This is a genomic window from Limnohabitans sp. B9-3 (assembly GCF_002778325.1).
Lineage (GTDB): Bacteria > Pseudomonadota > Gammaproteobacteria > Burkholderiales > Burkholderiaceae_C > Limnohabitans > Limnohabitans kasalickyi.
The window spans coordinates 1-55386 of the sequence record NZ_NESI01000008.1 but is presented as its reverse complement, the minus strand read 5'-3'; the positions used below and the strand labels follow the sequence as shown (position 1 = coordinate 55386).

The 55386-nt window shown below is 57.3% G+C and carries 55 protein-coding genes and 1 pseudogene (1 of these 56 only partly in view); 35 read left to right on the top strand and 21 right to left on the bottom strand.

The features are described 5' to 3' along the window. Window positions 1–154: the 3' end of a type II toxin-antitoxin system VapC family toxin gene (locus B9Z42_RS12530; RefSeq protein WP_100133747.1), read on the top strand. It extends 281 nt beyond the left edge of the window; the window shows 154 of its 435 coding nt (coding positions 282–435); the start codon falls outside the window, past its left edge; it ends in the stop codon at window positions 152–154. 63 nt (window positions 155–217) lie between these two features. On the opposite strand, the gene B9Z42_RS12525 is transcribed toward B9Z42_RS12530, so the two are convergent. Then, window positions 218–1213 (bottom strand): adenosine kinase, encoded by a 996-nt coding sequence (locus tag B9Z42_RS12525; protein ID WP_100133746.1) that lies wholly within the window; start codon window positions 1211–1213, stop codon window positions 218–220. 148 nt (window positions 1214–1361) lie between these two features. On the opposite strand from B9Z42_RS12525, the gene B9Z42_RS16290 reads away from it, so the two are divergent. From B9Z42_RS16290 to B9Z42_RS12505, 4 genes are all read left to right on the top strand, one after another. Next, complete coding sequence (locus tag B9Z42_RS16290) at window positions 1362–1682, top strand: hypothetical protein (protein ID WP_158235959.1); 321 nt, start codon at window positions 1362–1364, stop codon at window positions 1680–1682. 118 nt (window positions 1683–1800) lie between these two features. Next, a complete protein-coding gene (locus B9Z42_RS12515) occupies window positions 1801–2460 on the top strand; it encodes a YjbF family lipoprotein (protein WP_158235958.1) in 660 nt (219 codons plus the stop codon). Continuing rightward, window positions 2421–5399, top strand: a complete 2979-nt coding sequence (locus tag B9Z42_RS12510) for a YjbH domain-containing protein (RefSeq protein ID WP_100133744.1) — start codon at window positions 2421–2423, stop codon at window positions 5397–5399. Before B9Z42_RS12515 ends, B9Z42_RS12510 begins: the two co-directional genes overlap by 40 nt. Window positions 5400–5508: 109 nt before the next feature. Continuing rightward, on the top strand, window positions 5509–5718 hold the full coding sequence (locus tag B9Z42_RS12505) for a BrnA antitoxin family protein (protein WP_100133895.1): 210 nt from the start codon (window positions 5509–5511) through the stop codon (window positions 5716–5718). Window positions 5719–5809: 91 nt separating this feature from the next. Here the strand turns inward: B9Z42_RS12505 and B9Z42_RS16510 are convergent. Beyond that, window positions 5810–6049 (bottom strand): annotated as a pseudogene (locus tag B9Z42_RS16510) (DUF4143 domain-containing protein); the annotation flags it as partial. Between the two features lie 82 nt (window positions 6050–6131). Between B9Z42_RS16510 and B9Z42_RS12495 the strand changes: the two are divergent. The 15 genes from B9Z42_RS12495 (at window position 6132) to B9Z42_RS12425 (ending at window position 20272) form a co-directional block, all read left to right on the top strand. Then, complete coding sequence (locus B9Z42_RS12495) at window positions 6132–7502, top strand: Fic family protein (protein WP_100133742.1); 1371 nt, start codon at window positions 6132–6134, stop codon at window positions 7500–7502. Between the two features lie 11 nt (window positions 7503–7513). Beyond that, window positions 7514–8347, top strand: a complete 834-nt coding sequence (locus tag B9Z42_RS12490) for a glycosyltransferase family 2 protein (protein WP_158235957.1) — start codon at window positions 7514–7516, stop codon at window positions 8345–8347. A gap of 3 nt (window positions 8348–8350) precedes the next feature. After that, on the top strand, window positions 8351–9316 hold the full coding sequence (locus B9Z42_RS12485; RefSeq protein WP_100133740.1) for a glycosyltransferase: 966 nt from the start codon (window positions 8351–8353) through the stop codon (window positions 9314–9316). Beyond that, on the top strand, window positions 9309–10241 hold the full coding sequence (locus B9Z42_RS12480) for a WxcM-like domain-containing protein (protein ID WP_100133739.1): 933 nt from the start codon (window positions 9309–9311) through the stop codon (window positions 10239–10241). The genes B9Z42_RS12485 and B9Z42_RS12480 overlap by 8 nt, the downstream gene beginning before the upstream one ends. Next, the gene (locus tag B9Z42_RS12475) at window positions 10238–11353 is read left to right on the top strand and encodes a DegT/DnrJ/EryC1/StrS aminotransferase family protein (RefSeq protein ID WP_100133738.1); all 1116 of its coding nucleotides are present in this window, start codon (window positions 10238–10240) and stop codon (window positions 11351–11353) included. The genes B9Z42_RS12480 and B9Z42_RS12475 overlap by 4 nt, the downstream gene beginning before the upstream one ends. Window positions 11354–11361: 8 nt before the next feature. Beyond that, entirely contained in the window at window positions 11362–11931 is a 570-nt protein-coding gene (locus tag B9Z42_RS12470) for an acyltransferase (protein WP_100133737.1), read from the top strand. A gap of 1 nt (window position 11932) precedes the next feature. Continuing rightward, a complete protein-coding gene (locus B9Z42_RS12465; protein ID WP_100133736.1) occupies window positions 11933–13879 on the top strand; it encodes an acyltransferase family protein in 1947 nt (648 codons plus the stop codon). 49 nt (window positions 13880–13928) lie between these two features. Next, on the top strand, window positions 13929–14990 hold the full coding sequence (rfbB, locus tag B9Z42_RS12460; RefSeq protein ID WP_100133735.1) for a dTDP-glucose 4,6-dehydratase: 1062 nt from the start codon (window positions 13929–13931) through the stop codon (window positions 14988–14990). 47 nt (window positions 14991–15037) lie between these two features. Beyond that, window positions 15038–15364, top strand: a complete 327-nt coding sequence (locus B9Z42_RS12455) for a DNA-binding protein (protein ID WP_100133734.1) — start codon at window positions 15038–15040, stop codon at window positions 15362–15364. After that, window positions 15361–16614 (top strand): type II toxin-antitoxin system HipA family toxin, encoded by a 1254-nt coding sequence (locus tag B9Z42_RS12450; protein ID WP_100133733.1) that lies wholly within the window; start codon window positions 15361–15363, stop codon window positions 16612–16614. The genes B9Z42_RS12455 and B9Z42_RS12450 overlap by 4 nt, the downstream gene beginning before the upstream one ends. Window positions 16615–16624: 10 nt before the next feature. Then, on the top strand, window positions 16625–17554 hold the full coding sequence (rfbD, locus tag B9Z42_RS12445) for a dTDP-4-dehydrorhamnose reductase (RefSeq protein ID WP_100133732.1): 930 nt from the start codon (window positions 16625–16627) through the stop codon (window positions 17552–17554). Continuing rightward, window positions 17551–18426, top strand: coding sequence for a glucose-1-phosphate thymidylyltransferase RfbA (gene rfbA, locus B9Z42_RS12440; RefSeq protein ID WP_100133731.1), 876 nt, complete (start codon window positions 17551–17553; stop codon window positions 18424–18426). Before rfbD ends, rfbA begins: the two co-directional genes overlap by 4 nt. Window positions 18427–18429: 3 nt before the next feature. Continuing rightward, on the top strand, window positions 18430–18990 hold the full coding sequence (gene rfbC / locus B9Z42_RS12435) for a dTDP-4-dehydrorhamnose 3,5-epimerase (protein ID WP_100133730.1): 561 nt from the start codon (window positions 18430–18432) through the stop codon (window positions 18988–18990). A 96-nt stretch (window positions 18991–19086) separates the two neighbouring features. Next, window positions 19087–19572, top strand: a complete 486-nt coding sequence (locus B9Z42_RS12430; RefSeq protein WP_233203643.1) for a helix-turn-helix domain-containing protein — start codon at window positions 19087–19089, stop codon at window positions 19570–19572. Then, the gene (locus B9Z42_RS12425) at window positions 19565–20272 is read left to right on the top strand and encodes a nucleotidyl transferase AbiEii/AbiGii toxin family protein (protein ID WP_100133728.1); all 708 of its coding nucleotides are present in this window, start codon (window positions 19565–19567) and stop codon (window positions 20270–20272) included. The genes B9Z42_RS12430 and B9Z42_RS12425 overlap by 8 nt, the downstream gene beginning before the upstream one ends. On the opposite strand, the gene B9Z42_RS12420 is transcribed toward B9Z42_RS12425, so the two are convergent. From B9Z42_RS12420 to galE, 5 genes are all read right to left on the bottom strand, one after another. Beyond that, a complete protein-coding gene (locus tag B9Z42_RS12420; protein ID WP_143474090.1) occupies window positions 20269–21717 on the bottom strand; it encodes a hypothetical protein in 1449 nt (482 codons plus the stop codon). The genes B9Z42_RS12425 and B9Z42_RS12420 overlap by 4 nt on opposite strands. After that, window positions 21657–22694, bottom strand: coding sequence for a glycosyltransferase (locus tag B9Z42_RS12415; RefSeq protein WP_233203642.1), 1038 nt, complete (start codon window positions 22692–22694; stop codon window positions 21657–21659). The genes B9Z42_RS12420 and B9Z42_RS12415 overlap by 61 nt, the downstream gene beginning before the upstream one ends. Beyond that, the gene (locus B9Z42_RS12410; RefSeq protein WP_143474089.1) at window positions 22688–23704 is read right to left on the bottom strand and encodes a glycosyltransferase; all 1017 of its coding nucleotides are present in this window, start codon (window positions 23702–23704) and stop codon (window positions 22688–22690) included. The genes B9Z42_RS12415 and B9Z42_RS12410 overlap by 7 nt, the downstream gene beginning before the upstream one ends. A gap of 61 nt (window positions 23705–23765) precedes the next feature. Next, the gene (locus tag B9Z42_RS16455) at window positions 23766–26735 is read right to left on the bottom strand and encodes a sugar transferase (protein ID WP_233203641.1); all 2970 of its coding nucleotides are present in this window, start codon (window positions 26733–26735) and stop codon (window positions 23766–23768) included. Then, window positions 26732–27754: a UDP-glucose 4-epimerase GalE gene (gene galE / locus B9Z42_RS12400; protein ID WP_100133725.1), complete on the bottom strand. Its 1023-nt coding sequence runs from the start codon at window positions 27752–27754 to the stop codon at window positions 26732–26734. Before galE ends, B9Z42_RS16455 begins: the two co-directional genes overlap by 4 nt. Window positions 27755–27893: 139 nt before the next feature. On the opposite strand from galE, the gene B9Z42_RS12395 reads away from it, so the two are divergent. Together B9Z42_RS12395 and argB are read left to right on the top strand one after the other, a co-directional pair. Continuing rightward, window positions 27894–28763, top strand: a complete 870-nt coding sequence (locus B9Z42_RS12395) for a hypothetical protein (RefSeq protein ID WP_100133724.1) — start codon at window positions 27894–27896, stop codon at window positions 28761–28763. A gap of 47 nt (window positions 28764–28810) precedes the next feature. Next, the gene (argB, locus tag B9Z42_RS12390) at window positions 28811–29683 is read left to right on the top strand and encodes an acetylglutamate kinase (RefSeq protein WP_369806875.1); all 873 of its coding nucleotides are present in this window, start codon (window positions 28811–28813) and stop codon (window positions 29681–29683) included. Between the two features lie 2 nt (window positions 29684–29685). Here the strand turns inward: argB and B9Z42_RS12385 are convergent, their stop codons facing one another. Next, window positions 29686–30753, bottom strand: coding sequence for a malate/lactate/ureidoglycolate dehydrogenase (locus B9Z42_RS12385; protein WP_100133722.1), 1068 nt, complete (start codon window positions 30751–30753; stop codon window positions 29686–29688). 172 nt (window positions 30754–30925) lie between these two features. On the opposite strand from B9Z42_RS12385, the gene B9Z42_RS12380 reads away from it, so the two are divergent. Then, complete coding sequence (locus B9Z42_RS12380) at window positions 30926–31789, top strand: fumarylacetoacetate hydrolase family protein (protein ID WP_100133721.1); 864 nt, start codon at window positions 30926–30928, stop codon at window positions 31787–31789. Between the two features lie 314 nt (window positions 31790–32103). On the opposite strand, the gene ttcA is transcribed toward B9Z42_RS12380, so the two are convergent. The 4 genes from ttcA to B9Z42_RS12360 are packed head-to-tail and all read right to left on the bottom strand — an operon-like array spanning window position 32104 to window position 34694. Then, the gene (gene ttcA, locus B9Z42_RS12375) at window positions 32104–33015 is read right to left on the bottom strand and encodes a tRNA 2-thiocytidine(32) synthetase TtcA (RefSeq protein ID WP_233203640.1); all 912 of its coding nucleotides are present in this window, start codon (window positions 33013–33015) and stop codon (window positions 32104–32106) included. A gap of 2 nt (window positions 33016–33017) precedes the next feature. After that, window positions 33018–33386: a dihydroneopterin aldolase gene (locus B9Z42_RS12370; protein WP_100133719.1), complete on the bottom strand. Its 369-nt coding sequence runs from the start codon at window positions 33384–33386 to the stop codon at window positions 33018–33020. 1 nt (window position 33387) lies between these two features. After that, window positions 33388–33777, bottom strand: coding sequence for a dihydroneopterin aldolase (locus B9Z42_RS12365; RefSeq protein WP_100133718.1), 390 nt, complete (start codon window positions 33775–33777; stop codon window positions 33388–33390). Continuing rightward, a complete protein-coding gene (locus B9Z42_RS12360) occupies window positions 33774–34694 on the bottom strand; it encodes an SDR family oxidoreductase (RefSeq protein WP_100133717.1) in 921 nt (306 codons plus the stop codon). The genes B9Z42_RS12365 and B9Z42_RS12360 overlap by 4 nt, the downstream gene beginning before the upstream one ends. A gap of 83 nt (window positions 34695–34777) precedes the next feature. Between B9Z42_RS12360 and B9Z42_RS12355 the strand changes: the two genes are divergently transcribed. Together B9Z42_RS12355 and B9Z42_RS12350 are read left to right on the top strand one after the other, a co-directional pair. Further along, window positions 34778–35902 carry a class I SAM-dependent methyltransferase gene (locus B9Z42_RS12355; protein ID WP_100133716.1) on the top strand — a complete coding sequence of 375 codons (1125 nt, stop codon included), beginning with the start codon at window positions 34778–34780 and terminating at the stop codon, window positions 35900–35902. Window positions 35903–35910: 8 nt separating this feature from the next. Continuing rightward, on the top strand, window positions 35911–36105 hold the full coding sequence (locus tag B9Z42_RS12350; protein ID WP_100133715.1) for a DUF2905 domain-containing protein: 195 nt from the start codon (window positions 35911–35913) through the stop codon (window positions 36103–36105). Between the two features lie 120 nt (window positions 36106–36225). Here B9Z42_RS12350 and B9Z42_RS12345 read toward each other — a convergent pair whose 3' ends face one another. From B9Z42_RS12345 to B9Z42_RS12335, 3 genes are all read right to left on the bottom strand, one after another. Continuing rightward, the gene (locus B9Z42_RS12345) at window positions 36226–37449 is read right to left on the bottom strand and encodes a multifunctional CCA addition/repair protein (RefSeq protein WP_100133714.1); all 1224 of its coding nucleotides are present in this window, start codon (window positions 37447–37449) and stop codon (window positions 36226–36228) included. A 34-nt stretch (window positions 37450–37483) separates the two neighbouring features. Beyond that, window positions 37484–38176: a glutathione S-transferase gene (locus B9Z42_RS12340; RefSeq protein ID WP_100133713.1), complete on the bottom strand. Its 693-nt coding sequence runs from the start codon at window positions 38174–38176 to the stop codon at window positions 37484–37486. A gap of 168 nt (window positions 38177–38344) precedes the next feature. Continuing rightward, on the bottom strand, window positions 38345–39268 hold the full coding sequence (locus B9Z42_RS12335) for a complex I NDUFA9 subunit family protein (RefSeq protein WP_100133712.1): 924 nt from the start codon (window positions 39266–39268) through the stop codon (window positions 38345–38347). A 69-nt stretch (window positions 39269–39337) separates the two neighbouring features. On the opposite strand from B9Z42_RS12335, the gene tal reads away from it, so the two are divergent. Further along, window positions 39338–40279, top strand: coding sequence for a transaldolase (tal, locus tag B9Z42_RS12330; protein ID WP_100133711.1), 942 nt, complete (start codon window positions 39338–39340; stop codon window positions 40277–40279). A 119-nt stretch (window positions 40280–40398) separates the two neighbouring features. On the opposite strand, the gene groL is transcribed toward tal, so the two are convergent. The 4 genes from groL to B9Z42_RS12310 all read right to left on the bottom strand — a co-directional run bounded on the left by groL (window position 40399) and on the right by B9Z42_RS12310 (window position 45191). Then, window positions 40399–42045, bottom strand: a complete 1647-nt coding sequence (gene groL, locus B9Z42_RS12325; protein WP_100133710.1) for a chaperonin GroEL — start codon at window positions 42043–42045, stop codon at window positions 40399–40401. A gap of 81 nt (window positions 42046–42126) precedes the next feature. Then, window positions 42127–42414 (bottom strand): co-chaperone GroES, encoded by a 288-nt coding sequence (groES, locus tag B9Z42_RS12320; protein WP_100133709.1) that lies wholly within the window; start codon window positions 42412–42414, stop codon window positions 42127–42129. A 234-nt stretch (window positions 42415–42648) separates the two neighbouring features. Beyond that, window positions 42649–43032: a hypothetical protein gene (locus B9Z42_RS12315; RefSeq protein WP_100133708.1), complete on the bottom strand. Its 384-nt coding sequence runs from the start codon at window positions 43030–43032 to the stop codon at window positions 42649–42651. Between the two features lie 104 nt (window positions 43033–43136). Next, window positions 43137–45191 carry a lytic transglycosylase domain-containing protein gene (locus B9Z42_RS12310; protein WP_100133707.1) on the bottom strand — a complete coding sequence of 685 codons (2055 nt, stop codon included), beginning with the start codon at window positions 45189–45191 and terminating at the stop codon, window positions 43137–43139. A 13-nt stretch (window positions 45192–45204) separates the two neighbouring features. Here B9Z42_RS12310 and B9Z42_RS12305 point away from each other — a divergent pair, with 13 nt between their 5' ends. The 3 genes from B9Z42_RS12305 to B9Z42_RS12295 all read left to right on the top strand — a co-directional run bounded on the left by B9Z42_RS12305 (window position 45205) and on the right by B9Z42_RS12295 (window position 47836). Beyond that, window positions 45205–45780 carry a 5-formyltetrahydrofolate cyclo-ligase gene (locus B9Z42_RS12305; protein WP_100133706.1) on the top strand — a complete coding sequence of 192 codons (576 nt, stop codon included), beginning with the start codon at window positions 45205–45207 and terminating at the stop codon, window positions 45778–45780. Window positions 45781–45806: 26 nt separating this feature from the next. Further along, the gene (locus tag B9Z42_RS12300; protein ID WP_100133705.1) at window positions 45807–46403 is read left to right on the top strand and encodes a TetR/AcrR family transcriptional regulator; all 597 of its coding nucleotides are present in this window, start codon (window positions 45807–45809) and stop codon (window positions 46401–46403) included. Between the two features lie 440 nt (window positions 46404–46843). Beyond that, a complete protein-coding gene (locus B9Z42_RS12295) occupies window positions 46844–47836 on the top strand; it encodes an MBL fold metallo-hydrolase (RefSeq protein WP_100133704.1) in 993 nt (330 codons plus the stop codon). Between the two features lie 57 nt (window positions 47837–47893). On the opposite strand, the gene B9Z42_RS12290 is transcribed toward B9Z42_RS12295, so the two are convergent. After that, the gene (locus B9Z42_RS12290; protein ID WP_143474088.1) at window positions 47894–48784 is read right to left on the bottom strand and encodes a DUF6279 family lipoprotein; all 891 of its coding nucleotides are present in this window, start codon (window positions 48782–48784) and stop codon (window positions 47894–47896) included. On the opposite strand from B9Z42_RS12290, the gene glmU reads away from it, so the two are divergent. The 3 genes from glmU to B9Z42_RS12275 are packed head-to-tail and all read left to right on the top strand — an operon-like array spanning window position 48783 to window position 50883. Further along, the gene (gene glmU / locus B9Z42_RS12285) at window positions 48783–50180 is read left to right on the top strand and encodes a bifunctional UDP-N-acetylglucosamine diphosphorylase/glucosamine-1-phosphate N-acetyltransferase GlmU (protein WP_369806874.1); all 1398 of its coding nucleotides are present in this window, start codon (window positions 48783–48785) and stop codon (window positions 50178–50180) included. The genes B9Z42_RS12290 and glmU overlap by 2 nt on opposite strands. Before the next feature lie 48 nt (window positions 50181–50228). Next, window positions 50229–50480: a type II toxin-antitoxin system Phd/YefM family antitoxin gene (locus B9Z42_RS12280; protein WP_100133701.1), complete on the top strand. Its 252-nt coding sequence runs from the start codon at window positions 50229–50231 to the stop codon at window positions 50478–50480. Continuing rightward, entirely contained in the window at window positions 50467–50883 is a 417-nt protein-coding gene (locus tag B9Z42_RS12275) for a putative toxin-antitoxin system toxin component, PIN family (protein WP_100133700.1), read from the top strand. Before B9Z42_RS12280 ends, B9Z42_RS12275 begins: the two co-directional genes overlap by 14 nt. Here B9Z42_RS12275 and B9Z42_RS12270 read toward each other — a convergent pair. After that, window positions 50880–51371, bottom strand: a complete 492-nt coding sequence (locus tag B9Z42_RS12270; protein ID WP_100133699.1) for an Lrp/AsnC family transcriptional regulator — start codon at window positions 51369–51371, stop codon at window positions 50880–50882. The genes B9Z42_RS12275 and B9Z42_RS12270 overlap by 4 nt on opposite strands. 135 nt (window positions 51372–51506) lie before the next feature. Between B9Z42_RS12270 and glmS the strand changes: the two genes are divergently transcribed. From glmS to B9Z42_RS12250, 3 genes are all read left to right on the top strand, one after another. Next, window positions 51507–53399: a glutamine--fructose-6-phosphate transaminase (isomerizing) gene (gene glmS, locus B9Z42_RS12265; RefSeq protein ID WP_100133698.1), complete on the top strand. Its 1893-nt coding sequence runs from the start codon at window positions 51507–51509 to the stop codon at window positions 53397–53399. Between the two features lie 492 nt (window positions 53400–53891). Further along, window positions 53892–54623: a hypothetical protein gene (locus tag B9Z42_RS12255; RefSeq protein ID WP_143474087.1), complete on the top strand. Its 732-nt coding sequence runs from the start codon at window positions 53892–53894 to the stop codon at window positions 54621–54623. Window positions 54624–54848: 225 nt separating this feature from the next. Next, the gene (locus tag B9Z42_RS12250; protein ID WP_143474086.1) at window positions 54849–55283 is read left to right on the top strand and encodes a hypothetical protein; all 435 of its coding nucleotides are present in this window, start codon (window positions 54849–54851) and stop codon (window positions 55281–55283) included. Window positions 55284–55386 lie beyond the last annotated feature (103 nt).

Below are 55386 nucleotides of genomic sequence, written 5' to 3'. Positions count from 1 at the left end.
ACAACGCCAGATGGCAGGCAGGCCCATAGATACAGCAGATGCACAAATCGCCGCCATTGCGTTAGCTGCAAACTTGACGCTCGTGACCCGTAATACCAAAGACTTTGAAGGCATAGATGGCCTTCAAGTCATCAACCCCTGGCAATCGCACTGACCTTATTAGTTGGGGCCGGTTCCCTCATGACCAAAATGGAGCCTCGCACCTAATCGCTAAAACTCAGGTGTCTGACCCCTGCAGAATGCCTTGAAGTTGCTCAGCCGTCAGCCGATTGCCGTGCTGGCTAACAACAGCCGATGCCGCCCGATTGGCCAAGGCCGCCGCTTGAGCGACGCTCTGGCCGTGGGTGATGCCGTACAAAAAAGCCCCGGCAAACATGTCGCCCGCGCCGTTGGTGTCCACCGCCTTCGTGGGCACGGCGGGCACTTCTGTGCGTTGCTCACCCTGAACGACGATGCTGCCTTTGGGGCCGCGCGTCAGGCAAACGGTGGTCGCCAGTTTCGACAGTTGCGTGTTGATGGCGTCGAGGTCGGTGGTGCCACACCAAGTTTGGGCCTCTTCTTCGTTGGCAAAGAGGTAGTCCAAGCCATCGCCCATCATGGCTTCTAGGCCGGCGCGGCAGAAGTTGATCATGCTGACATCGCTGAGCGTGAGGGCGGTGGCCACTTGGTGCTCAATGGCGATTTGCCGGCCTTGAACCGCAGCGGCCAGCCCTGTGGGCGAGGCGGCCAAGTAGCCTTCCATGTAATAAATGCGCGATTTGGCAATGTCTTGCGGGTGCAGGGCGCTGGCATCGAGCTCGGCGGTGGCGCCCAAGAACGTGCACATGCTGCGCTCGGCATCTGGGGTGACCAGCACCATGCAGCTGCCTGTTTGGCCATGTTGCGCTTGGGTGTGCGCGAGGTTGGTGGCAACGCCGTTGGCTTGCAGGTCTTGGGCGTAAAAAGCGCCCAGCTCGTCGTTGGCCACACGGCATGAGTAAAACGCTTTGCCGCCTAACTGCGCCAAGGCAACCACCGTGTTGCCCGCAGAGCCACCGCCCGTGCGACGGGCATGCAAGCCTTGAACGTGGGTTAACAGCTCGGTGCGCTGCGGTGCGTCGATAAGCGTCATGTGCCGCTTGCTCACACCCATGGTGTGCAGCAGATCGTCAGAAACTTCGTACTCGGTATCGACCAAGGCGTTACCGATGGCGTAGAGGTGGTAGTGGGGCATATTGACCAAACGTAAAACGCTGATTGTAATTTTTCAAAATGATGCGTTGCATAAACACAGGCTGAGCCATGTCATTTCGATGAGTTTTCACAATAACTTCACAAAACCACCTAAAATAAATCCACATTTTTACCAACTGGACTTCACCATGAAAATCTCCGCACTCTTCTTGTCAATCGCTTTGGCTATTTCTCCAGTCGCATTTGCACAGCAACAAGGCGCAGCTGCAGGTTCGGGTTCAGCTGCTGGTGGCGCAGCGGGTAGCGCCGCAGGCTCTGCCGCTGGTGCCGCCGCAGGCGCGGGTGCAGCAGCCGGTGCTGCTGTGGCTGGCGTGACCGTCGGTGTGGCTGCTGCTGCCGTTGCCGCTGTGGCTGTGGCTGCTTCGGTGTCTGCCAACAAAGCAGACCCTGTGTACACCACGACCAACTCAGGCACAGGCACTGTGCAAGTTTGCATCGCTAACTGCTAATCAGCCGTTGCTTGCCCAGCAAACGCCCCGCAAGGGGCGTTTGTTTTTTCTGCGTCCTGTTTAGCACCGAGCGAGTTTGCCCATGATTTTGCATTGTCTCAAATGCGTGTCTTTGTCTATGTCTGTGCTCGTTGTTGCGCTGACCTTGCAAGGCTGCCGAGGCTCTAACCCCGTGTACGACACCCTCACCAATGTGCTGCCGTGGTCGCAGCAATATGCCAACTTGCAGCCGGGGTTTGAGTACCTGTGGGTGTCGGTAGACGGCAAAGCCAGTGTGATGGCTTTGGGCGCGCGCGAAACGCGAGGCAACGCGGTGCATGAGCACTGGTACACCGGCCAAGGCGAAATGCTTCATTTGGTGGACGGGCGCGTGCAGCAGGCGCTGGGCTTCACGCATGAGCTGCGGCAACAAACGGGCGCGCCGCCTGCGTGGGGTAGCTTTGCGGCGCAGCTGGGGCAAGTGAGCATGAAAGATCAAACTCAATCCACCAAGGATGTGGTGTGGACACGCCAGCTCGACGTGATGCCCGGCTACCGCTTTGGTATGCAAGAGACGGTGGTATCGCGCACGGTGGCCGAGCCTGCGCGCTTACCTGAAGGCGTGCCGGCGCAAGCGCAGTGGGTGGCCGATGAGGTGCGCGGCAAAAAAGCAAATGGCTTACCGTGGGTGTATGCGCAGCGCTTTGCGTTGGCGAACAACCGGGTGGTGTACAGCGAGCAGTGCCTAGCCCCTGAGGTATGTTTGAAGTTGCGCCCCTTGGGTGTGGTGGTGCCGTGATGATGCCTAAGACCGTGATGCTCAAAAACTTTAAAAAACGCCAAAGTGTGGTGGCATTTGCGCTGGCGCTGGCTGCTGTGCCTGTAGCGCAGTCGCAGCCGCAGCCGCAGCCGCAGCGCCTGAGTGCCTGGCTCAAAACTCAAACCCTGCCAGCCGACGCCTACCCGCTAGGCACCCTCTGGGTTACGCCCGAAGAAAAAGCCCGTCAGCAAGCGCAGCATGAGGCGCTGATGCAATCCTTGCCCAGCCTCGTCGAGCAAGGCGTGTTAACGGCCAACGCCATGCAAGGCTTGCAGCGCAACTTGCAAGCCTTGCCGCCCACCGGTCGCGTGAAGCTGTCCAACGTGGAGGCCGATTGGCTAGAGGCCTACCCCCGCAAAGACCCCATGCTGCAACCCGGTGATGGGGTGAGCATTCCCACCAGACCCCTGAACTTGCGCGTGATGGCGCAAGACGGCGCGGTGTGCGAAATACCCCACCGCGAGGGCCTGCAAGCCAAAGACTATGTGCGGGCTTGTTTGGGCGGCGATGATGCAGCAGCGCGCTACGGTGACTGGGCTTGGCTGGTGCAGCCCGATGGCCGCGTGCAGCATGTGCCGCTGGCTTTGTGGAATGCCGCAGCGCAAGACCAACCGGCCCCAGGCGCTTGGCTGTGGGTGCCCGACAGCGGCACCCGTTTATCGTTCGAATGGCAGCAGCGTTGGGCCGATTGGTTGGCCACGCAAGGTGTGGCGACGCGCATAGATTTGTCGGCCTTTGCGACACCCGTTGCATCGCTCTCCAACGCGCACGCTTCATCGCCCACGCGCCAAGTTCAGCCACCACCTTTGGTACATAATGTGTTGGACTTAGAAGGCCGCTATGCGCAGCCAAAGCCCTCGGCCAGCAATTGGGGCAATGTGGGCTTGTTGCAAACGCCCACCGCGCGCATGCAAGAGGCGGGCTATTTTGGGCTCTCGTTTCACCGCACATGGCCGTACCAAAACTCGAATGTATTTTTTCAGCCCACCGATTGGATGGAGGCGGGCTTTCGCTACACCGACACCTCCAACCGCTTGTATGGCCCTGAGTCGTTCAGCGGCACCTTGCCCTACAAAGACAAAAGCATTGACGTGAAGTTGCGCGCTTGGCGCGAGTCAGCATGGCTGCCCGAGTTGGCGGTGGGCCTACGTGATGTGGGCGGCACGGGGCTGTACAGCTCAGAGTACGTGGTGGCCAGCAAGCGCACGGGTCGGTTCGATTGGTCGCTCGGCATGGGCTGGGGTTACTTGGGCGCGCGTGGCAATTTAAGCAACCCACTCAGCAAGGTGTTGGGCCAGCGCATGGACACGCGTCTTCAAAACGGCGGGGCTTACGGGGGCGAGTTTTCGACCAGCTCGTGGTTCAGAGGCAACCCAGCTTTGTTTGGTGGTGTGACCTACCAAACCCCGTGGAACGTGGACGTGAAGGTGGAGCTGGACGGTAACAACTACCAGCACCAGCCACACAACAACAACTTGCCTCAGAGTTCGCCCATCAACTGGGCGATGGTGTATCGCCCCGTCAAAGGGCTTGATGTGTCGATGGGGCTGGAGCGCGGCAACACCTGGTCGATGGGGTTCACGTTTTATGTGGACATGGCGGGGCTGAATGTGCCCAAGGTGACCGACCCCGCGCGACCTGCAGTGCAAGTTGCCCGCCCCAAAGCCGAGCCCAATTGGGCCGCCACGGCCGACACCTTGGCCGCACACACGCTGTGGGATGTGAAGCAAATTTACCGCGATCAAAACACCGTGGTGGTTGAGGCGCACAACTCGGCCAGTGTGTATGCCCAAGAGCGCTTAGACCGTGCCGTGGCCGTGCTGCACCAAGCGGCACCCGCTGAGGTGGAAAATTTCGAGATGCACCACCACAAGGTGGGTGATGTGCTGGCGGTCGAGAAGGTCAACCGAACCGCATGGGTGGCACAGCAAACACAGCCTGCGCGCACGCAAGAGCCTGTCAAACCTGTTGAGCCGGTGTACGTGACAGAAGCGAGCAAAACCCGCACACCGCAGTTACCCGAAAAAGCCCTGAACTATTGGGCCGAGCCTGGCCTTGATTTGATTCAAACCTTGGGCGGGCCCGATGGCTATTTGTACCAACTGAGTGGTGCGTTGGGCATGGGGCTGGAGCTGCCTTGGAACGTCAAAGCCAACGGCACGCTGCGCTTGCGCCTGATGGACAACTACGAGCGCTTCACCCCCGGGTGGTCGAACCTGCCGCAAGTGCGCACGCACATTGCAGAGTACATGACCACCTCACGCGTGACCCTGGAAAACCTGAGCATCAGCAAAACCAACCGCCTAGGACAAAACTGGTACGGCGCTGCGTACGCTGGCTATTTTGAAAACATGTTTGGCGGCGTGGGCGGCGAAGTGCTGTACCGTCAGCCAGGCAGCCGATGGGCAGCGGGGCTGGATGTGAACCACGTCAAGCAGCGTAACTTTGCGCAAGACTTTGGCTTCAGAGATTACGCCATCAACACAGGCCATTTGACGGGTTACTGGATTACCCCGTTTGAAGGCGTGCACACCTCGCTCAGCGTGGGCCAGTATTTGGCGGGTGACCGAGGTGCCACGATGTCGGTGCAAAAGGTGTTTGCCAATGGTTCGAGCATCAGCGCCTACGCCACCAAAACCAACGTGCCCGCAGCGGTGTTTGGCGAAGGCTCGTTCGACAAAGGCATTGCTTGGATGATTCCGTTCGACGCCTTCCTCACCAGCAGCAGCCGCTACAGCGCCGGCTGGAGCTGGAAGCCCTTGCTGCGCGATGGCGGCGCCAAAGTAGGCCGCCCCGTCAACCTGTTCGCCGACACCGTATGGCTGTCGCCCAACGTGAAAGCGCATAGCCCCGCCAAGCCGGACAACGACAGCGTGGCGCCGGATGATCGGGTGGAGGGGTATCAGCGGAAGCGGTGATGGGGCTCAACATGCCGCCATTGCGCAGCTCTACAAGATGTGATCCGAATCATTTCTGCACGCAAGGCGTCCATCTATGAATCTAAGCAATACCGATAAGAGGTGCACCATGAGAAAAGAATACGATTTCACGAAGGCGCGTAAAAACCCTTATGCAGCTCAGTTGAAGAAGCAGATAACCATTCGTTTAGATGAAGATTCAATTGGTTACTTTAAAGGCATTTCGGAGCAAGTCGGCATTCCATACCAAAGCTTGATTAACCTTTACCTGCGCGATTGCGCAACTCATCACCGTAAGTTAGATCTGAGTTGGAAGTAGTTCGCTAATGAATTGGAACGGCGCAGCGGTTGATTGCAAAGCCGATCCAGAGCGGCAAAATCAACGCGTCGGGTGAAGGGCGCGCACGCCGTTATTTTTCTACGGCGGCCCAGTTTGATGGCTTGAAAGTCATTAACCCCACAAGCTCGAGAGTGGGGCAGCCCAAATGCCCGGCGGCATTTTCGATGACCATATCGACCTCGTATTTGTCTGCGTCTCGGTAGTACATCAGACGGTAATCACCGTCCGATGTCGTGGTTTGTTTAAGTAGTTCCCCAAAAACAAAGGTTTCGAGCACATGGCCAAACTGAGTTCGATCGCGTTGAACGTCTTCTGCGTTGAGACCTTAAAGTTGGCGCAGTTTATAAAACTGCGCCAAAATTGCGCCACTTAAATTCGAAAACAGCGCCAATATGACCAGCACGTCCACCGACGATTTATTTCACAGCATTCAGGCGTCTGCAAACGGTTTGACGCTGGCCGAGCTCATGACGGTGTGCCCAGGCATTGCTAGGCGAACAGCGCAGCGGTTGATTGCAAAGCTGATCCACAGCGGCAAAATCAATGCCTCGGGTGAAGGTCGCGCACGCCGTTATTTTTCGACGGCAACCCAGTTTGGTGTTGGCAGGCAGACCACGAATGGCGACGTTTTTCCTAGCGGCATTCCACTGTCTGCAGACAGCCAAGACATTCTTACGTACATTGACCAGCCGCCAGAAGCACGTAAACCTGTTGGCTATCAGCGAGATTTTTTGGAGGCTTATCGGCCGAACGAAACTTGGTATTTGTCCGAGTCGCTGCGCCGTCAGTTGCACAACATGGGCAAAACTGCTGATGTGGCCGAGCCTGCGGGTACTTACAGCCGCGCCATTTTGAATCGCTTGTTGATTGACCTGTCGTGGGCATCGAGCCACTTGGAAGGCAATACATATTCTCGGTTGGACACGCGCGAGTTGATTGAGCACGGGAAGGCCGCTCGCGGAAAGGCTGCGATCGAAACGCAGATGATCTTGAACCATCGAACGGCGATTGAGCTGTTGGTTGAAAACATCGACAGTGCGGAGTTCAACCGATACACCCTGATGAATCTGCATAGCGCTTTGGCTGAAAACTTGTTGCCCAACCCTGCGGATGAAGGGCGAATACGCCAGCACGCCGTTGATATCGGAAAAAGTGTGTATCGGCCGTTGTCGGCCCCCCAGCAAATTGAAGAAGCGTTGGACGTTCTACTCAAAAAGGCCAATCAGATTCGAGACCCCTTTGAGCAGTCTTTCTTCATGATGGTGCATTTGCCCTATCTGCAGCCATTTGCGGATATCAACAAACGCACCTCCCGATTGGCTGCTAATTTGCCATTGTTCCGTGCTAATTTGTGTCCATTGACCTTCTTGGATGTGCCCGAGCAGGCTTACAGTCGCGCGACGCTTGGAGTTTATGAAATGACTCGCGTGGAGTTGCTGCGCGACCTGTATGTGTGGGCCTATGAGCGGTCAACGCAAGAGTACTTGGCCATCAAGCAAGACCTCGCTGAGCCAGACCCACTTCGATTGGCTTGGCGAGACTTTATCAAGCAGACTCTACGAGAGGTCATCACGCAGCCAGAAGTAGAGCCACTCACCAGCATTCAGCGATGTGTCGCGAAACATATTCCAGCCATTGAGCAGCATGCGGTGCAAGCACTGCTCATTGAAGAACTCCGGCGTTTACATGAGGGCATGCTGGCACGCTATGGGCTGCGCCCCTCGGAGTACGCCACATGGAAGGCGTTGCATGCCCCTCGGTAGAATCAAACCCAATGACGCAGCCCAACTACACCCTCACCTTCGCTTGCTACAACCAGCTCGATTACACCCAGCAGTTCATCGCCAGCTTGGACCGTGACGAGGTCGATTTTTCGCGCATCGTGGCGGTGGACAACGGCTCCACTGACGGCACGCGCGAGTGGTTGGGCCAGCAAGGTTTTGGCGCGGTGATTTTGAACAACCGCAACCTAGGCTGCGGTGCTGCATGGAACCAAGGGGCCTTGGCCATTCAGTCCAAATGGACGGTGGTGATGAACAACGATGTCATTTGCGCCAAAGGCTGGCTGCGCAACTTGCTAGCGTCTGCCGAGGCCAACCACCTGCACATTGCCAGCCCCGCTATGGTGGAAGGCGAGTTGAACTACGACTTTGCCGCGTGGGCCACCCAAGCCCAAGACAGCATGCATGGCTACATCCGCCAAGGTGCGCCGCATGCCGTGTGCATGGCCATTCGCGACGATGTGTGGAACGAGATTGGCTACTTCATGCCCGTGCCCAAGCTGTTGGGTTATGAAGACGGCATCTTTTTTCAGCGAGCCCTTGAAGCTGGTTTGAACACAGGCACCACCGCCGATTCATGGCTGCACCACTACGGCATGACCACCCAAAAAGCCCTCAAGCTAGAAATGAAGCTGGACCAAAAAGACAGCTTAGGCAACCGCAATTTGATGCGCTTGTACATGGCGCAGACTTGGGTGGCTCGTAAGCTGGCGCGGTATCAGAGGCGCAGTTTGCTCAAGACCACGCGGGCGCATGAGTTGGCGACGTATGGCAAAACGGTGCATGCGCTGAACCGCAAGGCGGGCGCGCCCTGGGAGTGGGTGTAAGCCATGACGCACGTTCGCGCGTCCGTGGTGCTGCTGACCTACAACCAAGAAGCGTTTGTCCAAGAAGCCCTGCAAAGCCTGCTCGACCAAGACGTTGACGATCTTGAAATTGTGGTGTCGGATGATGCTTCCAAAGACGGCACGTGGCGCGTGGTGACTGAGATGGCGGCTGACTACAAGGGCGCTAAGCGTTTGTTGCTTCATCAGAATACAACCAACATCGGCTTGACGGCCAACTACGAGGCCGCCTTTGCATTGACCACGGGTGATGTGGTGTTCAGCGCCGCAGGAGACGATGTGTCGACGCCAGACCGATGCCGCTCTTGCGTGGCGCTTTGGTTAGCGAACGATCGAGTGCCCGACTTCATCGCCACCGATGCGTATGACATGGCCTTGGATGGCGAAGTCTTGGGCATGAAATGCATGGATGAGTTGAAAGGTTTGACGCTTGAGCAGTGGGCGGTCAAACGGCCTTACCAATTTGGCGCATCCCACATGCTGACACGCCGTCTTCTGGCCTTGAACCCCTTGGCGCCTAACCTTCCTGCAGAAGACCAATGTTTTGTGGTGCGTGCGGTGCTGATGGGCGGTGGCTTGCGTTTGAATTCGCCCAAGGTGTACCACCGTCGCAGTGGCATGTCGGGCAAGGTGCGTGAGCAAAGCTTTGAAGAAAAAATAGCCAACATGCGTAAGGGCGCTAGCCGCGGTTTGCTTGAATTGGCCCAAATGCAGCGCGATGCCGCTTGCTTAGGACAAGCAGCGCGCTTTGAATCGTTGACGCAAGTGCAAGCTGATTTGTACCGCTACATTTCAGCCCAATTAGACAAGCCCGGACTTGTGAAAAGTTGGGGCTTGTTGTGCAACGCTAAAAGTCTTCGTTTTTCAAAGAAATTGCGGTTCTTCTTTTACGCCAATTTATCGTGGTGGTTCAGCATGTTGTTTCAATTGAAGGTGGCATTGAATGGATAAACCAATGATTCATGCATTGGCGGATGTGCAAACCGCCGATATTGGCGAAGACACCCGCGTCTGGCAGTTCGTCGTGATCTTGGCGGGCGCACGCATTGGGGCGCAGTGCAACATTTGTGCAAATGTCTTGATCGAAGGCGATGTGGTGCTGGGCGATCGCGTGACCGTTAAGAGTGGTGTGCAGCTTTGGGACGGTTTGCGCGTGGCCGATGACGTGTTCATCGGCCCCAATGCCACCTTTGCAAACGACCTGTATCCACGTAGCCGCCAGCGGCCAGATCAGTTTTTGACGACGACGTTGCATCAAGGGGCGTCGGTCGGGGCTGGGGCGGTCATTCTTCCTGGCATCGACATTGGTGCTCGCGCCATCGTGGGGGCGGGGGCTGTGGTGACTCGCTCTGTCCCACCTAATGCGATCGTGGTGGGCAACCCCGCACGCATCGTGGGCTATGTGGACACCAACAAAGAGGCCTCGGGTGATGCAGCGTCAACGCCAGCAAGCAAAGGTGTTACCCCAACCCGTGTGAAGGGGGTAACGGTGCATCACATGCCTCAAGTGGCGGATATTCGTGGCAGTCTGACGGTGGGTGAGTTTGGCCGCAGCATTCCGTTTGATGCCAAACGCTATTTCATGGTGTATGGCGTGCCGAGTATGGAAACCCGTGGTGAGCATGCACACAAGGCGTGCCACCAGTTTTTGATTTGTGTGGGTGGCAGTTGTTCGGTGGTGGCGGACGATGGTGTCAACCGCGAAGAGTTTGAGCTCACAGGGCCGCACATGGGCATCCACTTGCCACCGATGGTGTGGGGCATTCAATACAAGTATTCGAAAGATGCGGTGTTGTTGGTGTTTGCCTCGGAGTACTACGACAGCGCCGATTACATCCGTGACTACTCTGAATTTTTAAAGGCAGTGGCGCCATGACCGTCCCATTTCTAGATTTAAAAGCGACTTACACCGAACTCAAAGAAGACATTGATGTCGCGGTCGCACGCGTTTTGAACTCGGGCTGGTACATCGGCGGTGGCGAGGTGGATGCGTTTGAAAATGCGTTTGCCCGCTATTGCCAAGCCGACCATTGTGTGGGTGTTGCCAATGGCTTAGACGCCTTGCATTTGGCGTTGTTGGCGATGGGCGTCGGCCCCGGCGATGAAGTGATCGTGCCCAGCAACACCTACATCGCCACTTGGTTGGCGGTGTCGCAATGTGGCGCAACGGTGGTGCCGGTGGAGCCGTGTAAAACAACCCATAACCTCGATGTGGCGTTGATCGAAGCGGCCATGACCCCGCGCACCAAAGTGATCTTGCCGGTGCATTTATATGGCCAGCCCGTTGACCTTGATCCCTTATTGGCCTTGGCCAAGCGTCATGGCGTGCGGGTGCTGGAAGACGGCGCGCAAGCGCATGGTGCGCGCTACAAGGGGCAACGTTTGGGTGCGCATGGTGATGCCGTGGCTTGGAGTTTCTACCCCGGTAAAAACTTAGGTGCGTTTGGCGATGGCGGCGCAGTCACCACAAACAACCCGGAGATTGCAGACCGACTGCGTGTGTTGCGCAACTACGGGTCTCGCGTGAAGTATGTCAACGAAGTGCAAGGCTTCAACAGCCGATTGGATCCGCTGCATGCTGCAGTGTTGTCGGTGAAGCTGCAGCACTTGGACGAATGGAATTTACGGCGTACGCAAATTGCGCAGCGCTATATGAATGAATTGTCTAACGCACACTGTGTGTTGCCCGAAACTCCCGAGTGGGCCACGCCTGCTTGGCATTTGTTCGTCGTGTGCACCCAGCACCGCGCGGCCTTGCAAGCGCATTTGCAGGCGAGCGGTGTCGGAACCTTGATTCACTATCCCATTCCGCCACATTTGCAAGCTGCTTATGCAGGTGCAGGCTTTGACTCTTCCGACTTCCCCATCGCCACACAGTTGGCCGATGAGGTGTTGAGCTTGCCCATGGGGCCGCATTTGTCAGGTGCAGAGGTGAGCCAAGTCATTGAAGCCTTTAATGCCTTTGACCCGCATTCACCCAAGGTCTAGGAGCGAGCATGCGACTCGGTTTTTTGGGGCGAGGTGTGCAAGCGCTTCGACGTTTATTTTTCAAAAGTATCTCCACTATTCAGGTGCAGGGCGCACCGCGTTTGATGCAGCCCTTGCATTCCGTCGGGCTTGGCACGATCAGAATAGCCAAAGGCGTGACGGTTGGGTATTACCCCTCGCCTTTCTTTTTTTCGTCGCATGCTTATTTAGAGGCGCGGCACGCCAGCGCCTCGATTTCCATTGGCGAAGGCACATCACTCAACAATGGATTCGTTGCGATTGCAGAGCATGCGCGCATCGTTGTTGGCAGCCATTGTTTAATTGGCACCAACGTCGAGATTTACGACAGTGATTTTCATGGGCTCGCTGTGGCTGATCGCCAAACTTCATTGCCGGAGTGGGCCAAGCCGGTGGTCGTGGGGGATCATGTGTTCATTGGTTCCAACGTCAAAATCATGAAGGGCGTGACCATTGGAGACGGCGCTGTAATTGCTAATGGGGCAGTTGTTGTCAAGGACGTCGCGCCTGCGACGGTTGTGGGTGGTAACCCGGCGCGGTTAATCAAAGAGCTGACATGACATGACCACAAACCAAACTTCGCACGCAGCTTACCGCCCAGATATTGATGGCTTACGGGCCTTTGCCGTTTTGTCGGTGGTCGTGTTTCATGCGTTTCCATCGCTGCTGCCGGGTGGCTTTGTGGGCGTTGATGTTTTTTTTGTGATCTCTGGCTTTTTGATTTCGGGGATCATGTTCAAGGCTTTGCAGGCAGGCACATTTAGTTTTTCAGACTTTTATGCACGGCGCGTGAATCGTATTTTTCCCGCATTGATTTTGGTGTTGTCAGCCACATTTGGATTCGCTTGGTTTGTGCTCTTCAATGATGAGTTGAAGCAACTGGGCAATCATTTGTCACGAGCGGCTGCATTTTTGTCGAACTTCATTCTTTGGCATGAGTCTGGGTACTTTGACAATGCGGCAGAAACCAAGCCTTTGTTGCATCTCTGGTCGTTAGCCATTGAAGAGCAGTTCTACATTGTTTGGCCTTTGATGGTTTGGGCGCTTTGGCGATTGAAGGCTTGGCGCTTGCAGATCATCAGTGCTTTGGCGGTGGCATCTTTTGCGTGGAATATCTACCAGTCTCAGCATGACTTAACGCATGATTTTTATTCGCCTTTAACCCGTTTTTGGGAATTGCTTTGTGGTGCGTTGTTGGCGTATCGAATGAGCGATTCGCATGCATGGCGCCCAAGTTTCGATGAGGCATGGCTTCGCATCAACAACTTGCGTCCATGGGTTGGCGCGGTGTTACTTCTTGCCGCGGTAGGCTTCATTGATGCCACGCAAAAATTTCCTGGCGGCTGGGTTTTGTTGCCCGTTCTTGGTGCGGCTTTGGTGATTTCAGGCGATGGCCAACATTGGGTCAATCGTGTCGTTTTGTCTCAGCCACAGGTTGTGTGGATTGGGACAATCAGCTATCCCTTGTATTTGTGGCACTGGCCCGTTTTCTCTTTTGCACGGATCGTTGAAGGCGGTACACCGAGTGCATGGACTCGGTTGGTGGCATTGTTCGTTTCGGTTGTATTGGCTTGGCTCACCTTCCGATGTGTGGAAAAGCCGATTCGTTTCACATGGCGTTTTCGCTACAAAACTTGGGTTTTGACGTGTGCCATGCTGTGTGTGGGTTTGATGGGGTACCTTGCTCACAAGGCAGACGGATACCCCAGACGCTCAGTCATGGAAAACCAACAAATTTTCAATCAAGGAGATATTGGCCATGATGTGTTTCATCAATATTTTCAAGATCATTTCTTCCCTTGTGCGGAAGATGCGATTCAACAAGATTCAGGTCATTGGAAGGGCGTTGTGAGATGCTTCCAGTCGCATAAAAATAGCCCTGTGACCTTGGTGTTACTTGGAGACAGTCATGCCGAGCATTTATTTTTGGGACTTGCTGAAAAGTTGCCGCATGTCAACGTAGGTTTTTATGTCAAGGGCACGCTCCCATTTTTAAGTAAGAAGGAGTTTGACCTTATTTTTGACAAAGTTTTAAAAAGTAAGGATATCAAGCAAGTTGTGATTTCTGCCATGTGGGCTAATCGAATGAACGAAGTTCAGCCAGGCTCTTCTTTAGCCATTGAACTCAGTCAAACCATCAAGGCGCTCCAAGAATCAGGAAAGCAGGTCTATCTGAGTGACGACATTCCTCAGTTTGAATTTGACCCACAAAGATGTAAGTTCCAGCGACCTTTGACGCAAAGCACAAAGTGCGATGAATCTATTCATGGTTATAAAGAAAAAAGAAATAAATACGGCGCTGATTTAGCTCAGGTATATCTTGATAACGAAGCTCTTAAGAAGATTGAGCTTTCGTCATTGATGTGCAACGACACGTCTTGCAGCATGGCTCGTAACGGCCAAGTGCTGTACCGCGATAACAACCACCTCAACATTCCCGGCTCTCAATTCGTTGGTGCGCAAATCGTGGCACAGCACCCTAGCTTAGGTAAGTTTGGCGCTCCCTAATGTCACTGCAACGTGTAACAAATCCATACGTTCTTTTTAAAGCTAAACCATGACTCTCCTCGTCACCGGCTGCGCCGGCTTCATCGGCAGCAATTTTGTCCACACATGGCTCACCAGCTCTGACGAGCCCGTGATCAACCTCGACAAACTCACCTACGCCGGCAACCTCGCCAACTTAGACGCCCTCAAAGACGACCCCCGTCATGTGTTTGTGCAAGGCGACATTGGCGACACCACCTTGGTGCCTCAGTTACTAGCGCAGTACAAGCCCCGTGCCGTGCTCAACTTCGCGGCCGAGAGCCATGTGGACCGCTCCATTCACGGCCCAGGCGACTTTATTCAAACCAACGTGATGGGTACGTTCAATTTGCTGGAGTCGGTGCGCGCCTATTGGCAAGAGCTGCCAGCGGCCGAGAAAGAGGCCTTCCGCTTTTTGCATGTGTCCACCGACGAGGTGTACGGCACCTTGTCGCCCTCAGACCCGCCGTTTGCCGAAACCAAAAACTACGAGCCCAACAGCCCGTACTCAGCCAGCAAAGCCGCCAGCGACCACTTGGTGCGTGCGTGGCACCACACCTATGGCTTGCCCGTGTTGACCACCAATTGCAGCAACAACTACGGTCCATACCACTTCCCCGAAAAGCTCATTCCTTTGGTGTTGCTCAACGCCTTGGCGGGCAAGCCGCTGCCCATTTATGGCGACGGCCAACAAGTGCGCGATTGGCTGTACGTGCAAGACCACTGCCGCGCCATTGCACGCGTGCTCGAAGCGGGCAAGCTGGGCGAGACCTACAACATTGGCGGCTGGAACGAAAAGCCCAACCTTGAGGTGGTCCACACCCTGTGCAGCGTGCTCGATGAGTTGCAGCCTCGTGCGGATGGCAAGCGCTATGCCGAGCAAATTACTTACGTCAAAGACCGCCCCGGCCACGACCGCCGCTACGCCATTGATGCACGCAAGATTGAGCGCGAGCTTGGCTGGAAGCCCCAAGAAACCTTCGAGACCGGTATTCGCAAAACCGTGCAGTGGTATTTGGCCAACCAAGCCTGGGTGGAGGGTGTGACCAGCGGTGCTTATCGCCAGTGGGTGGGCAAGCAATACGGCGCTTGATATGACTTTAAGTGACACAAATTATCGATTTTGTGTTACCTTAAGTCATGCCTAAATCTTCAGATCACAACGATTTCTTGCCGCCACCGGCTGCGCAGGCGGTCGTCGCGCTCGGTCAAAGTTTGGCCTTGGCACGCCAGCGACGCAAAGAGTCGCTGCGCAGTTGGGCGCAGCGCATGGGCGTGGCGGTGCGCACTTTGCAGCGCATGGAAAAAGGCGACCCAGGCGTAGGCATGGGGGTCTATGCCTTGGCCATTTGGTTGGCAGGGCGCTCACAAGCGTTGGCCGATGTGGCGCTGCCCGAGTTCGACATGGTGGCGCTGGACGCCGAAGTTCAAGCTGTACAAAAACGCGGTCGCCGCTCTGCCCCATGAGCGCTATTGCATTGCCCGAAATTTTGTTCCTTTGGTGGTTGGGGCAACCCAACGCACCTCGGCTGGTGGGCACATTGCGGTGGGTGCGTCGGGCGCAACAGCAGCAGGCTGGCGTGTCGTTGCGCTACAGCGCCGAGTGGCTGGCAACGGGGTTTGCATTGAGTGAAGACCTGCCGTTGAGAGACGCCGAGTTCATGCCAGCCGAGCCCGATGCCGCCGCAGGTGCGGTGGACGATGGCCGCCCAGACCGCTGGGGCGAACGCGTGATTCGTTTGCTCATCAAGCCACAGCGCTTATCGACCTTGGACTATTTGTACTTTGCGGGCGATGACCGTTTTGGTGGTTGGGGTGTCTCGACCTCCGAGGCTGTCTACACACCCTATGAGCACGGAGCCTTGCCGCAGTTTGCCGATGTACAGCAGGTGCACGACTTGGTGCGCCGTGTCGAAGCGGGTGAGATGCTGGCCGAACCGCTGCGCCATTGGGTGGCCCCAGGCGCGACGCTGGGCGGCGCGAAACCCAAAGCCTTGTTGGCGATGGATGGCGCGCAATGGGTGCTCAAATTTGCCGAAGCGGGTGAGGTGTGCGACAGCGGCTTGGTTGAGCACGCCTGCATGACGTTGGCCGCACACGCAGGTATTGATGTGTGTGAAACGCGACCCATCGCCTACCAACACGGCTCCACCATTCGCCATGCCGTGGCCGTTCGACGCTTTGATCGCATGGCGCAGCAGCGTTTGCACGCTGTCTCTGCACATGTGGCGCTGCGTGCGGCGGGTGTGGACTATGGCTACCCCGAGTTGGCTTTGTTGCTGCGCAGACGCGGCAACGCAGCACACATTCACGCCAACGGCGAGCAGGTGTTTCGCCGCATGGTGTTTAACATCGTGATGGACAACACCGACGACCATGAAAAAAACCATGCGCTTCTGCGCGTTAACAACGTGAGCAACTTCTATAGCTTGGCCCCCGCGTTTGATGTGTTGCCTGCAGCGCAAGCACTGGGTTATCAGTCTATGCGTGTGGGGCAGGTGGGTGCAGCTTCTACGTTGGAAAATGCTATTTCTGAGCACAAATCTTTCGGCATGACGCTGGCGCGAGCCAAAGAAGTGATGTCGGAGGTGGTGAGGGTTGCCGATGCGTGGCAAGTGCACTTCGCGAAGGCGGGTGTGTCTGCGCAAGATGTGGCTGTCTTGGCGCAAGCGATTGACCGACCTTTTTTACAAAGCCAACGCATGGCTTGGTTATGAACTTATTTTGATGGCATTTTCTGCACAACGTCTTTTGTTAATAGGTGCCAACGGCCAGTTGGGTCACCAGCTCGCCGTGCAGCTGCAACAGTTGGGCGAGGTCAAAGCGCTCACGCGTGCCGAGGCCGACTTGGCCAACCCTGCAGCTTTGCGCGTAGCGTTGACCGAGCTTGCCCAAACTTTTCACCCCACGGTGATCGTCAATGCCGCGGCCTACACCGCGGTCGATAAAGCGCAAACCGAAACCGAGCTGGCGCAAGCGGTGAATGCCGAATCGCCCGCTGTGTTGGCAGAGTTGGCCAAGGCCCACAACGCCACGCTGGTGCATTACTCCACCGATTACGTGTTTGACGGCTCAGGCACCAAGCCTTGGCAAGAGAGCGACACCACGCACCCGCTGTCGGTGTACGGCCAAAGCAAGCGCGATGGCGATTTGGCCATTGCCGCCCTTTGCCCCAAGCATTTGATTTTGCGCACCAGTTGGGTGGTGGGGGCCCACGGCGGCAACTTCTTAAAAACCATGCTGCGTCTGGCGGCCGAGCGCGATGCCTTGCGCGTGGTGGCTGACCAAATTGGCGCACCCACCAGCACCGCCTTGCTGGCGGATGTGACGGTGCAGCTGTTGCAGGCCATGCGCACCGCCGCCGACAACGATGCACGTTGGGGTGTTTATCACTTGGCGGCAGCCGGCGAGGTGTCTTGGCATGGCTATGCACAGCATGTCATTGCTGGGGCTTTACAGCGTGGTTCAAATCTGAAGGCAAACCCCGATGCGGTCAGCCCTATCTCCACAGCGGAATATCCTGTGCCAGCGCCGCGCCCCCTCAACTCGCGTTTAAACACGCACAAATTGCAAACCACATTTGCGCTCACCCTGCCTGCTTGGCAAGTGGGGGTGGACGCTATCCTCGATCAACTCTTGACTCATAAATCATCATGACCAAACAACGCAAAGGCATCATCTTGGCCGGTGGCTCGGGCACGCGGCTTTACCCTGTCACACAAGCGGTGAGCAAACAGCTCATGCCCGTTTACGACAAGCCGATGATTTATTACCCGCTCACCACGCTCATGCTCAGTGGCATTCGCGAGGTGTTGATCATCTCTACCCCGCAAGACACACCGCGTTTTACCGAGTTGTTGGGCGACGGCAGCCAGTGGGGCATGCACATTGAGTACGCGGTGCAGCCTAGCCCCGATGGCTTGGCGCAAGCCTTCATCATTGGTAAAAACTTTGTGGCCGACCACCCCAGCGCCTTGGTGTTGGGCGACAACATTTTTTACGGCCACGACTTGGTCAAGCAACTTAACAACGCGAACCAACGCACCAGCGGCGCCAGCGTGTTTGCCTATCATGTGCACGACCCCGAGCGCTATGGCGTAGTGGAGTTTGATGGCGAGTTCCGCGCTTTGAGCATCGAAGAAAAGCCCAAAGCCCCCAAGAGCAACTACGCCGTGACAGGCTTGTATTTTTACGACGAGCAGGTGTGCGACATTGCGGCCGACGTGAAGCCCTCGCACCGTGGCGAGCTAGAAATCACCGATGTCAACAAACGCTATTTGGAGCTGAACCAATTGAGCGTGGAGATCATGGGCCGTGGCTATGCGTGGCTGGACACGGGCACACACGACAGTTTGCTAGAAGCAGCCAGCTTCATTGGCACCTTGCAAAAGCGCCAAGGCCTGATGGTGGCGTGCCCCGAAGAAATTGCGTTTCACCAAAAGTGGATCGACGCCGCTGCGCTGCAAAAGCTAGCTGCGCCGTTGGCTAAAAACGGTTACGGCCAGTACCTGTTGAACTTGCTGAAATAAGCCATGCCCTACCAAGTGACCCCCACGCCTATTGAGGGTGTGTTGATTTTGGAGCCCAAGGTATTTGGCGACGCGCGCGGCTTCTTTTTTGAAAGCTTCAATGCCCGCGACTTTGAGCAAGCCACGGGCCTACAACGCAGCTTCGTGCAAGACAACCACAGCAAATCGGCCAAAGGCGTGTTGCGCGGCATGCACTACCAAGCGCAAAACCCGCAAGGCAAGTTGGTGCGCGTCACGCAAGGTGCGGTGTTTGATGCGGTGGTCGACATTCGCCCCGGTTCCAAAACCTATGGCCAGTGGTTTGGCTTAGAGCTGTCGGCCGACAACAAAAAACAACTCTGGATTCCCGAGGGTTTGGCCCACGGCTTTTTGGTGACCAGCGACAGCGCCGAGTTTTTGTACAAAACCACCGACTACTACAACCCCGTCTTTGAGCGCAGCTTGTTGTGGAACGACCCAGACGTAGGCATTGATTGGCCTTTGCATTTGTTGGATGCAGCGCCTTTGTTGGCGGCTAAAGATGCCAGCGCTTTGACGTTGGCACAAACAGCCGAGCAGGCTTAAACGGGTGCAGGCTGAGGTGTCTCCATGAAGATTAGCTAAGGTTAAATGTTTCTTTGAATAGACAAAACTGCAATTTTGTATAAAATAAGAAACACTATGACTAAAACCCCCTCGGCACATGACAAGCCAAATGCCACCCAGCTTCAATCCCTTGGGGCAGAACTACGTGCCAGGCGCAAGGACTTGGGCGTGAGCGCCGTGGTGACCTCTGAGGCTGCAGGGCTGTCGCGGGTCACTTTGCATCGCATTGAAAAAGGTGAGCCTTCGGTCACCATGGGCGCCTGGAGCAGCGTGGCCAGCGCCCTAGGCATGCAGCTCAAGCTGGAAATAGAGAAGACGGCAAACGAAGTCGACCTTCAACCCAAAGGCTGGTGGCCTGTGCGCATTGCCTTGGCGGACTACCCGCAACTCAAGGCACTCGCCTGGCAAGTTCAAGGGGCAGACTATTTGACCCCGGTAGAGGCTTACGACATATACGAACGTAATGCGCGGCACTTGGACCTAGCGGCCATGCGTGAGGACGAGCATGACCTGTGGCAAGCGCTGCAGCAAGCCTTTGGCAAAAAGACCAGCCATGTTTAAGCGTCCACATCACCAACGCATTGCGCATGTGTTGAGCGCGCTGGATGCTCAGGTTTTGGCGCAGCACGCCTGCTGGTTCGGTGGCGGCACTTGCATTGCTTTGCGGTATGGGGAGTACCGCGAATCTGTTGATATTGATTTTCTGGTCTCCAATGCGGCAGGCTACCGTGATTTACGGCAATTGCTCACGGGGACCGAAGGCCTTGCACCCATCACTCACCCGAACGCCATGCCGCTGATGTTGGCTCGTGAGGTGCGTGCAGACCAGTACGGTATACGCACACAAGTGCTGATGGACGGACAAGCCATCAAGTTGGAAATCGTGCGCGAAGCGCGGGTTGAGTTGCAAGCGCCCGGACCTGACGACCGTATTTGCGGCGTGAACACCTTGTCTGTGCTGGATCTTGCGACCAGCAAACTGCTCGCCAATGCCGATCGTCAGGCCGATGACGGTGTGTTCAGCCGCGACGTGATTGACCTAGCCATGATGGCGCTGCCCTTGCCCATGCTGCATGCGGCAGTAGACAAGGCCACAGAAGCTTATGGGGCTGCAATCATCAGAGACCTAGCCAAGGCCATAGACCGACTGGAGAACAGAACGGGCTGGCTCGAGCGCTGCATGCAAGTGATGGCCATACACATGCCCAGGGCCGTGCTCTGGAAAAAAATTAGGAGCCTCAGGCGCGTGCTGCCTGCTTAGGCTGTCGAAGCTAGGCCCGTTTCACGCAAGCGAGCCATCCACGCAGTCAGCGCCACCAGTCCCAAGCTGCTGACCAAAGCAAAGGCCAGCATGTGTTGCGCGGCATTCATGGGTTGCGCAAATCCAAGCGGTGCCAGCAACACCACCGCTTGCAGCAGCGCCAACCCCATACAAGCCCACGAGTAACGCGCCGCTGCATGGGTTTGAAAAGGCCGATGGCTGAAGGCCGCCGACAAACAAGCGCTGCCTTGCCACAACACCAGCGGCACGATATAGGCCCATACACCTTCCCAGCGTGCGTCTAGCCATTGCCAGTTCAAAGCGAGCGCACACACACCACCCAATACAACAACCGCACTGAAGGCCGTGAGTCCTAGCCAAACGGCGGCTTTGTGATGGCGTTGCCTCGTTGTCGACAGCAAGTTTTTAGATGGAGCGCTTGCATGGGTCTCAATGTCTTGCTTTTCATGTGCCCCTTGCGCCAATACCACTTGCGCCCAAGCCATGTGCACCACGGCAGGCACAAAGCCCAGCACGCGCAGCAAGGCCGTCATCCACCCTGTTTCTTGTGCGCCGTAGAGGCGTTGCCACACCACAACCAAGGCGGTGGCCAGCAACGCATCGGCCAAGGTGTGTGCTATACGCAATGTGGCGCTGCGGGTGTCAGATTGCTGATGGAGGGAAGCGTCAGAGGCTTCCATGGAAGCTGCAGTAACACCTGATGGCGTTTTACCTTCAGCCATTTCTGTCGCATGTTTTGGCAGCGCTGGGGTTTGGCAAAGCGCAGGTACCAACCAAGCCGCACCTACGGCGTAACCCAAGATCGCAGCGATCACCAGTACCGGTATGTCATACAGATCACCTGACGCGCTGAGCAGACCAAGGCCATGCGCGGTGTCCGCTTGCCGAAGCCACGCCGCTGCTAGCGCAAATACTGCCGCTGTAAACGGCGGTAACACGCGGACTGCCGCTTGCTGCCAAGCGCCGCCCGCGCGCAAGCTGTGGCTTTGCGACAGCAAATTGCCCATCTGAAAAAACCCGAGAAGCAGCACCCACATCAAAGCGGGCCAAAGTGCTAAGTCGCTGAGCCAGACGGCCAAAGCGGCCACCGGTAACAAAGCAAATCCGCGCAGCACGCTGCTGCGACACGCGGAGCGCAGCGCTTGGTTGGCGGGCGTGTGGGCATTGGCCAGCAAGCTCAGAGGCGCTTGCGCCAAAGCCAAGGTCATCCAGAAAAACCCAATTTGGCTGAGCACCGAAAACTCGCCCACTTCTTGCGGCGTGAAGAGCCGCAGCATGAGCAGCGCAAACGCGATTTGGATGCCAAAGGCTAAGGCGCTGGACAGCGCCACCGTGTGGCTGGCGCGGGGGAGTTTCAGCCAGCTCATGAGGCGTCGATCTGCAGTTTTTTCCAAAGCGGCAAATTGTGCAGCAGCGTGGGCCAAGCCAAGCTCTGCACATCGGGCACGCGGTACGGATAAGCGTCTAAAGCTTCACCAAAGCTGAAGACCCACGTTTCAGCATCGTCGTTGAGCAAGTGAAAGTTGCCCTCGACGTTTGCGGCAAAGTTGCGCACCCACGCGTAGTCGTTGCTCACCACGGGCAGTCCGACGGCGCAGTACTCCAAGAGTTTGGTCGAGGTTTGTTGGTGGTACGGCGCCACATTGCTGACCAAGTTCAGGCCAAAGCGTGCGCGCAGCAAGTGTTGAGGCACTTCCGCATGCGGTACACGACCTGTGCAGTTGACTGTGGGCGGCAGTTTTGAACGCAGGTCGTCAGGCACGTCACCCACCAGCAGCAGCGTTCGGTTGGCATCGTGAATGCTTTGCAGCAGGGGCAAGAAGGGCGTTAGGCGGCTCATTTCGCCGAGGTAGACCAAGTCAAACTCAGCGTTAAGGTCGGTCTCATTTTTAGGGAGTACAACGCCTTGGGCGTGAGAAGCGTTGCCAACAAGCCAAGGCGCTTCAGGTCGAGGCTGCGTGTTTCGGGCGTCTAAAAAATACTGCGCCACACCCATGTCGCGCAAATTGCTGGGTACGTCGTCGGCAAAGCCGAGGCGCTCGCGCACCCACGCGTTTTGAAACAGCCGAAAATCAGGGCGGGGCTGGGTCCAGTGTTTGACTTGGTCTTTCAGCCACGCATAGGGCGGCACCGAGGCCGAGGCGTATTCGTGAATTTGAAAGGCATCGCGCAAGCGGCTCGCTTCTGAGTGGGGCACGCGTCCGCAGATCCACCACACCACGTGCGCGTTGTCGGGCACGGTAGCGCTGGTGTCGTGGATGTGGGCTTCATGGCCGTGGGCGGTGATGAACTGTTCGTACGCGTCTAGCTCGGGCAAATACGAGGGGCCATTGCGCACGAAGTGCACCTGCACCAAGGGCTTTTTGTCGGCGGTCTTTAAGGCTTCAAGCTCTTTCAACATGTGCGCAGCACCTCTTGCCATTGCCCAACAAAACTATCGAGCGAGTGACGCGCCACGATGCGGGCCATGTCCGCTTGCACTTGTTCGGGGGGCAGGCTGAGCACGGTCATCACCGCTTCGGCGAGTGCGACGGGGGTGTCGCCACGTGCCAAGAGGTAGGGGGCGTCGCGGTCGAATAGCTCGCGCATGGCGGGGATGGGCAAGGCCACGCACGGCACACCGCAGGCGAGCGACTCCAAGGCGGTCATGGGGCAGCCCTCGTAGCGGGAGGTCAGCAACGTCATGTGCCAAGGTTGGTACAGGCTGGCGCCGCTGGGGTGTTTTCCCAAAAAGTGCACGCGGCCTTGGTAAAGCAAGTCCATGCCGTCGTGCACGAGTTTGTGGTGCAAGGGGCCTTCGCCAACCACGCCGAGTTGGGCGTGATGGGGCAAGAAGCGCATGGTTTCTAGCAAAAAGCCGGGCTGCTTTTCTTCCGACAAACGGCCCACATAGCCCAGCAGCAAGGGCGCTAAGCCTTCGCCGCCGTGGCCTGCATGCACATGCAGCGGCTGGCCGGGGGGCAAGTCGCCCAAACCATTGGGCACCACGGTGCAGCGTTGTTGGCCGCCGAGTTGTTTGACAAACCCCATCAGCGAGTCTTGGGTGGTGCGCGACACGCACACAAAGTGGCTGACTTGTTTGTAAAGCTGTTTGAGCCAGAGTTTTTTGAGCGTCGAGGCCCTCGCAGTGTGCAGCACATCTTGCAGCGGGCCATGCACCCAGCTGACCAACGGTTTGCCGGTGATGGCTTTGAGCGCCGCACCCGCGTAAGTGGGGCCAAAGTTGTGCGTGGCCACGAGGACGTCGTGATCTTTGGCGGCTTGCACCAAGGTGCCCCACGCGGTTTGCCGCCACGGCAGGGCGGTAACTTGCCAGCTTTGTGCAATCAAGCCTTCTGCCAAGGTGCGCGACATGGTTTGCACGCCGCCCCAAGACGATTCTTCCAGCAGCAGGATACGACGGGTATTCATGGCTGTGTCGATGAGGGCAGGGGCTTGAAGAGGGGCGCGTGTAGGCTTTGCAAGCGCAGCCTCAACGAGCGCCAAACCCCGTGCAAATGGTCTTAACGGTTTTGGCCGCGATCAGCAGGTCCAAGGCCAAGGAATAGTGCGCCACATAGTACAGGTCGTAGCTGAGTTTGAGGCGGGTGCTGTCGGTGCTGTCGGCATAGCCTTGCTGCACTTGGGCCCAGCCGGTGAGGCCAGGGCGCACGAGGTGGCGGTAGGGGTAGCTGGGGATGGTGGTGGCGAATTCGCGCACGAAGGGCGCTTGTTCGGGACGTGGGCCAATCAGGCTCATATGGCCGCGCAGCACGTTCCAGAGTTGGGGCAACTCGTCCAAGCGGGTGCGTCGCAAAAAGTGGCCCACTCGGGTGATACGCGGGTCGTCGGCTTGTGCAAAGTGCACGCCGGGCGCTTGCAGGCCATGCACCATGCTCCGGAATTTCCACAGCCTGAACAGCTGGCCGTTGCGACCCACACGTTGCTGAGAAAACAGCGCGGGTCCTTTGGAGTCGAAACGAACTGCTGCTGCGACGAGCACCGACAAGGGCAACCAAAGCGGCGACAACACCACCAAGGCCGCCAAGTCGAGCAGGCGCTTAACGCGGTCGTAGCCGGGGTCGTTGTCGATCTCCCACAGGCTGTCGGCAGCGGTGGGCAGCATCTCGCGGCCACTCATGAGTTCGGCCACGGCTTCAACGCTGTAAAGGCGCAGGTGCTGCATCTTCAGTTGGCCCAGTAGCTGCGTGCGCTCAGGCGTGGCAGGCACATGCCGATCGAGCACCAAGCCGTCGCAGGCGGGCAGGGCGGTGTTGGCACGTGGGTTCCAGTGTTGCAAATCGACAGCGCGCGGGTCCAGCGCTTGCGGGTGCAGGCAAGCAGCGAGTTGGGCGGGCACGCTGGCATCCAAATGCACCAAGCGCAAGGCGCGGTGTTTGACCAAGCGGTGATGGCCCCACCACAGCCACAGGCTGGTGACCACATAGGCCCACAACACTGCTGCGCGTGAGTAGGGTTGTTGCAGCAAGGCAAAGCCCAAGGGGGTCAGCACAAAGGGCGCCACGGTGGACACCCACAGCACGCCGCTGCGCTCAGCCACGGGCAGGTGCGAGGCGCGCAACAGCAAGTGGCTGGCCACGATGTAGGGCAGCACGCACCACCACAAGGTGTCGCCAAATTGGTAAGTCATCACGCCTGCGTCTTCAAGTAACTGAGCGGCGAACAGACTGGGGGGCAGCATCCACGCGCCCCACAGCGTCCAGCTTTGCAAGGCGTCGCGGCGGCGTACCGAGGCCGACACCAAGGCTGAGCCCACGGCGTTGTCGTCGGTGTGGGGGCGCGAGGTGGCGGCGTCATCGCGCTGGCATTGCTGGTAGACGTCCATCACTTGTTCGGCCATGTGCTCGACGGCGAAGTTGTTCTCGAAACACTGTTGCGCGGCGCGGCCCAAGCGCTTGCGCAAATAGGGCTCGCGCACCAATCGCATGAGTTGCTCAGCCACGGCCTCGGGTGTGTTGGCGACCAGCAGGCCTTCTTGGCCGGGGATGAGTTGCTCGCGAATGCCGGGCAAGTCGCTGGCCAAAATGCCTAGGCCTGCACGCATGGCTTCGAGCACCGTGATGGGCATGCCTTCGTGGTCGGAGAGCAGTACAAACACATCGTGTACTGCTAACAGTTCGCTGACGTTGTTCACGTCGCCCAGCCACGTGACTTCTTGCAAGTTGAGTTCTTGCGCCAACGCCTCGTGCGCAGCACGCAGCGGTCCATCACCCGCCAAGCTGATGGGCAATTCGTAGCCCAGCGTGTTGCGCACTTGGGCCAAGGCGCGGAGTAGCACGTCGTGGCGTTTGGGGGATTTCATGCGCGCCACCATGATCAAGCGCGGCTTGGTGGTGTGCACGCTGACGGGAGCGGCTGGAGTGAGGGAGTTCGAACTTTCTTCGAGTGATGAAACTAAGTTAGAGCCCTCTCTCGCATCGACTGTGGCTGCTTCGTCGGCAGACGTCATGGGCAGTGGCGTTGCCAATTTGGCAATGCCGTTGGGAATGACGTGCACCCGCTCTTGCGCGATGGGCAGTTGGTAGGCCAGCTCGCGCTCGTGTTTGGAGACACAAATCATGTGCGTGGTCGAGCCCGACAAGGCGCGCTCGGCCAGCGATGCCATTTGGCGGCGCAGCCACGGAATTTCGGGTTTGAAGCCAAAGCCATGCACGGTGTAGACCACAGGGCGTGCCGTGCGTTGGCAGGCCAAGCGTGCCGCCAAGCCTGCGATGGCGCTGTGGGCATGAATCAAATCGGGTGGGGTGGCGGCGATCAGCGCGGTCAATTGTTGGATGGCAGGCCACAAGCGCCACGGGTTGAGCGACTCCACCATCTCGGGCATGGGGCACACGGTCACGCCCAAGGCGCGCAGTTGTTGGCCCAACACCGAAGCTTCTTCAGGGCCACCAATGACCACGGTGAAGTGAATGCGCGATTGCAGCGCTTCGCACAACGCCAGCACATGCGATTGCGCGCCGCCCGCTTCGCCTTTGGTGATGACCAGCATCACATGCGGTTTGGCAGTGTTGTCTTGTTGCGCCGATTCCGCTGCGGCTTTGGCCCACGGGTTTTGGCGTTTGGGTGGTGTGGGTACCAAGTTGGCCAGCTGCAAGGTGGCTTCGACGTCCACGCTGGGCATGGGGGCTGGCGCGGGAACGGCGGCTGGCTGCAAGGCTTCTTCTGTAGGTGTGCTGTCGGTTGCTGGAGACGTGGCGACGCTTGGCGCCGTTGACTCGGACGGGGTTTGCGTCGGCAATGCGGCATGCAGGGCTTGTGCTGCCGCGCTGGGCGATTCGACGGGCACATCTGCCAAAGCTTCCGCTGGCACGTCCTCAAGCACTTCAGTTTTCGCTGAAGTTTTGCGTTTGGCGCGTGGCTTTTTGACGGCGGCTACAGGCGCCGCGTTCGAAGCCGGAAAGTCGTCAAACAGGGACAGCGTGCCGTCGTCGGGGGTTTTCATAGGGGGGTGTCGAAGCCTTGTGGGTTCATCGATTGCCAGCGCCACGCATCGGCGCACATGCGGTCGAGGCCGAGTTCGGTTTGCCAGTTCAGCAAGGCTTTGGCTTGGCGCGCGTCGGCCAAGCATTGCGCCACATCGCCGGGGCGGCGGGGCACCACGTTGTGCGGGATGGGCACACCATTGACGCGGGCAAAGGTGTCCACCATGTCTTGCACGCTCACGCCTTGGCCGGTGCCGAGGTTGACGGTCAAAAGTTTGGGTGTGTCCAAGGCGCGCAGGGCGGCTAAGTGACCGGCAGCCAAGTCGACCACATGCAGGTAGTCGCGCACGCCCGTACCGTCGGGTGTGGGGTAGTCATTGCCAAAGATCTGCAAGGCTTCGCGCTGGCCCAAGGCCACTTGCGTGATGTAAGGCATGAGGTTGTTGGGGATGCCGTTGGGCGCCTCACCCAGCAAGCCACTTTCGTGCGCGCCCACAGGGTTGAAGTAACGCAGGATGGCGATGTGCCAACGTGGATCGGCAGCGTGCAACTCGCGCAGCGCGTCTTCGCACATGAGCTTGCTGCGACCATATGGGTTGGTCGCGGTCAGCGTGGCGGTCTCAGGGATGGGCACGCTCACGGGGTCGCCGTACACAGTGGCCGACGAGCTGAACACGATGCGGCGCACGTTGGCGCGGCCCATGGCTTGCAGCAGGTTGATGGTGCCGCTGACGTTGTTCTCGAGGTAGCGCAGGGGTTGGGCCACCGACTCGCCCACGGCCTTGAGACCCGCAAAGTGGATGACGCCTGCAAAGTTGTAACGCGCAAACAGCGCATCCAAGGCGGCTGAGTCGCGGATGTCGGCCTGCACAAACTCAATCGGGCTGGCGTTGAGGCGGGCCAAGCGGTCCAGCACTTTGGGGCTGGAATTGCACAAATTGTCCAAAATCACCACGGGTTGACCGGCTTGAGCCAGCGTCACCACCGTGTGGGAGCCAATAAATCCGGTGCCGCCGGTGATCAAAATAGGAGGTGTCATGGTGGAATTTATGTGAGTGACAGAATTATCTACTGCGAGTGTGACTCTGCCGCCCTAAAATAAATGCCAGCACGAGGCCCCGTGCACGGTTAGCACGGCCTCTGGCAGTTTTCTATCTTTTTACCTTTTTAGTACTTCCATGAAACGTCAACACCCTTCCCATACAGCGGCGCAAGGCAGCGCCGAATCTTGCATTGCCCTCATCGACGCCCGTTTTTTAGCGTGGTTGCAAGGCCAAACAGAGGGCGGCCAAGACCCAGTGCGTCAACAATTGCACGGCTTGCTGGGCAACGCCCTGGCTCACAACGGCTTGGACTTGAACCTGCGCCGCATTTACTGGTACAGCGACACCCCCGATGAGCAAGCGTACGACGCGCAAATCAGCCGCGCCGTGATGCCTCACAGCCAAGACGGTGGTTTGTCGATGTTGCGCACCTTGGGTGCGGATTTGAAGCGTTTGGCCGAGCGCGGCGCGTGCGACCACATCTTGGTGGGCAGCGACGACGAGCGTTTGCTGGCGCTGATTGACGAAGCGCAGTTGCATGGTGTGGCGGTGCATTTGTTGGCGGACGAAGCCTCGCGCAACATGAGCCAGCTCAACCGCGACGACCCAGGTTGGGCCCGTTTGCTGTCGCAAGCCGACCAGCGTGTGGTGTTGGGTGCACAAGCCTTGCGCGATGGCGCCACGCCGCGCCACGCCAGCTCCATGCACGCCGTAGCCCCGATCGACCCCGAACAATTGCGTGCGCAACTGGGCACCGTGATCAACACCTGGTGGGCCGATGAGCCTGAAGACTTGCGCGAAGAGCTGCGCGAAGAGTTGCAAAACACACGCGGCATTCCGCAAGAGGTGGACCGCCAGTTGCTGTTGGGCGTGCGTCGTGTGTTGGAGCGTGCGTTGAGCTTCCAAGAGAAAAAGCTCTTGCGTGAAATGGTGCGCGACCTGGTGTTGGGCCCACAAGCCGCACAAGGCTTGGCGTCGTCACCATCGGTTGACCACGCAGACTGAACACCTCTTTACCATCCCAAAAACTCACCCTGACGGAGTTACACCGCATGAGTAATTTGTCTCCCGCTGACATCCTGGCCCAAGCCCTGCCGTACATCCGCAAGTTCCACGGCAAAACCTTGGTCATCAAATACGGCGGCAACGCCATGACCGACCCGGCGCTGCAAAAAGCGTTTGCCGAAGATGTGGTGCTGCTCAAGCTGGTGGGCATGAACCCCGTCGTGGTGCACGGCGGCGGCCCGCAAATTGAAACCGCCTTGAAGCGCTTGGGTAAAACCGGTGCGTTCATTCAAGGCATGCGCGTGACCGATGCCGAAACCATGGAAGTGGTGGAGTGGGTGTTGGGCGGCGAAGTGCAGCAAGACATCGTGGGCTTGATCAACCAAGCGGGTGGCAAGGCCGTGGGTTTGACGGGACGCGATGGCGCGATGATTCGCGCCAAAAAGCTCAAGCTGCATGACACGCAAGACCCCAGCAAAGAGTACGACGTGGGCCAAGTGGGCGACATCGTCAGCATCGACCCCAGCGTGGTGAAGGCCTTGCAAGACGACGCGTTCATTCCCGTGATCAGCCCCATTGGCTTTGGTGAAAACAACGAGAGTTACAACATCAACGCCGATGTGGTGGCGGCCAAATTGGCCACCGTGCTGAATGCTGAAAAGTTGTTGATGCTCACCAACATCCGTGGCGTGCTCGACAAAGCGGGTGAGTTGTTGACCGAACTCACACCGCGTCGCATTGACGAGTTGTGTGCCGACGGCACCATCAGCGGCGGCATGATTCCGAAGATCGCTGGCGCTTTAGATGCCGCCAAGAGCGGCGTCAATGCGGTGCACATCATCGACGGCCGCGTACCGCACGCCATGCTGCTGGAGGTGCTGACCGAGCAGGCGTTTGGCACCATGATTCGCTCGCACTGAGCTCAGAGCGTGACGCCCACTTTGCGTGCGGCGTCTTGAATTTCTTGCCAAGTGGCATCGTCGACAACGATGCCATTTTTTTTGCGTGCTGCGCGTGCCGTGCGTTCGCGCTCGCCCGCCACCACCACGCCGTCGCTGTTGGGGCTGGCGGGGCTTTGGCGCAGCCAGTCGATGAAGGCCAAGGTTTCTTGCGCAAAGCTCAGTTGTGTGCCCAAAGCCTTGGGGTCGATGATGATGCTGAGCATGCCGTTGTAGACCGAGCGCTTGGCGTCCGCCGCCCTGTGCCAGGTGCCGCCGCCACTCAAAGCGCCACCCAGTAACTCGCAGGCCACCGCCAAGCCAAAGCCTTTGTGTTCGCCAAAGGTCATGAGTGCGCCATAGCCGCCATTGCTTTGCGGCACCACCACCACACCGGGCCGAGTGGTGGGTTGGCCGTGTTCGTCGATCAAGGTGCCGGGCGCGACTTCTTTGCCCTCGTTGTGGGCCACGCGCATCTTGCCTTGGGCCACGCGGCTGGTGGCGAAGTCGAGCACAAAGGGCTCACGGGTGGTGTCGTCCATACCCACAGGAATGCCAATGCAACATGGGTTGGTGCCAAAGCGGCCATCGCCGCCGTGCCACGGAGCCACCACGGGGCGAGAGAGCACATTCACAAAATGCAGCGACACCCAGCCGCGCGCCACCGCCATTTCGGCGAAGTGACCAATGCGGCCCAAGTGGTGCGCATGCGCGAGCGACATGATGCACGCGCCGTGTTGTGCCACCCGCTCAAACGCGAGGTTCATGGCTTGCACACCCACGGTTTGCCCAAAGCCTTGTTGACCATCGAGGCCCAGCAGCATGCCGCTGTCCACCCGCACCGCCACGTCGCTGTTGGGTGTCAAACCGCCCTCCAAAATCGCGTCGATGTAGCGCGGTGCCATGCCCACGCCGTGCGAGTCGTGGCCGCTGAGGTTGGCCATCACCAAGTTGGCCGCCACGGCTTGGGCTTCGCTGGCGCTGCTGCCGGCGGCCACAAAAATGCGGCTGATGTGCTGTTCGAGGTCGTGGGCTTGGAGGGTGATGGGCATGGGTTTTAACTAGGTTGAAGTGGGGTGTAATCGTCATACCATAATATTCTTGTGCGCTGTCTGTGGCGACTCGGGGAAACCAGTAAGCCCCCTGAGCGCTGTCACGTTGGTGCAGTTGGACGGCGTGGTGCACGTCATAATTCTTGAGAATTTTTAACCCGAAAGGCAATTCATGAAACTGGTTCGATATGGCAACCCCGGCAAAGAAAAGCCCGGACTGATTGATGCAGATGGCAAGTTGCGCGACCTGAGCAAGGTCATCAAAGACGTCACCCCCGATCAACTCAGCGACAAAGCGTTGGCCAAAATCGCCAAGCTCAACACCGAGAAGTTGCCTTTGGTCAAAGGCAAGCCACGCATGGGTTGCCCCGTCGCCAACATCGGCAAGTTCTTGGCCATCGGCCTGAACTACGCCGACCACGCCGCAGAGTCGGGCATGCCGATTCCCAAAGAACCCATCGTGTTCACCAAAGCCATCAGCTGTATCCAAGGCCCCAACGACGACGTGATGCTGCCCAAGGGCTCGGTCAAGTCGGACTGGGAAGTGGAACTGGGCATCGTCATCGGTACACAAGCACGCTATGTGTCGCAAAAAGACGCGTTCAACTACGTGGCCGGCTACTGCTTGATCAACGACGTGAGCGAGCGTGAGTACCAGTTGGAGCGCGGCGGTTCATGGGACAAGGGCAAGGGTTGCGACACCTTCGGCCCCATCGGTCCTTGGCTGGTGACGCGTGACGAAGTGCCAAACCCACAAAAGCTGGGCATGTGGTTGGACCACAACGGCGTGCGCATGCAAAACGGCAACACCAAGACCATGATCTTCGGCGTGGCCAAAATCGTGAGCTACGTGAGCCAGTTCATCACCTTGATGCCCGGCGACGTGATCTGTACCGGTACGCCTCCTGGCGTGGGTATGGGTGTGAAGAAAGACGGCAAGTCAGCACCTGTGTACTTGAAGCGTGGTGACACCATGACTTTGGGGATTGAAGGTCTGGGTGAGCAGCATCAGAAGGTTGTGGCTTTTAAAGCTTGATCTTCTTTTGTACTGTTTAAGAAGCCACTCTTCGGGGTGGCTTTTTTTCGCTCCGGTGAGGGCGCATCACGCGCATGGGGTGCGGCGGCTTCCTCATGATGGGTACATAAAATCGTCAGCCGCCGCACCCCATGCGCGTCATGCTTTGGGTTATTCGAAGTGATCTATGCGTGAGGCGTACGAGCGAAGCAACGTACTTCGCAGACTTCGGGGAGGGGCTTAGGGCGGGTGACGATTTTATGTACCCATCATGAGGAACCCGCCCTAAGCCCCTCCCCGAAGCGAGCTCAGCAAAAAGCAAAAAAGCACGAAGCTTAAAGCTTCACCACCTGCAACCCAGGCAAAGTTGGCATCGGAAACTCTTCACGATCAAACCCTTTGTCCCCATCTTCCGACGCCACCCCCGTGGTCACCAAGTTCTTGAAATCAAACTTCGTGTGGTCCATCAAATGCGAAGGCACCACGTTTTGCATCGCTGCGAACATGTTCTCAATGCGGCCCGGAAACTTCTTTTCCCACTCCCGCAACATCTCCCCCACCACTTGACGTTGCAAGCCGTCTTGGCTACCACACAGCGTGCACGGAATGATGGGGAACTGGCGCACTTTGGACCAACGCTCTAAGTCTTTCTCGGCCACGTAGGCCAAGGGGCGGATCACCATGTGGTCGCCGCCGTCGCTCACGAGTTTGGGCGGCATGGCTTTGAGCTTGCCGCCGAAGAACATGTTCAAGAAGAAGGTTTGCAAGATGTCGTCGCGGTGGTGGCCGAGCGCGATTTTGTTGCAGCCCAACTCGCCCGCCACGCGGTACAAAATGCCACGGCGCAAGCGCGAGCATAGGCTGCACATGGTTTTGCCTTCGGCAATTTTGTCTTTGACGATGGAGTAGGTGTCTTGCGTTTCGATGCGGAACTTCACGCCCACTTGTGCCAAGTATTTGGGCAGCACCTCGGCAGGAAAGCCGGGTTGCTTTTGGTCGAGGTTGACCGCAATCAGCTCAAAGCTGATGGGGGCGCGCTGCTGCATCATCAGCAAGATGTCGAGCATGGCGTAGCTGTCTTTGCCGCCGGACATGCAGACCATGATCTTGTCGCCTTCTTCGATCATGTTGTAGTCCACGATGGCTTGACCGACTTGGCGGCACAGGCGTTTTTCGAGCTTGTGGTTTTCGTGCTCGATTTTGATTTGCTTCGGGTCTTTGTTGAGGTCTTTTTCAGCGGTCGTCATAGTCACCATTGTCCTGTTTCCATGCGAATGGCCACTTCGCAGTCTTCAAAAATTTCGAGTTTGGCGATTTTCACGCGAACGCCCAACACGCCAGGCAGTTGCATGAGGCGGTGTGCGAGTTTGCCAATCAGCGTTTCGAGCAAGTTGACGTGCTCTGCCGTGCATTCGGTGATGATGATTTGGCGCACCTTGCGGTAGTCCAACACATGACAAATGTCATCGTCGTGGGGCATCAGGGGTTGTGTGCCCAAGTTCAACTCGGCATCGACTTGAATGGGCTGTGGCCCCGTCTTTTCGTGCTCCAAGATGCCAAGGTTGGCATCAAAGCGCAGGCCGGTGAGGTTCAACATTTGGGTGCCTTTGCTGGCCATGTCAGAGCACTCCAGGTTTGGCGCGGAACGCCTCAACGCCCACGGCTTCGCAGTCGGGGTAGACGTCGGGTTTGCGGGTGGACACACGCGCGGCCATCACGCCACTGTGATCGAGCAAGCGGGTCAAGATGTCGTCACACAGCGTTTCTTGCAGGCCAATGTGGCCGCGTGCAATGCGCTCGTGCACGACGTTGCGCACAAAGTCGTAGTCCACCACTTCGTCGATGTGGTCGTCTTTGGGGCGCGTGCCTTCCAGCGAGACATACAAGTCGACATCAATGATGAGGCGTTGCGCAGCTTGCAACTCAAAGTCGTGAATGCCAATGTTGGCTTGCACGGTGATGCCGCGCAAAAACAAGCGGCGGTAGTGGCGTAAAAGGGTGTCGGTCATGATTTGAAAAGTTCCTCGACCACGAACATCACGTCGCGTGCGAGCGGAAGCAAATGCTGGCCGTTGTCCACGCGCACGGTGGTGCCGGTGATGCTGGCGTTGCCCGCCAAAAACACCACACTGCTGGCGACGTCGGCGGGGTTGATGGGCTGGCGCAGCAAGTTGGCTTGAGCGGCGCGGTCGAAGTTATCTTGGGTTTGAGGGCCGCTCAGGTACATCAGCCCGGGTGCCACAGCGTTCACACGCAAGGTGGGCGCAAGCGACTGGGCCTGCAGGCTGACCGCGCGCTCTAGCGCAAGCTTGGACAGCGTGTACGAGAAGTAATCGGGGTTGAGGTTGTAGACCTTTTGGTCCAGCACATGGATGATGCTGGGCTTAGGCTGGTGCGATGCAGAAGCAGAAGCAGAAGCAGAAGCAGAAGCAGAAGCAGAAGCAGAAGCAGAAGCAGAAGCAGAAGCAGAAGCAGAAGCAGAAGCAGAAGCAGAAGCAGAAGCCGCTAAGGTTGCGGTTTGCTCTGGCGCTTGCTGCGCACTCGCATGCAGGTTAGCCAGCCACTTGCCAAACCGCATAGGTGCCATCAAATTGACTTTCAGCTGCGCCAAGGCTTGGGCTTCGTCAAAGCTGTCGCCTTCATCGGGCACAAACAGGGAGGCGTTGTTGACCACGCAGCGCAGGGCCGTGCCTGTGGTCACCACGGCTGTGTCAAACATGTGCTGGCAGCTGTCTTCGTCTTCTAGTTCACCTTGCACGGCTATCGCGTCCACGCCCAAGTTGCGCAGCTCGGCGCACAAGGCTTGCGCTTGCTCGGCTGATCGGTTGTAGTGGCAGGCCACGTTCCAGCCTGCACGTGCGAAGGCCAGACCGATTTCTCGGCCTAAGCGAACACTGCCGCCGGTGATGAGTGCCCAAGAGCGCATGGTGAGAAGATGCCTGTGTAAGAAGGATTGGAAGACGCGATGTGCGAGGTGCAGTACAGGGTTCGCGTTACGATCTGCACCGCATGAATTCTCACCAATTATCCAACGACCCGGGCCAGCAGGCCTTGTACACCCTGATTCAACGCAGCATTACCAATGCGGGCGGCTGGTTGGGGTTTGACCGTTTCATGGCATTGGCGTTGTATGCACCTGGCCTGGGCTACTACGCCAACAGCTTGCGCAAGTTTGGTTTGACGCCTGAAAGCGGCAGCGACTTTGCCACCGCACCCGAAATGTCGCCGCACTTTGGCTGCACCTTGGCGCACCCAGTGCGCGAAGCCTTGACGGTGACCGGCACCGACGAGGTGTGGGAGTTTGGCGCGGGCTCTGGCGCTTTGGCCAAGCAGCTGCTCGACGCTTTGGGTGATGCGGTGCAGCGCTACACCATCGTCGATTTGTCGGGCAGCCTGCGCGCTCGCCAGCAAGAGACTTTGGCCTCGCATGCCCACAAAGTGCGCTGGGTCGATGCCCTGCCCGAGCAACTGAGCGGCGTGGTGGTGGGTAACGAAGTGCTGGACGCCATGCCTGTGCAACTGCTAGTGCGCAAGAGCGGTGTTTGGCACGAGCGTGGTGTAGTCTGGCGCGAGGATGCGTTGCAATCGGAAGATCGCGTGACCGAGCTGCGTCCCCCCGTTGACGTTCCCGGCGATCACGATTATTTGACCGAAATCCACAGCCAAGCGGAGGCGTTTGTGGCCACCTTGGCGGATCGCTTCAAGGCCGGCGAATCCGCCACCGGCAAAGGCGGTGCAGCATTTTTGATTGACTACGGTTTTCCCGAGGGCGAATACTTTCACCCCCAGCGCCACATGGGCACGCTCATGTGCCACCAGTTGCACAAGTCCGACACCGATCCGCTGCAAGACGTGGGCGCCAAAGACATCACCGCACACGTCAACTTCACCGGCGTGGCTCTGGCGGCGCAAGATGCGGGGCTGCATGTGCTGGGCTACACCACCCAAGCGCACTTCTTGATCAACTGCGGCTTGCTGCCGCCTTTGGTCGATGCGCCTATCGCCGAGAAGGCGATGGCCCAAAAGCTGATCACCGAGCACGAAATGGGTGAGTTGTTCAAAGTGGTGGCCTTCGGCACGTCCGAGTGGGAGCCCATGGGCTTCGCGCATGGTGATCGCAGCCACACCCTTTAAGGCCTGACATGACCCGCTGGCTGATTGTGGTTTTCCTCGCCTTGTTGCTGATCAACGCCGTCACGCCGTGGTTGCAAAAAATGGGCTTTGGTCGGTTGCCTGGCGACATTCGCTTCAAGATTTTTGGACGAGAGATTTTTATCCCGCTGGCGTCGACCATCATTCTCAGCCTTGTGTGTGCTGGGATTTCCAAGATTTTGTGAAATTCGTCTGGCGCTGTGATGCCAATCGGAGAGGGAGGTGCCTGCGTCAGCGACATCGAGCTGCGAAGCGGCGGAGGAGCAGAGCAGGCACCTCCCTCTCCGATTGACGCGTTTGGCGGGCTAACTCAAAGCGGCGGCTATTGCCGCTTCTCTGGCGTTGTCTAGGCGTTTGCCTATGGCGGGGCCTTTTAGGCCTTCTTCTATGGCTTGGGCACTGACTGCGGCGCTGTCGACGGACTGAGCTGCCTTCAGCAATAAAGCCAACCTCTGGCCTTGCGTATACGCCTCGTCTTCTTTACCCAATCGCCCGCGCGCATCACACTCGCAAGCTTGCAGGGCCAATAAAAACCGTTCTGGCCGGCGCAGGGCATCGCAGCGCATCAGCAGGCGCAAGACGGCTTCTGCACCAAAGCTGCCGCTTTGGTGGATGTTGCCGTGTTCACGCGCCACCAACTCCGCCAATTCTTTGCAGTCCACGGGCACGCGCCAACGGGTGCACAGGGCGCGGGTGAGTTTTTCGCTGCGCTGTTCGTGGCCGATGTGGCGCGGCAGCACGTCGGCGGGTGTGGTGCCTTTGCCGAGGTCGTGGCACAGGCACGCGAAGCGCACGTCCAGCGGCGCGTTCATGCGGGCGCTTTGGTCGAGCACCATTTCGAGGTGAATGCCGGTGTCGATTTCGGGGTGGTACTCGGCGCGTTGCGGCACGCCGTAGAGTTTGTCGACTTCGGGCAGCAGGCGCTGCAGTGCACCGCAGTCGCGCAGCACTTGCAGCATGCGCGAGGGGCGTGTGGCCATGAGGCCGCGTGAGAGCTCTTGCCACACACGTTCGCTCACTAAGGCGTCGACTTCGCCGTTGTCCACCATCTCGCGCATGAGCGCCAGGGTTTCGGGGGCCACGGTGAAGTCGGGAAAACGGGCGGCAAAGCGGGCGAGGCGCAAGATGCGCACGGGGTCTTCGCGGAAGGCGTCGGTGACGTGGCGCAGCACTTTGGCTTGGATGTCGCGCTCGCCGCCATAAGGGTCGATGCGCTGGCCGTGGGCGTTTTGGGCGATGGCGTTGATGGTCAGGTCGCGGCGCGCCAAGTCTTGCTCTAAGGTGACGTCGGGCGAGGCGTGGACCGCAAAGCCGTGGTAGCCGCGTGCGGTTTTGCGTTCGGTGCGGGCGAGTGCATATTCTTCGCGGGTGTCGGGGTGCAAGAACACCGGAAAGTCGCGGCCCACAGGCACAAAGCCTTGGGCGACCAAAGCCTCAGGGGTGCTGCCCACCACCACCCAATCGCGGTCTGCCCCGGGGTAGCCCAACAGGGCATCGCGTACGGCACCACCGACCAAATATGTGTTCATGCCACGAGTGTAAAACGTGGCCCTTGCTGTCGCGTTAGGCCTGCAGGCCGGGTGCTTCGTGGATGAAAAAGTCGGCGTCTTGTTCCGCCTTGGCGATCCATTCGCCCACGCTAGGCAGCGCCGCGATGCGGTTGATGTAAGCCTGAACGGGGGGCGAGACGGGCAAGGCGTAGGTGCGTATGCGCATGCACATCGACACAAAGTACGCATCAGCGATGCTGAAGGGACCAAACAACATGGGGCCGCCACTGAGTTTGAGCTGGTTTTGCCACATGTTGACCAAGCGGTTGAGGTCGTCACAAAACGCGTTGTTTTTTTGGATCAAGCGCTGGCCAATGGCGGGCAGCCGCGCTTCAATGTTCATGGGGCACATGGCGCGGAGTTCTTGAAACCCTGCATGCATTTCGGCGCACAGGCTGCGGGCGCGGGCACGGGCGGTGCGCTCGACCGGCCATAAATTCAACTCAGGGTGAACTTCCGCTAGATATTCGCACACGGCCAGTGAGTCCCACACGGAAGGGTTGCTGCCGAGTGATGGGTCGATCAACACCGGTAACTTGCCCAAAGGCGTGACAGCACGCAGTGTCTTTTTGACGTCAACGGTGTCAGGGCCCTCGTCGCGCACGGGTTGCTCGTTGAACGCAATGCCCGCTTGCTTCATGAGCACCCAAGGCCCCATGGACCACGCGTCGGTGTTTTTATCGCCGATGAACAATGTGTAAGACATAAGCACCTCATTAATTGAATACTTTGTAGTGTATTTGTTTAATGAGTACTTAATATTTATATAAATTGAATTTTGTTACTTTTTATGATTTTGTTGTTTTGAGGAGACGCTTGTCTCACCGAGTGGTGATCGGAGAGCGTAGGGGCCAGAGCCAGTTTGTTTTAGAGCTCAGTGTGGCGCAGCTGCGGGTGAAAACACGCTGATGAGGTGCTGCGGTTGAGATACCCCAAGCGCTGCCAGTCCCAGCGCATGCCCGCTGGCCACGTTGTCGACCTTCATCGACGCCAAGTTGTCGCGGCTCATCACCGTGGGGCCGGGGGCGAGCTCCATCAGCACGGCTTGCAGCCAAGCGATGGCATGCGGCAAAGGCAGCACGGGGCGTTCGTGGCCGATGTGTCGGCCCGCGATGTGCACCAATTCGGCTAAGGTGAACACGTCGGGCCCGCAGGCTTCGTAAATCTGCCCCGCGGTGGTGGGGTCTTGCAAACTAGTCACGATGGCTTGGGCCACGTCTTGCACCCAAACCGGTTGAAAACGGGTGCCAGCGCCTGCTAGCGGCATGAACGGAAACACGGTTTGCAGCTTGGCAAACAGGTTGATGAAGGCATCATCCGCCCCAAAAATGACGCTGGGGCGTAGCAGCGTCAGGGCGAGGTCTGAGGTTTGCACGGCCTGTTGCAACACCTGCTCACCGTGGGCTTTGCTGCGTTGGTACAACGACGGGCCTTGCGCGTTGGCCCCCAGAGCGCTGATGTGCACCAAGCGGGTCACGCCCTCGGCTTTGCAGGCTTTGGCCAAGCTGCGAGGCAATTGCACATGCACGCGGTCAAACGCGGCCTCGTCGCCGTGCAGGATGGCCACCAAATTGACCACCGCATCGTGGCCACGCACCAAGGCTTGCAGCTGCTTGGCGTCGTGCACATCGGCTTGGATGACCTCCACACCCGGCAGCATTTGCACGCTGCGTGCGGGCAAACGACGGGTAGGCACGGTGATGCGGTGGTGCAAACGGCAAAGCGCCTCGCAGACATGGCGACCGACGAAGCCAGAGCCACCAAGGACGAGAATTTTTTGAGGGGTAGCGGTGTTCATCCCCACAATGTAAGTTGAGTTGACGTGTCATGCGGCTTCGGGGTCATATTCGCACTAGATAATTGCGTCATGAACCAACTCGACGCTCTCAAACAATTCACCACCGTCGTGGCCGACACAGGCGACTTCAAGCAACTCGCTCAGTTTCAGCCGCAAGATGCCACCACCAACCCTTCGCTGATTTTGAAGGCGGTGCAAAAGCCCGAATACCTGCCCTTGCTCAAAGACACCGTGGCCGCCCACGGCAACGAGCCCATGGACGCGCAGATCGACCGCTTGCTGGTGCGCTTTGGCTGCGAGATTTTGGCCACCATTCCCGGCCGTGTGTCGACCGAAGTCGATGCGCGTTTGAGCTTTGACACCGCGGCCACCGTGGCCCGCGCCAAACGCATCATGGCGTTGTACGAAGCGCAGGGTGTGAAGCGTGAGCGCGTGCTCATCAAAATTGCCTCGACGTGGGAAGGCATTCAAGCCGCAGCCGAGCTGGAGCGCGAAGGCATTCGCACCAACCTGACGTTGCTGTTCTCCTTCGCCCAAGCGGTGGCCTGTGGCGATGCCAAAGTGCAACTCATTTCCCCATTCGTCGGGCGCATTTACGACTGGTACAAAAAGTCGGCTGGCGCTGCATGGGTGGAGGCTGACAACGCCCAAGCCAACGACCCCGGCGTCAAGTCGGTCCGCGCCATTTACAACCACTACAAACGCCACGGCATCGCTACCGAAGTGATGGGTGCGAGCTTTCGCAACGTGGGCCAAATCACGGCCTTGGCGGGCTGCGATTTGTTGACCATCGCGCCCGAGTTGCTGGCGCAGTTAGGTGCATCGAACGAGCCCTTGGCACAAGCCTTGAGCGTATCTGCCGCTGTGCAGCTGGACTTGCCAGCGGTGCACCACACCGAGGCTTCATTCCGTTACGCGATGAACGAAGACGCCATGGCCACCGAGAAGTTGGCCGAGGGCATTCGCGCGTTCTGTGTGGATGCGGTGAAGTTAGAAGCCTTGATGCACTAAGCGCTGTCACGCGCACGCCAACAAAGCGCAAGCGAAAAAAATCCCCGCAGGGCTTACGCCTTGCGGGGATTTTTTGTTTGGCAAGAGCACCGAAGTGCTCAGGCAAAGCAGCGGGGCAATTACATGCCCATGCCGCCCATACCGCCCATGCCGCCCATGTCAGGCATGCCGCCAGCGCCGGACTCTTCTTTCGGTGCTTCGGAGATCATGCACTCGGTGGTCAACATCAGCGAAGCCACTGACGCTGCGTTTTGCAAAGCAGTGCGTGTCACTTTGGTGGGGTCCAAGATGCCCATTTCGATCATGTCGCCGTAGGTGTCGTTCGCAGCGTTGAAGCCATAGTTGCCCGAACCGGCCAACACAGCGTTCACCACCACCGATGGCTCGCCACCGGCGTTGTACACGATTTCGCGCAGAGGCGCTTCGATGGCTTTCAACACCAGCTTGATACCGGCTTCTTGGTCAGCGTTGTCACCTTTGATGGTGCCAGCCGCTTGACGTGCACGCAGCAATGCCACGCCGCCGCCAGCCACGATGCCTTCTTCCACAGCAGCGCGGGTAGCGTGCAGGGCGTCTTCAACGCGGGCTTTCTTTTCTTTCATTTCGACTTCGGTGGCAGCGCCGACCTTGATCACGGCCACACCGCCAGCCAACTTGGCCACGCGCTCTTGCAGCTTCTCGCGGTCGTAGTCAGACGTGGCTTCTTCGATTTGCACGCGCACTTGTTTGACGCGGGCTTCGATGTCTTGTGCAGCACCTGCGCCGTCGATGATGATGGTGTTTTCTTTGCCCACTTCGATGCGCTTGGCTTGGCCGAGGTCAGCCAAAGTCACTTTTTCGAGGGTCAAGCCAACTTCTTCAGCGATCACTTTGCCGCCGGTCAAGATGGCGATGTCTTCCAACATGGCCTTGCGACGGTCACCAAAGCCTGGAGCCTTGACAGCCACAACCTTCAAGATGCCACGGATGGTGTTCACCACCAAAGTTGCCAAGGCTTCGCCTTCGACTTCTTCAGCAATGATCAACAAAGGACAGCCAGCTTTGGCAACGGCTTCCAATGTAGGCAGCAGATCGCGGATGTTGCTGATTTTTTTGTCGAACAACAACACGAAAGGGTTGTCCAACAAAGCAGCTTGCTTTTCGGGGTTGTTGATGAAGTAAGGCGACAGGTAGCCGCGGTCAAACTGCATGCCTTCAACGATGTCGAGTTCGTTGTCCAAAGACTTGCCGTCTTCGACAGTGATCACGCCTTCTTTGCCCACTTTGTCCATGGCTTTGGCGATGATGTCACCGATGCTGTGGTCGCTGTTGGCAGAGATCGAACCGACTTGGGCGATTTCTTTGGTGGTGGTGGTGGCTTTGGTGGCCTTCTTCAGCTCTTCGATCAATGCAGACACTGCCTTGTCGATGCCGCGCTTCAAGTCCATCGGGTTCATGCCTGCGGCCACGTACTTCATGCCTTCGCGCACGATGGCTTGGGCCAACACGGTGGCAGTCGTTGTGCCGTCGCCCGCGTTGTCAGAAGTCTTGGAAGCAACTTCCTTGACCATCTGCGCGCCCATGTTTTGCAGCTTGTCTTTGAGTTCGATTTCCTTGGCCACAGACACACCGTCCTTGGTCACGGTAGGGGCGCCGAAAGAACGCTCCAGAACCACGTTACGGCCCTTAGGGCCCAGAGTCACTTTGACCGCGTTGGCCAAAATGTTCACGCCTTCAACCATGCGTGCGCGGGCTTCGCCGCCGAAAATTACGTCTTTTGCTGCCATTTTTTTAACTCCAAAATTTATTTAATCAGTTGAGGACAGAGCGACTGGGCGCTGCGCGCGTCAGTCGGTCTGTCCCGCAAATCACTCGACTACAGCGAACAGGTCTTCTTCTTTCATGACCAACAGTTCGTCGCCAGCGACTTTGACGGTTTGGCCGCTGTATTTGCCGAACAACACGCGGTCGCCGACTTTCACTGTCAAAGCTTTGGTCTCGCCTTTGTCGTTGGTCTTGCCTGGGCCGACGGCCAAGACTTCACCTTGATCAGGCTTTTCAGCGGCTGAGTCAGGGATGACGATGCCAGAGGCGGTTTTTGTTTCGCTTTCGATACGTTTCACGATCACGCGGTCGCCGAGAGGACGAAGTTTCATTGCATCTCCAAATAAGAACTAAGGGGTTGAAAGCCAAGCGCCCACAGGGTGTGAGCGCCATTGATCCACTGGCTGGGTGTTAGCACTCCCTGCCATTGAGTGCTAATTTTAGGGCATGTCGGGGGATTTCAAGGGCGGGTTCGATACGATTCTTTATCAAAAAAAAGCACCGCCTAGGCGGTGCTTTCAAAATCTGGCCCGTTGATGGGCCTCATGAAGCATTGGTCTTTGGGCTCAGTTGTTGCGCCCCAAGGCCCACTGCAGATCTGCCATTTGACGGTGATCACCCATCGCGTAGGCCCACATACGGTCTTCGCGGTCGGCTTGGGCCCAGGCGCGTACGGCTTTGACGGCGTATTTGGCCATACCCCACATGGACATCAGCACAGCGGCCCATAAGACCACCCAAGCGCCGAGTTCTTGCCCCTGTTCTGCGTTTTCGACAATGTCATAGACCGAGGCCAGCAGGCTCAGTGCACCAAACAGTGCGAGCACCACCGCGTAGGTGCTTTCTTGTTGCAGACGCTTGACCCATGATTGGCCGAGTTCGATGGCACGCTCTGCGCGGGCCACACCGGGGTGGGTGGTGCTGTAAGTGAGGTGAACGAATGAGGTCATGAGGGTGCTCCTTAAATTGCAGTATCAAACCAAAGTAAGGAGAAGTATAGGGTTTACACCTATGCCTCATGAGAGCTAGGGTTATTACTTGCTTGGCTCTCGCATTAAGGCAACTCTAAGTTTTCCAAGACGGCATTCGCATCACGCGGACCCACGCGCCCGAGCTTGGCTTTGAGCGATTGCGGCTCACCCGTGATGAGCGCGGCGTAGTTGGTGGTGTTGGAGAGCACTTTTTTCACGTAATCGCGGGTTTCGTTGAAGGGCACGTTCTCGGCCCAGATGGCTGCTTCCAGCACGGGGCCGCTGCCGTCATTGGGTGCACGCCAGCGGCGTGAGCGGCTGGGGCCGGCGTTGTAGGCGGCGGCGGCCAAGGGCATGGAGCCCTCAAAGCTGTCGAGCACCAGTTTTAAATAACCCGTGCCAATGGCGATGTTGGTGTCGCGGTCGTTGATTTGGTCGGGCGTGAAGCCGGTCAAGCCAATTTTCTTGGCCGTCCATTTGGCCGTAGCTGGCATGACTTGCATCAGGCCGGAGGCGCCCACATGCGAACGCGCGTCTGTGATGAACCGGCTTTCTTGGCGAATCAGGCCATAGACATAAGAAGGGTCAAGGTTGATTTGCCGGGCACGCGCAATGACGGCGTCTTTGTGTGGCATTGGGAAGCGCTGCTCAAAGTCCATCACCTGTCGCGTGCGTTCGCTGGTGTTGATGCAGCGGTCCCACACTTGGTGATCGCAGGCAAGTTGGGCAGCGGCCAGCAAGTCGCGGTCGCTCATGGGGCCGGCTTGGCCTTGGGCGTTGACGAGGTTGGTGGCGTAGTTCCACTCGCGCACGCCTTCGGGGCGTAAGCCCATGGCGATCGCGTAGAGCGCGCGTTGCAGCGAGGGGTTGCGGCGTGCGGTTTCGACCTCCTCGGGGGTGGGCGGCAATGGACGTGCAGGCGTGGTCACTTTGCGACCCAACTCTTCGAGCGCGAGTTGTTCGTAAAAGCCACGAACGCCAGCGATGCTCTCCAACATGGCTGTGGCTTCTTGCTGCACTTGCGGGCTTGTTTTCTTACGGGCCAACAAAGCGCGAGCGTGCCAGTAAATCCAAGTTGGGTCACGCTTGACTTCTGCGCTCATGGCTTGGATGGCCGACTCCACCTCAGCCCAATTGGGCGTGTTGCCAGCACGCAAAGCGGCACGGGCTTTCCAAGCCAGCATGTCGTCGTTGAGGTCTTTGTCGCGGGCGACGCGGCCAAAGTGCTTCAGCGTATCGTCCTCGAGCTTCATGGCCGATTGCCTGCCAATCACGCCCCACACCCAGTGGCGCTCTTCGGTGGTGAGGTAGGGCTGCCACTTGGTGCGCAGCAGTTTGTCGGCGTCATCGGGGTCGGTAGCGGCCACTTTGACCAAGGCCATCACCACCAACTCTTGACGCACTTTTTGGGGCGCGGCAATGTGACGCTTCAAAAACTGGGTGGGGTTGTTGTGAATATCGGCCACCGCGTTGACGGCATCGGGCGCCACGATTTGTACGGCGTTGCGTGCGGAGCGGGGACGGCTTTGCTCCATCATCAAACGGGCTTTGCGCCAAATGTCCAGCGCGTTGAACTGTTTGGCGTCGTACAAACGGTCGGCGGCGAAGGTGCAGCCGTCATCAGCTTCTCGCATGCCCATCCAGCTGCGGCGTACCTCGTCAGCCATGCCCGGGTTGGCTTGCGGGCCTTTTTGCATCAGTTCAACGGCCAAGATGTAGCAACGCAGCTCGCGGTCATCGCGCATGCGGTAGTGCGGGTGTTCATTGGCCAGCGTGCTCCAGTCGCGACGGCTGCCCAGCAGCAGCAGCCAGTCGTTGCGCAAGCGGTCTTCTTGGTAGGAGCTGGGGTAGGTGGCGAAGAAGCTGCGAATTTCCGCCGTGCTGGCTTCGTCCAAGCGCGCTTTGAGCTCCCAATAGGCGGCCCACGCTTCGAGGGGGTGGCCTTTGGCTTGGGGCATCAGCGCAGTCAAACGCTTTTTGTCGCCGCGTTTGAAGGCTTGGGCCATCTCGGTGATCACCGCATCGGTTTGCGGGTTGGTGATGACGGTAGCGGCCTGAGCCGTGGCGACCGCTGGGAGCAAGGGACTGCAAGCCACCAAGGCGCTTGCAAACAGTGACACAATGACAGAGAACTTCATGCACTGATTATCTGTGGACAAAAAAACTTTGCGCCAGCAGCTCATAGAAGAGCGTTTGAACATGCCCGATCGTCTGGCACGGGCTGATATGTTGCAACGCGTGCTGCGCATTTGGTTGTTCGACCGCCCCGACACGGTCATCGGTGCCTATTGGCCCATCAAAGGCGAGTTTGACCCGCTGCCCGCCCTGCACCGCTGGAAAGAAGACGGCGAGCTGTCTGACCAGCCGCAGCGCCGGCGCATTGGCCTGCCCGTGGTCGACAAAGCGCACAAAACCCTCACGTTTCACGCTTGGTACCCCGGCTGCCCCATGGAAGAAGACGCCTACGGCATTCCCAAGCCCAAAGACACCGAAGTGATCGTGCCCACCTTGCTGTTCGTGCCCTGCGTGGGCTACGGCGCAGGTGGTTTCCGTTTGGGCTACGGCGGCGGTTTTTACGACCGCACCTTGGCCACCTTGCAACCCAAGCCCTTCACCGCAGGTTTGGGCTTCACCCACGGCTTCTTGCCCGACCTGATGCCCGAGCCGCACGACATGCCACTGGACGCGCTGTTGAACGACAACGGTGTGGTTTGGCCCATGCGCTGAGCAGCAGGCTCTGCTGAATCTTTGACATGGCTCGACCCAAATCTGCCACCCACGACCTCAAGCGCGACGAAATCTTAGACATCGCCGCGCAGTGCTTTGCCGACGGCAGCTACCCCGCCACCAGCATGAACACCATCGCGGCCGCGGGCGGCACCTCCAAAGCGCGGCTGTATCACTATTACGACAGCAAAGAGGCCATCCTGTTTGACTTGCTCGACCGCTACACCCAACGCTTGTTGGCCTTGATCGGCGAGTCACAAGCCGTGGCCCAGCGTGGCAATTTGGACGACCGCGCCTCGCTGCACGAGTTGATTCGCCGCTTCTTGCAAGAGTACGAAAACTCAGCCACCCGCCATGTGGCGTTGGTGAGTGACACGCAGTTTTTAGGCCCCGAGCAACGCGCCTTGATCGTCGGCCGTCAGCGCGACGTGGTGGCTGCCTTCACCCTGTTCTTGAAACGCGCCTATCCCGACCGTTTGACGCCCACCAACCAAACTGCGGTGACGATGATGTTGTTTGGCATGATCAACTGGACCTTCACGTGGTTGCGACCTGATGGGGCTATGAGTTACACGGCGTTTGCGGATGAGGTGATTGGGATGTTGGAGCGGGGGTTGGTTTGAGTTCTTTGTCCTTGTCCTGATTGCTTGTGCTTTCGCTTTTGCTTCGACAGGGTGAGCGGGCGGGGCGCTTGGCGGTTCCTTCGCTGCGCTCTTAACGTCACCGCCAAGCGCCCCGCCCACTCACCCTGTCTACGGATTGTTGTGGGATCAGGGACAGAGATTGCGCTTGTGGTTTTGCCGCAATGTTCGTAACCGTTTCAATGTCAGAAACTTCTCGAACTTCATTTTTGGACTGTTGTGTACGCCCACTCTTCAAGGGATGAGGCACAGGCCCCACGGCGACGTTAAGAGTGCAGCGAAGGAGTCGTGGGGCCTGTGCCTCGTCCCTTGCCCCCAAGAAATGTCTTAAAACCAAGCCAGAAGTAATTCACCATTAAATAACCAATTTCGTTTAGTTAAACTTCTAGCAACAAACAAACCCCAACAAGGAGACACAAAACATGTCCACCGCCCCCACCAAAGCCTTTGCCAGTCAAGCCGACTTGACCGAGAAAAAAATCAAGTTTGAGCAACTCAGCGCCCACTGCTGGGCCTACACCGCCGAGGGCGACCCCAACTCTGGCGTGATCATTGGCGACAAATTCATCATGGTCAGCGACGCCACGGCCACACCTGCATTGGCCCGTGACTTGATCGCCAAAATTCGCACCGTCAGCGACAAGCCCATTAAATACGTCTTGCTCACCCACTACCACGCGGTGCGCGTGTTGGGTGCCAGCGCTTACGCGGCCGAAGGCGCGACCGAGATCATTGCCAGCCGTGGCACGTATGAGCTCATCGTCGAGCGCGGTGCGCAAGACATGCAAAGCGAGATCGAGCGCTTTCCCCGCTTGTTCCAAGGTGTCGAGAGCATCCCCGGTTTGACGTGGCCCACCATGGTGATCGGCGACGGCAAGCCTGGTCGCCAAGGTTCGTTGACCCTCGACTTGGGTGGCGTGAAGGTTGAGATTTGGCACCCCGGTTCAGGTCACACGCGTGGCGACACCATCGCTTGGGTGGAAGAGGAAAAAGTATTGTTCAGCGGCGACTTGGTGGAGTACGAAGCCGGTGTGTACACCGGTGACGCCCAACTCGAAGAGTGGCCCGCCACGCTGGACGCGTTGAAAGCGCTCAACGCCGAAGCCATCGTGCCCGGCCGCGGTGAAGCCATGAAGGGCAACGCCGATGTGAACAAGGCTTTGGATTACACCCAACGCTGGGTCGACACCTTGTTCCGTTGTGGCAAAGAGGCTGCGGCGCAGGGCATGGATTTAAAAGCTTCCATGGAACATACGCGCAAAAGCATGGACCCCATTTTTGGCCATGTCTTCATCTACGAACACTGCCTACCCTTCGACGTGAGCCGCGCTTATGACGAAGCCCAAGGTATCAAAAACCCACGCATTTGGACCGCCCAGCGCGACAAAGAAATGTGGGCTGCGCTGCAGGCTTAAAGCCTAGGCCCAAGCCTCAGACTTCAACCTTTCGCGTGCTGGCATGTCCAGCACGTTTTACTTTTGGCCCATCAACGTGCGAAAGTCGTTCTCATAGCCCTGCAGGCTCTCCGCCAAGCGCTTGCGTTGCGCGGGCGTGGTGCTGTTGTGCAGCTTGGCAAAGCCTTCGCAGTTCTCTTGCCACAGTGCGCGGTTGTAGGCGCGGAAGCGCTCGTTGGGTGAGTTGAAGCTGCGCTCAATCAAGCCATGCCACAGTGCCTGGGCTTGTGCGGAGGCGCTGCCTTCTTGGGTCATGCGTTGCAGGGTTTGCATGGTGTCGGCTTGGCGGCGCTCGCGCTCAGCGTAGCTCATGGCGGGGTCAAACACCGACTCGCTCAGCCAGTGGCGCAGCACCTCGCGTTGTGGGGTGTCGAGGCGGCCATAAAAATCTTCTAAGCGGTTCAGTGCTTGTTTGTTGCGGTATTGCAGACGCTCGTCGGCACCGATGTCTAGCCAGTCTTTGCGCCAATCCTTCGCGGTTTTTTCAAACTTCTTGCGGACACTGCGCAGTTGCTCGGGTTTGAATTGCACAACCAAGCGCGTGCTCGCAGGTTCGACAAAACGCAGCAACGTGGCGAAGCTGGTTTTTCCTTCTTCGGTCACAGCGCAGACTTGCGCGGGCGTGATGTCACTGGCCGCCATCGCACGCACTTTTTGTAGCAAGGCAACATACTCAGGCAGCTGCTCTTGGCGGTGCCAGCGTTGCAACTCGGTCAGTGTGTCGCGGGTGAGTTGCTTTTGACCGTCCTGCAAGTCGGCATAACTGTTGACCCACCAATACAACAAGTCGTCGCTGTTGTTGTAAGCCACTTTGATCGTGCTGCAACCTGTCAACGCCACCAGCGCAACCAAGGTCAGCCAGAGCGAGGCTTGGCGGATAATTCTTCGCAATAAAAGGATGAATAGCATGACAGCGTTAGATGTGGTGATCATGGCTGCCGGTAAAGGCACCCGTATGAAGAGCAGTATGCCTAAGGTTTTGCACCGATTGGCCGGCAAGGCTTTGGTGCAGCATGTGATCGATACCGCGCGCAGCTTGAAGGCGCGCCACACCATCGTCATCACCGGCCACGGCGCCGACCAAGTCGAGCCTGCCTTGTTGTCTGCCAACCCCAATGACCACTTGCAGTTCGCCCGCCAAATGCCCCAGCTTGGCACCGGCCACGCCGTGCAGCAAACCGTGCCTATGTTGTCCGATGACGCGGTGGTCGTCGTGCTGTCGGGCGATGTGCCCTTGACGCAAGCCGACACCCTGCAAGCGCTGATCGACCTGTGTGACGGCAAACAGCTGGCTTTGTTGACGATTGAGTTTGACGACCCCACCGGCTACGGCCGCATCGTGCGCAGCCTGAGCGGCCAAGTGCACGCCATCGTTGAGCACAAAGATGCCAACGATGCGCAACGTGCCATTCAAGAGGTGTACAGCGGCATCATGGCCGTGCCTGCTAAGTTGCTCAAACCGTGGCTGGCGCGCTTGGACAACAACAACGCGCAACAAGAGTTTTATTTGACTGACGTTGTCAAGTTTGCCGAGGCCGATGGTGTGCCCGTGGTGGCTCACAAAATCAACGACGTGGCACAAGTGGCGGGCGTCAACAGCCCCACGCAGTTGGCCGAGTTGGAGCGCACGTTTCAGCTGCGCCAAGCGCAAGCGTTCATGGCTGCCGGTGTGCGCATCATCGACCCCGCGCGTTTTGATGTGCGCGGCACGCTGACCTGCGCGCAAGACGTTGAGATTGATGTGAACTGCATTTTCCAAGGCAACGTGTCATTGGGCCAAGGCGTGAAAATTGGCGCGAACTGCGTCATTGCCAACTGCTCCATTGAAGCGGGTGCAGTGATTCACCCCTTCACCCACATCGACGGCGAAAAGCTGGGGGTGACCGTTGGCGAGGGTTCGCTGATTGGTCCGTTCGCCCGCTTGCGCCCAGGCGCACAACTGGCAGCCGAGGTGCACATTGGCAACTTTGTGGAAGTCAAAAACTCCACCCTAGCCAAAGGCGCAAAAGCCAACCACTTGGCCTACTTGGGCGACGCCACCGTGGGCGAGCGCGTCAACTACGGTGCAGGCAGCATCACCGCCAACTACGACGGCGCGAACAAACACCGCACCGTCATCGAAGCCGATGTGCATGTGGGCAGCAACTGCGTGTTAGTCGCGCCCGTCACCATTGGCGCGGGCGGTACAGTGGGTGGTGGCTCGACGATCACCAAGAGCACTGAAGCGGGGGCTTTGAGCGTGGCACGGGGTAAGCAGGTGAGCATTGCCAACTACAAGCGGCCTGAGAAAAAGCCAAAACCCTAAAATCAGCACCAATCGAACGATTCGTTCGTTTGGTGCTAAAGTTTGGGCATGCAAACCTTTTCTGCCAACGAAGCTAAAACCCAGTTTGGGCAATTCATCGACCTCGCGCAGCGCGAGCCCGTGCGTGTGATGCGTCGTGATCGGGTGGTGGGTGTGATGGTCTCAGCGCAAGATTACGAAGCGATGCGCGAGTTCTACGCCAATCGCCTGCAGCACACTTTGGCCGACACCGCTGCGCAAGCCGAGCGTGCGGGCATGACACCAGAGCTGTTGGAAGATTTGTTGCGTGACGAGTCTTAAGCTGGTCATTGACACCAACCTCTTCATTAGCGCTGCGCTCTCATCGCAAGGCGCACCAGCAAAGTTGGTTCGGGAGGCTCTGGCGCATCACCGTTTGGTGTTTTCGCAGCCGACATTTGATGAGCTGCGCACGCGGCTTTATCGGCCCAAATTTGACCGCTACATCAGCCTTGAATTACGTGAGAGTTTGCTGCACGATTTGAATGCGTCTGCGGTCTGGGTGGACATTGGTGAATCTGCCGTTTATTGCCGCGACCGAGACGATGACAAGTTCATCGAAACAGCGCTCAAGGCGCAAGCACACTACCTAGTCAGCGGCGACAACGATTTGCTAGAAGCCGCACCGTTACCCTCGTTGTCAATTATTTCTGCCCAACAAGCGTTGGCCGTCTTGGGCATTTAAGTTTGGCGCAGCACCGGCCACGTGCTGGTGAACTTCGCCCGCTTGGTCGCAAAAAACGCTTTCACATTTCGCACATTCGCATCCTGCGTGAGCAGGCGTTGCGTGATGGCCAGATAGTCGGGCATGTCCGCCGCTTGCACCACCAACACAAAGTCTGGCCCAGGCGACACCCGCCAACATTGCTGCACGGCGTCGTCGGCGCAGGCACGTTGTTCGAAGGCGTCTAGGTGCTCAGTGCCTTGTGCGTCTAGCGTCACCTCGACCAAAGACGTCAAACCGTGGCCCAGTGCAGCACCCAACTTATCGGAATTGAGCACCGCAATTTGTCGCTCAATCCAGCCCTCATCCGTCAGTCGTTTGACGCGGCGTAGGCAGGTGGGCGGCGAAATTTTGAAACGCTCGGCCAAGGCTACGTTGCTGAGCGTGGCGTCGTGCTGCAGGGCGTCAAGCAGCTTCAGATCGGTCTCGTCTAGAAATTCTTGTTTCATAAAGTTAATTGGATTGAAATTAAATTCCAAAATATGTAACTGATGGAATTTTCGTTCAAATAGTGAGATAAATAAACAAGAAATTTCTAGTTGAAGTGATTAATATTTGGGCAACCCAATTTAGGAGTGCTCTTTATGTGTGGCATCGTCGGCGCCGTTTCTATCCGCAACATCGTTCCCATCCTCGTGCAAGGTTTGCAGCGGCTGGAATACCGTGGCTACGACTCATGCGGCGTGGCGGTGCACTCGGCCAGTTTGGGTGCCAAGCAGGGCGGTTTGCAACGTGCGCGCAGCACGGCACGCGTGTCTGAGCTGATGGACCAAGTCAAGGCCGATCACATCGAAGGCGGCACCGGCATTGCGCACACACGTTGGGCCACACACGGTGCGCCTGCAGTGCACAACGCGCATCCCCACTTCAGCCACGGCACGGGTGCAGGCGCGGGCGTTTATTCAGGCGGCTCGCCAGCCAAAGTAGGTCGCGTGGCATTGGTCCACAACGGCATCATCGAAAACCACGACGAACTGCGCGCCGCGCTGCAAGCCAAGGGCTACGAGTTCTTGAGCCAAACCGACACCGAGGTCATTGCCCACTTGGTGGACAGCCTCTACAACGGCGATTTGTTTGAGGCCGTCAAAGCCGCCATCGTTCAGTTGCATGGCGCTTACGCCATTGCCGTGTTCCACAAAGACGAACCTCACCGCGTGATCGGCGCTCGCGCAGGCTCACCGCTCATCTTGGGCGTGGGCAAAGAGCACAGCGAAACTTTCCTCGCTAGCGACGCCATGGCCTTGGCCGGCGTGACCGACCAAATCGTCTACCTCGAAGAGGGCGATGTGGTGGACATTCAAATCGGCAAATACTGGGTGCAAGACCGCAGCCACAAAGCCGTCACACGCGAAGTCAAAACCGTGCAAGCGCACAGCGGCGCAGCCGAGTTGGGCCCTTACCGCCACTACATGCAAAAAGAAATCTTCGAGCAGCCGCGCGCGATTGCCGACACGCTCGAAGGCATCGAGGGCATCACGCCCGAGTTGTTTGGTGACGGTGCGTACAGCGTGTTCAAAGCCGTCGACAACGTGCTCATCCTCGCCTGCGGCACCAGCTATTACAGCGGCTGCGTGGCCAAGTATTGGATTGAAGCCATTGCCAAAATCCCTTGCCAAGTGGAAATTGCCAGCGAGTACCGCTACCGCGAATCCGTGCCCAACCCCAACAGCTTGGTGGTCACCATCACGCAAAGTGGCGAGACGGCCGACACCTTGGCAGCCCTGCGCCACGCGCAAAGTTTGGGCATGGATAAAACGCTCACCATTTGCAACGTGTCCACCAGCGCCATGGTGCGCGAGTGCAAGCTGGCCTACGTCACGCGCGCAGGCGCAGAGATTGGCGTGGCTTCCACCAAAGCTTTCACCACGCAGCTGGCAGGTTTGTTCTTGCTTACCTTGGCCTTGGCACAAACCAAAGGCCGTTTGAGCGACGAAGAAGAAGCCAAGCACATCAAAGACATGCGCCACTTGCCCGCTGCCTTGCAAGCCGTGCTGGCGCTAGAGCCTCAGCTCATCGCGTGGTCACAAGACTTTGCCAGCAAAGAAAACGCCTTGTTCTTGGGCCGTGGCACGCATTACCCCATCGCGCTCGAAGGCGCGTTGAAGCTCAAAGAAATCACCTACATCCACGCCGAGGCCTATGCCGCGGGTGAGTTGAAGCATGGCCCCTTGGCCTTGGTCACCAGCGCCATGCCGGTGGTGACGGTCGCGCCTAATGACGCCTTGCTAGAAAAGCTCAAGAGCAACATGCAAGAAGTCCGCGCCCGTGGCGGCGTGTTGTATGTGCTGGCCGATGGCGACACAAAGATTGAAAGCAGCGAAGGCGTGAACGTCATTCGCATGCCCGAGCACTATGGCGTGCTCTCACCCATCTTGCACGTCGTGCCCTTGCAGCTACTCAGCTATCACACGGCGTGTGCGCGGGGGACGGATGTGGACAAGCCGCGGAATTTGGCAAAAAGCGTAACGGTGGAATAATTTCCTTTTGACCTTCTTTGGGGTCAAAACGGAACCTTCTGTATACCTTTGTGTTCAAGTGAGGGTTAAGACCAAGGCGCTGTCTTTGGTCTACCTAAATCCAGACCATCAAGCCCTGATCGAACGCATCATGCGGCTTTATGAAAAGGGTTGGATTCCCAAGAAGATTTCTGAGCATCTGAATGCCCTAGGAGTGAATTCGTGGACGGGAAAGCAGTTCTACCCAGAGCTAGTCTTTGGGATCATCAGGAAGGCTAGGCGAAAGACTGAGCGGGGAGTTAGCGTCGTACTGGATATGCGGTGCGAGTTGGTTAAAGGCAGACCCATTACACGAACAGAAATATAAAGAAGCAAAACTTAGTGAATAGCACCCTGTAATTTGAAAAATTTAGAAACTAGATCATAATTTGCCTGCAGCATAGGATTCGAGTAGAAATACTCAGCATCTGATGATGAGTGGTTAGTAATTCTATTCTATTAATTGGAGCAAAAATGATTTTAATAACAAGAAGTTTTAAGGTACTTATTATTTCAGCATCATTTTGGATTTCAGGGTGTGCGACTCAGATGCAAAGAGACGAGGTAAATGTGATTGGGTCTGAAAATATTAAACAAAAAAATTACATAATCGGCCAGAAAATATCAGTAACTGTGGGAGAGCCAATGATCAAATTTCAAGATTATTGGACAACTACTAGTGAGAAATCTGTAGCTACTGTGAATAAGTTGGTCCACATTAAAGGTGGACCAATAGACATAACATTAGTGCCTGGAAAACAATACTCCGTTGTAGGAAATGTTGTTCAAGAAAATGTTAAATATATGTTAGTGAGAAGCGATGCTGGTAATTTGGTAATGGTCAAACCAGATGGCACTTTAAGGGATAGAGTTGGGGGGCAGGTTAATAATAATGACGTTGTAACAGTGGTTTGGACAATGACAATCTCTGATTCCAGTGCGGTTGTGACAAAAGAAAAGGCTTTGGAAATTAATTCAAGTAAAGGATATGAAAATTTCGAATTACTTTATACGGGTCTAAGCGCTGGGAGTATGAATGTAACCTATCGTGAATTTAGTCCTGATGGGCTGGCAAGAGTGGCTTTTTTTCAAAATCTTACTTACCCAGTCGCAGCAAAAACCGTGTCATTCAAAAAATATAAATTAGACATACAATCTGCGACCGCAGAAAATATAGTTTTTACGGTTCTGGAGGATGGCCGATAAGTTTAAGCACCCAATGATCACCATCCCAGCAGGCATATAGCATATGTTCAGATAACGGAAAAATCAGTAAATATAACTTGCTTTGAGGTAGGTGGAGTGCCGAATTTTTTCGGATTTACCGAAGGACTCGCTGCTGTAAGAGTAGGATGTGAAAGTGATGGCCACTGGGGATATATTAATCAACTAACTAAGAGTAAATGATCTTCAAACTACGTAATGGTTAATATGCAGACATTCACAAAAATTCAAGTAGCTACTATTTCATTAATTCAAGCTAAGGAAGCATTCATTAGGAATGACTTTGTGTCTGCCACCATATTATCAGGAGCTGCGCAGCAAATAGTTAGGGACATTTGTAAAAGCAGAGGAATAGAGCCAACACTCAAGACCATTAGTAATGTAAGTGGGCATTCAGGACAGTTGGTTCACGATCTAGTGACTGATGCATATAACAAGATGAAGCACGCAGATAAAGATCCAGAAGGAGTCGTTGAAGTTTCACAGGATGAGCCCAGAGCTTTGATGACACTGGCTGCCACTGACTTAATGAGACTTAAAGAGATAACGTCAAAAGAGATTTCTGAGTTTGTTGAATTCGTCCGAACAATCAAATCTCCGACAAATCTTTCATCATCTGGGCGTGTCCTAGATTTTGTGTAAACGGTCTAATGGCAGGAAACTGCCTTCATCTTCAAAGGAAGAGAAATGACCGTAAGCAACGAACTCATAGACCGCCTGTTGGCGGATTACAAAAAACCTGAAG

Excerpts from the sequence above, each read along its gene's own strand:
- B9Z42_RS12525 (WP_100133746.1), bottom strand. The coding sequence starts at position 1,213 with ATGCCCCACTACCACCTCTACGCCATCGGTAACGCCTTGGTCGATACC.
- B9Z42_RS16290 (WP_158235959.1), top strand. The coding sequence starts at position 1,362 with ATGAAAATCTCCGCACTCTTCTTGTCAATCGCTTTGGCTATTTCTCCA.
- B9Z42_RS12515 (WP_158235958.1), top strand. The coding sequence starts at position 1,801 with ATGTCTGTGCTCGTTGTTGCGCTGACCTTGCAAGGCTGCCGAGGCTCT.
- B9Z42_RS12510 (WP_100133744.1), top strand. The coding sequence starts at position 2,421 with ATGTTTGAAGTTGCGCCCCTTGGGTGTGGTGGTGCCGTGATGATGCCT.
- B9Z42_RS12505 (WP_100133895.1), top strand. The coding sequence starts at position 5,509 with ATGAGAAAAGAATACGATTTCACGAAGGCGCGTAAAAACCCTTATGCA.
- B9Z42_RS12495 (WP_100133742.1), top strand. The coding sequence starts at position 6,132 with ATGACCAGCACGTCCACCGACGATTTATTTCACAGCATTCAGGCGTCT.
- B9Z42_RS12490 (WP_158235957.1), top strand. The coding sequence starts at position 7,514 with ATGACGCAGCCCAACTACACCCTCACCTTCGCTTGCTACAACCAGCTC.
- B9Z42_RS12485 (WP_100133740.1), top strand. The coding sequence starts at position 8,351 with ATGACGCACGTTCGCGCGTCCGTGGTGCTGCTGACCTACAACCAAGAA.
- B9Z42_RS12480 (WP_100133739.1), top strand. The coding sequence starts at position 9,309 with ATGGATAAACCAATGATTCATGCATTGGCGGATGTGCAAACCGCCGAT.
- B9Z42_RS12475 (WP_100133738.1), top strand. The coding sequence starts at position 10,238 with ATGACCGTCCCATTTCTAGATTTAAAAGCGACTTACACCGAACTCAAA.
- B9Z42_RS12470 (WP_100133737.1), top strand. The coding sequence starts at position 11,362 with ATGCGACTCGGTTTTTTGGGGCGAGGTGTGCAAGCGCTTCGACGTTTA.
- B9Z42_RS12465 (WP_100133736.1), top strand. The coding sequence starts at position 11,933 with ATGACCACAAACCAAACTTCGCACGCAGCTTACCGCCCAGATATTGAT.
- rfbB (WP_100133735.1), top strand. The coding sequence starts at position 13,929 with ATGACTCTCCTCGTCACCGGCTGCGCCGGCTTCATCGGCAGCAATTTT.
- B9Z42_RS12455 (WP_100133734.1), top strand. The coding sequence starts at position 15,038 with ATGCCTAAATCTTCAGATCACAACGATTTCTTGCCGCCACCGGCTGCG.
- B9Z42_RS12450 (WP_100133733.1), top strand. The coding sequence starts at position 15,361 with ATGAGCGCTATTGCATTGCCCGAAATTTTGTTCCTTTGGTGGTTGGGG.
- rfbD (WP_100133732.1), top strand. The coding sequence starts at position 16,625 with ATGGCATTTTCTGCACAACGTCTTTTGTTAATAGGTGCCAACGGCCAG.
- rfbA (WP_100133731.1), top strand. The coding sequence starts at position 17,551 with ATGACCAAACAACGCAAAGGCATCATCTTGGCCGGTGGCTCGGGCACG.
- rfbC (WP_100133730.1), top strand. The coding sequence starts at position 18,430 with ATGCCCTACCAAGTGACCCCCACGCCTATTGAGGGTGTGTTGATTTTG.
- B9Z42_RS12430 (WP_233203643.1), top strand. The coding sequence starts at position 19,087 with ATGACTAAAACCCCCTCGGCACATGACAAGCCAAATGCCACCCAGCTT.
- B9Z42_RS12425 (WP_100133728.1), top strand. The coding sequence starts at position 19,565 with ATGTTTAAGCGTCCACATCACCAACGCATTGCGCATGTGTTGAGCGCG.
- B9Z42_RS12415 (WP_233203642.1), bottom strand. The coding sequence starts at position 22,694 with ATGTTGAAAGAGCTTGAAGCCTTAAAGACCGCCGACAAAAAGCCCTTG.
- B9Z42_RS12410 (WP_143474089.1), bottom strand. The coding sequence starts at position 23,704 with ATGAATACCCGTCGTATCCTGCTGCTGGAAGAATCGTCTTGGGGCGGC.
- B9Z42_RS16455 (WP_233203641.1), bottom strand. The coding sequence starts at position 26,735 with ATGAAAACCCCCGACGACGGCACGCTGTCCCTGTTTGACGACTTTCCG.
- galE (WP_100133725.1), bottom strand. The coding sequence starts at position 27,754 with ATGACACCTCCTATTTTGATCACCGGCGGCACCGGATTTATTGGCTCC.
- B9Z42_RS12395 (WP_100133724.1), top strand. The coding sequence starts at position 27,894 with ATGAAACGTCAACACCCTTCCCATACAGCGGCGCAAGGCAGCGCCGAA.
- argB (WP_369806875.1), top strand. The coding sequence starts at position 28,811 with ATGAGTAATTTGTCTCCCGCTGACATCCTGGCCCAAGCCCTGCCGTAC.
- B9Z42_RS12385 (WP_100133722.1), bottom strand. The coding sequence starts at position 30,753 with ATGCCCATCACCCTCCAAGCCCACGACCTCGAACAGCACATCAGCCGC.
- B9Z42_RS12380 (WP_100133721.1), top strand. The coding sequence starts at position 30,926 with ATGAAACTGGTTCGATATGGCAACCCCGGCAAAGAAAAGCCCGGACTG.
- ttcA (WP_233203640.1), bottom strand. The coding sequence starts at position 33,015 with ATGACGACCGCTGAAAAAGACCTCAACAAAGACCCGAAGCAAATCAAA.
- B9Z42_RS12370 (WP_100133719.1), bottom strand. The coding sequence starts at position 33,386 with ATGGCCAGCAAAGGCACCCAAATGTTGAACCTCACCGGCCTGCGCTTT.
- B9Z42_RS12365 (WP_100133718.1), bottom strand. The coding sequence starts at position 33,777 with ATGACCGACACCCTTTTACGCCACTACCGCCGCTTGTTTTTGCGCGGC.
- B9Z42_RS12360 (WP_100133717.1), bottom strand. The coding sequence starts at position 34,694 with ATGCGCTCTTGGGCACTCATCACCGGCGGCAGTGTTCGCTTAGGCCGA.
- B9Z42_RS12355 (WP_100133716.1), top strand. The coding sequence starts at position 34,778 with ATGAATTCTCACCAATTATCCAACGACCCGGGCCAGCAGGCCTTGTAC.
- B9Z42_RS12350 (WP_100133715.1), top strand. The coding sequence starts at position 35,911 with ATGACCCGCTGGCTGATTGTGGTTTTCCTCGCCTTGTTGCTGATCAAC.
- B9Z42_RS12345 (WP_100133714.1), bottom strand. The coding sequence starts at position 37,449 with ATGAACACATATTTGGTCGGTGGTGCCGTACGCGATGCCCTGTTGGGC.
- B9Z42_RS12340 (WP_100133713.1), bottom strand. The coding sequence starts at position 38,176 with ATGTCTTACACATTGTTCATCGGCGATAAAAACACCGACGCGTGGTCC.
- B9Z42_RS12335 (WP_100133712.1), bottom strand. The coding sequence starts at position 39,268 with ATGAACACCGCTACCCCTCAAAAAATTCTCGTCCTTGGTGGCTCTGGC.
- tal (WP_100133711.1), top strand. The coding sequence starts at position 39,338 with ATGAACCAACTCGACGCTCTCAAACAATTCACCACCGTCGTGGCCGAC.
- groL (WP_100133710.1), bottom strand. The coding sequence starts at position 42,045 with ATGGCAGCAAAAGACGTAATTTTCGGCGGCGAAGCCCGCGCACGCATG.
- groES (WP_100133709.1), bottom strand. The coding sequence starts at position 42,414 with ATGAAACTTCGTCCTCTCGGCGACCGCGTGATCGTGAAACGTATCGAA.
- B9Z42_RS12315 (WP_100133708.1), bottom strand. The coding sequence starts at position 43,032 with ATGACCTCATTCGTTCACCTCACTTACAGCACCACCCACCCCGGTGTG.
- B9Z42_RS12310 (WP_100133707.1), bottom strand. The coding sequence starts at position 45,191 with ATGAAGTTCTCTGTCATTGTGTCACTGTTTGCAAGCGCCTTGGTGGCT.
- B9Z42_RS12300 (WP_100133705.1), top strand. The coding sequence starts at position 45,807 with ATGGCTCGACCCAAATCTGCCACCCACGACCTCAAGCGCGACGAAATC.
- B9Z42_RS12295 (WP_100133704.1), top strand. The coding sequence starts at position 46,844 with ATGTCCACCGCCCCCACCAAAGCCTTTGCCAGTCAAGCCGACTTGACC.
- glmU (WP_369806874.1), top strand. The coding sequence starts at position 48,783 with ATGACAGCGTTAGATGTGGTGATCATGGCTGCCGGTAAAGGCACCCGT.
- B9Z42_RS12290 (WP_143474088.1), bottom strand. The coding sequence starts at position 48,784 with ATGCTATTCATCCTTTTATTGCGAAGAATTATCCGCCAAGCCTCGCTC.
- B9Z42_RS12280 (WP_100133701.1), top strand. The coding sequence starts at position 50,229 with ATGCAAACCTTTTCTGCCAACGAAGCTAAAACCCAGTTTGGGCAATTC.
- B9Z42_RS12270 (WP_100133699.1), bottom strand. The coding sequence starts at position 51,371 with ATGAAACAAGAATTTCTAGACGAGACCGATCTGAAGCTGCTTGACGCC.
- glmS (WP_100133698.1), top strand. The coding sequence starts at position 51,507 with ATGTGTGGCATCGTCGGCGCCGTTTCTATCCGCAACATCGTTCCCATC.
- B9Z42_RS12255 (WP_143474087.1), top strand. The coding sequence starts at position 53,892 with ATGATTTTAATAACAAGAAGTTTTAAGGTACTTATTATTTCAGCATCA.
- B9Z42_RS12250 (WP_143474086.1), top strand. The coding sequence starts at position 54,849 with ATGCAGACATTCACAAAAATTCAAGTAGCTACTATTTCATTAATTCAA.